At 70.7% G+C, this 55904-nt stretch carries 56 protein-coding genes and 1 pseudogene (1 of these 57 running past the window's edge); 35 read left to right on the top strand and 22 right to left on the bottom strand.

Annotated features, from left to right (window positions below; translation table 11 throughout):
* On the top strand, positions 1 to 884 hold the 3' portion of the coding sequence (locus ACGFMK_RS28940; RefSeq protein ID WP_392769597.1) for a hypothetical protein. It extends 628 nt beyond the left edge of the window; only the last 884 of its 1512 coding nucleotides appear in the window; the start codon falls outside the window, past its left edge; its stop codon occupies positions 882 to 884.
* A 1-nt stretch (position 885) separates the two neighbouring features.
* On the opposite strand, the gene ACGFMK_RS28935 is transcribed toward ACGFMK_RS28940, so the two are convergent.
* From ACGFMK_RS28935 to ACGFMK_RS28925, 3 genes are all read right to left on the bottom strand, one after another.
* A complete protein-coding gene (locus ACGFMK_RS28935) occupies positions 886 to 1041 on the bottom strand; it encodes a hypothetical protein (protein ID WP_392769595.1) in 156 nt (51 codons plus the stop codon).
* Between the two features lie 210 nt (positions 1042 to 1251).
* Entirely contained in the window at positions 1252 to 2184 is a 933-nt protein-coding gene (coaA, locus tag ACGFMK_RS28930) for a type I pantothenate kinase (RefSeq protein WP_392769592.1), read from the bottom strand.
* A gap of 114 nt (positions 2185 to 2298) precedes the next feature.
* Positions 2299 to 2979 carry a macro domain-containing protein gene (locus tag ACGFMK_RS28925; RefSeq protein ID WP_392769590.1) on the bottom strand — a complete coding sequence of 227 codons (681 nt, stop codon included), beginning with the start codon at positions 2977 to 2979 and terminating at the stop codon, positions 2299 to 2301.
* 98 nt (positions 2980 to 3077) lie between these two features.
* On the opposite strand from ACGFMK_RS28925, the gene pheA reads away from it, so the two are divergent.
* From pheA to ACGFMK_RS28910, 3 genes are all read left to right on the top strand, one after another.
* A complete protein-coding gene (gene pheA / locus ACGFMK_RS28920) occupies positions 3078 to 3986 on the top strand; it encodes a prephenate dehydratase (protein WP_392769587.1) in 909 nt (302 codons plus the stop codon).
* On the top strand, positions 3983 to 4600 hold the full coding sequence (locus ACGFMK_RS28915; RefSeq protein WP_392769584.1) for a histidine phosphatase family protein: 618 nt from the start codon (positions 3983 to 3985) through the stop codon (positions 4598 to 4600). The genes pheA and ACGFMK_RS28915 overlap by 4 nt, the downstream gene beginning before the upstream one ends.
* A gap of 121 nt (positions 4601 to 4721) precedes the next feature.
* On the top strand, positions 4722 to 5363 hold the full coding sequence (locus tag ACGFMK_RS28910; protein ID WP_392769581.1) for a DUF4232 domain-containing protein: 642 nt from the start codon (positions 4722 to 4724) through the stop codon (positions 5361 to 5363).
* Here the strand turns inward: ACGFMK_RS28910 and ACGFMK_RS28905 are convergent.
* From ACGFMK_RS28905 to ACGFMK_RS28895, 3 genes are all read right to left on the bottom strand, one after another.
* The gene (locus ACGFMK_RS28905; protein WP_392769578.1) at positions 5360 to 5845 is read right to left on the bottom strand and encodes a hypothetical protein; all 486 of its coding nucleotides are present in this window, start codon (positions 5843 to 5845) and stop codon (positions 5360 to 5362) included. The two genes, ACGFMK_RS28910 and ACGFMK_RS28905, sit on opposite strands and share 4 nt — an antisense overlap.
* Positions 5846 to 5963: 118 nt before the next feature.
* Complete coding sequence (locus ACGFMK_RS28900; protein WP_125305989.1) at positions 5964 to 6314, bottom strand: metallopeptidase family protein; 351 nt, start codon at positions 6312 to 6314, stop codon at positions 5964 to 5966.
* A complete protein-coding gene (locus ACGFMK_RS28895; RefSeq protein ID WP_392769573.1) occupies positions 6314 to 7354 on the bottom strand; it encodes a septum formation family protein in 1041 nt (346 codons plus the stop codon). Before ACGFMK_RS28895 ends, ACGFMK_RS28900 begins: the two co-directional genes overlap by 1 nt.
* Positions 7355 to 7508: 154 nt before the next feature.
* Here ACGFMK_RS28895 and ACGFMK_RS28890 point away from each other — a divergent pair, with 154 nt between their 5' ends.
* The 4 genes from ACGFMK_RS28890 to ACGFMK_RS28875 all read left to right on the top strand — a co-directional run bounded on the left by ACGFMK_RS28890 (position 7509) and on the right by ACGFMK_RS28875 (position 10700).
* On the top strand, positions 7509 to 8060 hold the full coding sequence (locus ACGFMK_RS28890) for a hypothetical protein (RefSeq protein ID WP_392769571.1): 552 nt from the start codon (positions 7509 to 7511) through the stop codon (positions 8058 to 8060).
* Positions 8061 to 9227 carry a glutathionylspermidine synthase family protein gene (locus tag ACGFMK_RS28885; protein ID WP_392769568.1) on the top strand — a complete coding sequence of 389 codons (1167 nt, stop codon included), beginning with the start codon at positions 8061 to 8063 and terminating at the stop codon, positions 9225 to 9227. It abuts the gene before it with no gap.
* Between the two features lie 44 nt (positions 9228 to 9271).
* A complete protein-coding gene (locus ACGFMK_RS28880; RefSeq protein ID WP_364561444.1) occupies positions 9272 to 9724 on the top strand; it encodes a DUF350 domain-containing protein in 453 nt (150 codons plus the stop codon).
* A gap of 70 nt (positions 9725 to 9794) precedes the next feature.
* Positions 9795 to 10700, top strand: a complete 906-nt coding sequence (locus ACGFMK_RS28875) for a haloalkane dehalogenase (protein ID WP_392769565.1) — start codon at positions 9795 to 9797, stop codon at positions 10698 to 10700.
* A 113-nt stretch (positions 10701 to 10813) separates the two neighbouring features.
* Here ACGFMK_RS28875 and ACGFMK_RS28870 read toward each other — a convergent pair whose 3' ends face one another.
* Both ACGFMK_RS28870 and ACGFMK_RS28865 read right to left on the bottom strand, forming a co-directional pair.
* On the bottom strand, positions 10814 to 11167 hold the full coding sequence (locus ACGFMK_RS28870; protein ID WP_392769562.1) for a hypothetical protein: 354 nt from the start codon (positions 11165 to 11167) through the stop codon (positions 10814 to 10816).
* Between the two features lie 194 nt (positions 11168 to 11361).
* Positions 11362 to 12654, bottom strand: a complete 1293-nt coding sequence (locus tag ACGFMK_RS28865; RefSeq protein WP_392769559.1) for an aspartate aminotransferase family protein — start codon at positions 12652 to 12654, stop codon at positions 11362 to 11364.
* A 120-nt stretch (positions 12655 to 12774) separates the two neighbouring features.
* Between ACGFMK_RS28865 and serS the strand changes: the two genes are divergently transcribed.
* Together serS and ACGFMK_RS28855 are read left to right on the top strand one after the other, a co-directional pair.
* Positions 12775 to 14037 (top strand): serine--tRNA ligase, encoded by a 1263-nt coding sequence (gene serS / locus ACGFMK_RS28860; protein ID WP_392769556.1) that lies wholly within the window; start codon positions 12775 to 12777, stop codon positions 14035 to 14037.
* A gap of 70 nt (positions 14038 to 14107) precedes the next feature.
* Positions 14108 to 15109 (top strand): DUF3558 family protein, encoded by a 1002-nt coding sequence (locus ACGFMK_RS28855; protein WP_392769553.1) that lies wholly within the window; start codon positions 14108 to 14110, stop codon positions 15107 to 15109.
* Here the strand turns inward: ACGFMK_RS28855 and lhgO are convergent.
* Positions 15106 to 16290, bottom strand: coding sequence for an L-2-hydroxyglutarate oxidase (gene lhgO, locus ACGFMK_RS28850; protein ID WP_392769550.1), 1185 nt, complete (start codon positions 16288 to 16290; stop codon positions 15106 to 15108). The genes ACGFMK_RS28855 and lhgO overlap by 4 nt on opposite strands.
* A gap of 102 nt (positions 16291 to 16392) precedes the next feature.
* The gene (locus ACGFMK_RS28845; protein ID WP_392769547.1) at positions 16393 to 19494 is read right to left on the bottom strand and encodes a BTAD domain-containing putative transcriptional regulator; all 3102 of its coding nucleotides are present in this window, start codon (positions 19492 to 19494) and stop codon (positions 16393 to 16395) included.
* Between the two features lie 189 nt (positions 19495 to 19683).
* On the opposite strand from ACGFMK_RS28845, the gene ACGFMK_RS28840 reads away from it, so the two are divergent.
* The 5 genes from ACGFMK_RS28840 to ACGFMK_RS28820 are packed head-to-tail and all read left to right on the top strand — an operon-like array spanning position 19684 to position 24039.
* Positions 19684 to 20817, top strand: coding sequence for a DegT/DnrJ/EryC1/StrS family aminotransferase (locus tag ACGFMK_RS28840; RefSeq protein WP_392769544.1), 1134 nt, complete (start codon positions 19684 to 19686; stop codon positions 20815 to 20817).
* Positions 20818 to 20840: 23 nt separating this feature from the next.
* Positions 20841 to 21770, top strand: a complete 930-nt coding sequence (locus ACGFMK_RS28835) for an NAD-dependent epimerase/dehydratase family protein (protein ID WP_392769541.1) — start codon at positions 20841 to 20843, stop codon at positions 21768 to 21770.
* 32 nt (positions 21771 to 21802) lie between these two features.
* On the top strand, positions 21803 to 23008 hold the full coding sequence (locus ACGFMK_RS28830; protein WP_392769538.1) for a glycosyltransferase family 4 protein: 1206 nt from the start codon (positions 21803 to 21805) through the stop codon (positions 23006 to 23008).
* Complete coding sequence (locus tag ACGFMK_RS28825; protein WP_323337746.1) at positions 22995 to 23624, top strand: acyltransferase; 630 nt, start codon at positions 22995 to 22997, stop codon at positions 23622 to 23624. The genes ACGFMK_RS28830 and ACGFMK_RS28825 overlap by 14 nt, the downstream gene beginning before the upstream one ends.
* A gap of 58 nt (positions 23625 to 23682) precedes the next feature.
* Entirely contained in the window at positions 23683 to 24039 is a 357-nt protein-coding gene (locus ACGFMK_RS28820; protein WP_392769533.1) for a hypothetical protein, read from the top strand.
* Here ACGFMK_RS28820 and ACGFMK_RS28815 read toward each other — a convergent pair.
* Positions 24036 to 24629: a hypothetical protein gene (locus ACGFMK_RS28815; RefSeq protein ID WP_392769530.1), complete on the bottom strand. Its 594-nt coding sequence runs from the start codon at positions 24627 to 24629 to the stop codon at positions 24036 to 24038. The genes ACGFMK_RS28820 and ACGFMK_RS28815 overlap by 4 nt on opposite strands.
* 54 nt (positions 24630 to 24683) lie before the next feature.
* Positions 24684 to 25313, bottom strand: coding sequence for a hypothetical protein (locus ACGFMK_RS28810; protein ID WP_392769528.1), 630 nt, complete (start codon positions 25311 to 25313; stop codon positions 24684 to 24686).
* Positions 25314 to 25438: 125 nt separating this feature from the next.
* On the opposite strand from ACGFMK_RS28810, the gene ACGFMK_RS28805 reads away from it, so the two are divergent.
* Both ACGFMK_RS28805 and ACGFMK_RS28800 read left to right on the top strand, forming a co-directional pair.
* Positions 25439 to 25948: a SigE family RNA polymerase sigma factor gene (locus ACGFMK_RS28805; RefSeq protein ID WP_392769525.1), complete on the top strand. Its 510-nt coding sequence runs from the start codon at positions 25439 to 25441 to the stop codon at positions 25946 to 25948.
* Positions 25945 to 26670: a hypothetical protein gene (locus ACGFMK_RS28800; protein ID WP_392769523.1), complete on the top strand. Its 726-nt coding sequence runs from the start codon at positions 25945 to 25947 to the stop codon at positions 26668 to 26670. The genes ACGFMK_RS28805 and ACGFMK_RS28800 overlap by 4 nt, the downstream gene beginning before the upstream one ends.
* Positions 26671 to 26686: 16 nt before the next feature.
* On the opposite strand, the gene ACGFMK_RS28795 is transcribed toward ACGFMK_RS28800, so the two are convergent.
* Entirely contained in the window at positions 26687 to 27643 is a 957-nt protein-coding gene (locus ACGFMK_RS28795; RefSeq protein ID WP_392769520.1) for a Gfo/Idh/MocA family protein, read from the bottom strand.
* Positions 27640 to 28746: a DegT/DnrJ/EryC1/StrS family aminotransferase gene (locus tag ACGFMK_RS28790; RefSeq protein WP_392769518.1), complete on the bottom strand. Its 1107-nt coding sequence runs from the start codon at positions 28744 to 28746 to the stop codon at positions 27640 to 27642. The genes ACGFMK_RS28795 and ACGFMK_RS28790 overlap by 4 nt, the downstream gene beginning before the upstream one ends.
* A gap of 150 nt (positions 28747 to 28896) precedes the next feature.
* On the opposite strand from ACGFMK_RS28790, the gene ACGFMK_RS28785 reads away from it, so the two are divergent.
* The 7 genes from ACGFMK_RS28785 to ACGFMK_RS28755 are packed head-to-tail and all read left to right on the top strand — an operon-like array spanning position 28897 to position 35283.
* Positions 28897 to 29616, top strand: coding sequence for a UDP-N-acetylglucosamine acyltransferase (locus ACGFMK_RS28785; protein WP_392769516.1), 720 nt, complete (start codon positions 28897 to 28899; stop codon positions 29614 to 29616).
* Between the two features lie 11 nt (positions 29617 to 29627).
* Positions 29628 to 29873, top strand: a complete 246-nt coding sequence (locus tag ACGFMK_RS28780) for an acyl carrier protein (RefSeq protein WP_392769666.1) — start codon at positions 29628 to 29630, stop codon at positions 29871 to 29873.
* The gene (locus tag ACGFMK_RS28775; protein WP_392769515.1) at positions 29866 to 30603 is read left to right on the top strand and encodes a glucose 1-dehydrogenase; all 738 of its coding nucleotides are present in this window, start codon (positions 29866 to 29868) and stop codon (positions 30601 to 30603) included. Before ACGFMK_RS28780 ends, ACGFMK_RS28775 begins: the two co-directional genes overlap by 8 nt.
* Entirely contained in the window at positions 30600 to 31994 is a 1395-nt protein-coding gene (locus ACGFMK_RS28770) for an AMP-binding protein (protein ID WP_392769512.1), read from the top strand. Before ACGFMK_RS28775 ends, ACGFMK_RS28770 begins: the two co-directional genes overlap by 4 nt.
* The gene (locus tag ACGFMK_RS28765; protein WP_392769510.1) at positions 31991 to 33043 is read left to right on the top strand and encodes an acyl-protein synthetase; all 1053 of its coding nucleotides are present in this window, start codon (positions 31991 to 31993) and stop codon (positions 33041 to 33043) included. Before ACGFMK_RS28770 ends, ACGFMK_RS28765 begins: the two co-directional genes overlap by 4 nt.
* Complete coding sequence (locus ACGFMK_RS28760) at positions 33040 to 34287, top strand: acyl-CoA reductase (protein WP_392769508.1); 1248 nt, start codon at positions 33040 to 33042, stop codon at positions 34285 to 34287. Before ACGFMK_RS28765 ends, ACGFMK_RS28760 begins: the two co-directional genes overlap by 4 nt.
* A gap of 12 nt (positions 34288 to 34299) precedes the next feature.
* Complete coding sequence (locus ACGFMK_RS28755) at positions 34300 to 35283, top strand: lysylphosphatidylglycerol synthase transmembrane domain-containing protein (RefSeq protein ID WP_392769505.1); 984 nt, start codon at positions 34300 to 34302, stop codon at positions 35281 to 35283.
* Positions 35284 to 35487: 204 nt separating this feature from the next.
* On the opposite strand, the gene ACGFMK_RS28750 is transcribed toward ACGFMK_RS28755, so the two are convergent.
* Positions 35488 to 37371, bottom strand: a complete 1884-nt coding sequence (locus ACGFMK_RS28750) for a DUF6541 family protein (RefSeq protein ID WP_392769503.1) — start codon at positions 37369 to 37371, stop codon at positions 35488 to 35490.
* Between the two features lie 195 nt (positions 37372 to 37566).
* Between ACGFMK_RS28750 and ACGFMK_RS28745 the strand changes: the two genes are divergently transcribed.
* The 3 genes from ACGFMK_RS28745 (at position 37567) to ACGFMK_RS28735 (ending at position 41465) form a co-directional block, all read left to right on the top strand.
* Entirely contained in the window at positions 37567 to 39234 is a 1668-nt protein-coding gene (locus ACGFMK_RS28745) for a hypothetical protein (RefSeq protein ID WP_392769501.1), read from the top strand.
* The gene (locus ACGFMK_RS28740; RefSeq protein ID WP_392769499.1) at positions 39231 to 40664 is read left to right on the top strand and encodes a hypothetical protein; all 1434 of its coding nucleotides are present in this window, start codon (positions 39231 to 39233) and stop codon (positions 40662 to 40664) included. The genes ACGFMK_RS28745 and ACGFMK_RS28740 overlap by 4 nt, the downstream gene beginning before the upstream one ends.
* 69 nt (positions 40665 to 40733) lie before the next feature.
* Entirely contained in the window at positions 40734 to 41465 is a 732-nt protein-coding gene (locus ACGFMK_RS28735; RefSeq protein ID WP_392769498.1) for a lysophospholipid acyltransferase family protein, read from the top strand.
* A gap of 4 nt (positions 41466 to 41469) precedes the next feature.
* Here the strand turns inward: ACGFMK_RS28735 and ACGFMK_RS28730 are convergent, their stop codons facing one another.
* Complete coding sequence (locus tag ACGFMK_RS28730; RefSeq protein WP_392769663.1) at positions 41470 to 42270, bottom strand: HAD family hydrolase; 801 nt, start codon at positions 42268 to 42270, stop codon at positions 41470 to 41472.
* A gap of 96 nt (positions 42271 to 42366) precedes the next feature.
* Between ACGFMK_RS28730 and ACGFMK_RS28725 the strand changes: the two genes are divergently transcribed.
* Entirely contained in the window at positions 42367 to 43251 is an 885-nt protein-coding gene (locus ACGFMK_RS28725) for an LLM class flavin-dependent oxidoreductase (RefSeq protein WP_392769496.1), read from the top strand.
* A 163-nt stretch (positions 43252 to 43414) separates the two neighbouring features.
* Here the strand turns inward: ACGFMK_RS28725 and ACGFMK_RS28720 are convergent, their stop codons facing one another.
* Positions 43415 to 45424, bottom strand: coding sequence for a DUF6541 family protein (locus ACGFMK_RS28720; RefSeq protein ID WP_392769495.1), 2010 nt, complete (start codon positions 45422 to 45424; stop codon positions 43415 to 43417).
* A 79-nt stretch (positions 45425 to 45503) separates the two neighbouring features.
* Here ACGFMK_RS28720 and glf point away from each other — a divergent pair, with 79 nt between their 5' ends.
* The 5 genes from glf (at position 45504) to ACGFMK_RS28695 (ending at position 50707) form a co-directional block, all read left to right on the top strand.
* A complete protein-coding gene (glf, locus tag ACGFMK_RS28715) occupies positions 45504 to 46727 on the top strand; it encodes a UDP-galactopyranose mutase (RefSeq protein ID WP_392769493.1) in 1224 nt (407 codons plus the stop codon).
* Positions 46720 to 47238, top strand: coding sequence for a phosphatase PAP2 family protein (locus tag ACGFMK_RS28710; RefSeq protein WP_328613390.1), 519 nt, complete (start codon positions 46720 to 46722; stop codon positions 47236 to 47238). The genes glf and ACGFMK_RS28710 overlap by 8 nt, the downstream gene beginning before the upstream one ends.
* Positions 47235 to 48221: a decaprenyl-phosphate phosphoribosyltransferase gene (locus tag ACGFMK_RS28705; RefSeq protein ID WP_392769491.1), complete on the top strand. Its 987-nt coding sequence runs from the start codon at positions 47235 to 47237 to the stop codon at positions 48219 to 48221. The genes ACGFMK_RS28710 and ACGFMK_RS28705 overlap by 4 nt, the downstream gene beginning before the upstream one ends.
* Before the next feature lie 110 nt (positions 48222 to 48331).
* On the top strand, positions 48332 to 49087 hold the full coding sequence (locus ACGFMK_RS28700) for a hypothetical protein (protein WP_392769489.1): 756 nt from the start codon (positions 48332 to 48334) through the stop codon (positions 49085 to 49087).
* Between the two features lie 102 nt (positions 49088 to 49189).
* On the top strand, positions 49190 to 50707 hold the full coding sequence (locus ACGFMK_RS28695) for a glycosyltransferase family 87 protein (RefSeq protein WP_392769487.1): 1518 nt from the start codon (positions 49190 to 49192) through the stop codon (positions 50705 to 50707).
* Between the two features lies 1 nt (position 50708).
* Here ACGFMK_RS28695 and ACGFMK_RS28690 read toward each other — a convergent pair whose 3' ends face one another.
* The 5 genes from ACGFMK_RS28690 to ACGFMK_RS28670 all read right to left on the bottom strand — a co-directional run bounded on the left by ACGFMK_RS28690 (position 50709) and on the right by ACGFMK_RS28670 (position 54722).
* The gene (locus tag ACGFMK_RS28690; RefSeq protein ID WP_392769484.1) at positions 50709 to 51215 is read right to left on the bottom strand and encodes a YceI family protein; all 507 of its coding nucleotides are present in this window, start codon (positions 51213 to 51215) and stop codon (positions 50709 to 50711) included.
* Entirely contained in the window at positions 51212 to 51823 is a 612-nt protein-coding gene (locus ACGFMK_RS28685; protein ID WP_392769481.1) for a VC0807 family protein, read from the bottom strand. Before ACGFMK_RS28685 ends, ACGFMK_RS28690 begins: the two co-directional genes overlap by 4 nt.
* A 50-nt stretch (positions 51824 to 51873) precedes the next feature.
* A complete protein-coding gene (locus tag ACGFMK_RS28680) occupies positions 51874 to 52494 on the bottom strand; it encodes a VC0807 family protein (protein ID WP_392769478.1) in 621 nt (206 codons plus the stop codon).
* A 102-nt stretch (positions 52495 to 52596) separates the two neighbouring features.
* A complete protein-coding gene (locus tag ACGFMK_RS28675) occupies positions 52597 to 53352 on the bottom strand; it encodes a decaprenylphospho-beta-D-erythro-pentofuranosid-2-ulose 2-reductase (RefSeq protein WP_392769475.1) in 756 nt (251 codons plus the stop codon).
* A complete protein-coding gene (locus ACGFMK_RS28670; protein WP_392769474.1) occupies positions 53349 to 54722 on the bottom strand; it encodes an FAD-binding protein in 1374 nt (457 codons plus the stop codon). The genes ACGFMK_RS28675 and ACGFMK_RS28670 overlap by 4 nt, the downstream gene beginning before the upstream one ends.
* 125 nt (positions 54723 to 54847) lie before the next feature.
* Between ACGFMK_RS28670 and ACGFMK_RS28665 the strand changes: the two genes are divergently transcribed.
* Both ACGFMK_RS28665 and ACGFMK_RS28660 read left to right on the top strand, forming a co-directional pair.
* On the top strand, positions 54848 to 55318 hold the full coding sequence (locus tag ACGFMK_RS28665; RefSeq protein ID WP_392769472.1) for a GtrA family protein: 471 nt from the start codon (positions 54848 to 54850) through the stop codon (positions 55316 to 55318).
* An 8-nt stretch (positions 55319 to 55326) separates the two neighbouring features.
* Positions 55327 to 55904: pseudogene (locus ACGFMK_RS28660) on the top strand (glycosyltransferase family 2 protein); the annotation flags it as partial.

The following is a 55904-nucleotide window of genomic DNA, read 5'->3' as shown; positions in this document are numbered from 1 at the left end:
CCGACGGCCTCGACGCGACCGACCACCTCGACGAGGCCGACGTCAGCGAGGACTACGCGCGTTTCCACGCCGTCGCGCTCACCTGGTGCCGCGCCCTGCCGGAGCCGTCGCTCGTGCCCGAGGTGTCCGAGTGGTCCGCCGACGAGCGGGCGGCCGTCGTCGAGCAGTTCGTCGTCGCGAGCGGTGAAGAAGCCGACGCGGCGCGCGCGATCGGCGGCCTGCTGCTGGAACACGGCCTGCGCACCGACCCGGCGAACCCGCTGCGGGTCGGCCCGGAGAAGCTCGCGCGGTTCCTCGAGGGCCTGCTGGGCGAGGAGTACGAGCTCGACGCCGACCACGAGGACGCCGTCGAGCCGGTGGTGCTGGCCTGGGCGCAGTGGGCGGCCGAGCGGGAGGGCCTGACCGAGACGGCGACCGCGGCTCTCGAAGAGGCCGTCGCCGAGTACCTGGGCGAGTACAACGACGAAGACGACTCCCCGCTGGAGCGCTACTTCGGCGACGTCGGCGACCTTTCGCCGTCCGAGCTGGCCGACGCGCTGGAACGCCGGATGTTCGCCGTCCCGTCGCTGACGGCGGAGATCGGCGACGAGGAGGTCGACCTCGACCCCGGTGACCCCGAGCAGCGCCGCGCGCTCGTCATCGCCGAGGCGGACGAGGACGAGGAAGAAGAGCGGCTGGTGCTGCGCGCCACGGTCGTCGACCAGCTGTGGGAGGACGAGCCCGCTGAAGCCTGGCAGGCCGTCCAGCGCCTGCAGGAGGGCGAGCTGGACCGCGCGGAGATCTTCGACCAGCTGATCGACGCGCTCGCGGGCACGCTGCTCGAATCGGAAGAGCTCGAATACGACGCCGACGGCTACCTGGAAGCGCTGGCCGAACTGGGCTGACTCAGGGGATGGGGCCCGCCGGCTCGACCGGGTTGGTCTTCCGGCGGCGCTCCTGCAACCGGTCGTCGAAGTCGACGACGAACGTTCCGGCGGCCATCGCGATCAGCAGGGCCAGACCGAGCACCGCACCGACCCACGTGAGGATCATCGTGAACATCGCGGGCCTCCTCCCCAGCTCAGAGCGGTTTTCCTGACTCCTTCAGGGTCGCTTCCGGAACGGGTCTCCGGTATCGGCCAACCGGTTACGCCTGGCGGCGCCGCCTCGGCCGATCGGCCGAGAAACGAGCGCCGAGAGCGACAACGCGTGCTCGGCCGTTCGCCCACAGTGGAAATGCCGACATGTGGGTGAACGGCCGGCGTAGTGGTGTCAGAGCTTGCGGAGCCGGACGCGGTTGATGGTGTGGTCGGCGTCCTTGCGCAGCACCAGCGTCGCCCGGGGCCGGGTCGGCTTGATGTTCTCCATCAGGTTGGGTTCGTTGATCGTCCGCCAGAGGTGGCTCGCTTCGGCGCGGGCCTCGTCGTCGGGCAGGCCGGCGAAGTGGTGGAAGTGCGACGCCGGGTCCGCGAACGCGGTGTGCCGCAGCTTCAGGAAGCGCTCGACGTACCAGCGCTGGATGTCGTCGGTGTGGGCGTCGACGTAGATCGAGAAGTCGAACAGGTCCGACACCATCAGCCGCGGGCCGGGCTGCAGCACGTTCAGGCCCTCGAGGATGAGGATGTCCGGCTGCCGCACGACCTGCTCCTCGCCGGGCAGGATGTCGTAGGCCAGGTGCGAGTACACCGGCGCGGCGACGCGCTCGGCGCCCGACTTGACCTCGGTGACGAACCGCAGCAGCGCGCGGCGGTCGTAGCTCTCCGGGAAGCCCTTGCGGTGCATGATCCCGCGGCGCTGCAGCTCGGCGCCCGGGTAGAGGAACCCGTCGGTGGTGACCAGGTCGACGCGCGGGTGGTCCGGCCAGCGGGCGAGCAGCGTGCGCAGCACGCGGGCCGTGGTCGACTTGCCGACCGCCACGCTCCCGGCGATGCCGATGACGTACGGGACCTTCGTGCCGCGGGAGTCGTCACCGAGGAACGTCGTGGTCGCTTCGTAGAGCCGCTGGCGCGCGGCGACCTGCAGGTTGATCAGGCGGGACAGCGGGAGGTAGACGTCGGCCACCTCGGCCAGGTCGACCTGCTCGCCGAGGCCGCGCAGGCGCAGCAGCTCGTCCGCCGTCAGCGGCAACGGCGTCGAACTTCGCAGTTCTTTCCACTGTTCCCGGTGCAGCTCGACATAGGGGCTGAGTTCGCGGACCCGGGTCATCGCACACTCCTCCGGCCGTCGCCTGCACTGGCGGACGTTCACCTGCTGGATCAACGGTAGGGCTTACGGCCGGTGAACGCGCTGTGATGTAGTCCACCCCCTATCTTGGGGCGATCACCGCGGGTGACGATTTCCGAAGACGTCGTCCCACGCCGCCGCGACCTGGCGCGCGCACGTCGCGGGGTCCACCCCGCCGATGCCGGTGCCGAGCCCGGGCATCGCGATCGTCTCGACGGACTCGCGGACCGGGCCGTGGTCGAGCTCGCCGTCCCGCCACTTCAGGAACACCGCGCGCGCCGCGAGGTAGGGGTGCACGGTGTCGGGCGGCAGCAGTTCGCCCGGCTCCCGCATGGTCGGCGCGCTGATCAGCCACGCCGGCTCGGCCTCGCCCGTCGCGACGATCACGGCCTCGCCGATCGGCAGCTCGCCGCCGTGAAACGCCAGTACGGCGCTGCGGACGTGCTGTTCCACACCGGGGAACGCCCGCGCGTAGACGGCGTCGATGCCGCCGCGCATCCAGCCGTAGGAGTTGGCCGGGCTGACCACGGCCTGGGCGACGACGTCGAGGACCGACCCGCGGTGCACCCGGACCCGGCCCGCCACCCCTCTTTGGGGGGTCCGGGTGGCGAAGCCCCCGGCCCGGGGCGAAGCCCCGGTTGTCATTGCCTTGGCGGCGGTGGTCCAGGCGGTGGCGAGTGGTTCATCGACGGCGCACAGCACCAGCTCCGGGGAGCGAGGGGAAACCGGCGGGTGGGTGCCCTCTCGGCCGGTGTGCGTGCCCGAGTCGGCGGTCACGCTCCTAGCATCGCAAAAAATGCCACCCGGCGTAACCGGTGCCGGTACCGGCTGTCCGAGTGAATGTCGCCACGCCCGGGCCCCGTAACCTGGGTGTTGTGTCACGGATCGCATACTTCGGCCCCCAGGGGACCTTCACCGAACAGGCCGCGCGGATCCTCGCCGGCGGCGAAGAGCTGATTCCCGTCGAGACCGTCCGGCTGGCGATGACGGCCGTCCGCAACGGCGAGGCGGACGCCGCGTGCGTCCCCATCGAGAACTCCGTCGAAGGTGTCGTGCCGACGACGCTCGACGCGCTCAGCGAGTCGACGCCGCTGGTCGCGGTCGCCGAGGCGATCCTGCCGGTGCACTTCAGCGTGCTCACCCGGCCGGGTGAGCGCGAGATCCGGACCGTCGCGAGCCACCCGCACGCGCTCGCCCAGGTCCGCGACTGGCTGGAGGCGAACCTGCCCGGCGCGAAGCCGGTGGCGTCGTCCTCGACGGCGGCGGCCGCGGTCGGCGTGCTCCAGGGTGACTTCGACGCCGCGGTCTGCGCGCCCATCGCCGTCGAGCACTACGACCTCGAGGTGCTGGCCACCGAGGTCGCCGACGTCACCGACGCGGCGACCCGGTTCCTGCTGGTCCGCCCGCCGGGCGACCTGCCGGAGCCGACCGGCGCCGACCGGACGTCGGTGGTGGCCGCGGCGGTGAACCGCACCGGCACGCTCGCCGAGCTGCTCACCGCGCTGGCCGACCGCGGGATCAACCTGACCCGCCTCGACGCCCGCCCGACGCGCAACAACTTCGGCGAGTACCGCTTCTTCATCGACTTCGAGGGGCACGTGGCCGAGCCGCGGATCCTCGACGCGCTGACGGCGCTGCGCCGGCACTGCCGCAACCTGCGGTTCCTCGGCTCGCACCCGCGGGCCGACGGGGTCCGCCCCACGATCGAAGCCGGCTTCGGCAACGACGACTTCGTGGACGCGGCCGTGTGGGCCGACGCCGTCCGCAAGGGGGACCTGGCGTGAGGCTGCTGCTGATCCGCCACGGCCAGACCGACGGGAACGTCCGCGGCGCGCTCGACACCGCGCTGCCCGGCCCGCCGCTGACCGAGCTCGGGCACTCGCAGGCGGCCAGCCTCGCGGGGCGCCTGTCGGGGGAGCCGCTGGTCGCGGTCTACGCGTCCCAGGCGACCCGGGCCCAGCAGACCGCCGCGCCACTGGCCGCACAGTTCGGCCTGGACGTGCAGGTCGTCGACGGTGTCCACGAGGTCGTCGCCGGCGACCTGGAAGGCGCCACCGACCACGCGTCGATCCGGGTCTACATGGACACCGTGCGGAAGTGGACGCTCGGCGAGCTGGAGCCGTCGCTGCCCGGCGGGGAGAACGGCGCGAGCGTGCGCGCGCGGATGCTCGAAGCCGTCGGCGGCCTGCGCGCCAAGCACGAGCAGGCCGATCCGGACGGGGTCGTCGCGCTGGTCAGCCACGGCGGCGCGATCCGCCTGGGCGCCGAATGGCTGGCCCCGAACGTCCACGCCGACGTCGCCAACGCGGCCCTGATCCCGAACACGGGCATCGTCGAGCTGCAGGCGCGGCCCGAGGGGCAGTGGCACTGCCTGACCTGGGTTGACACGCCGCTCTAACCGTCACGAAAGTGTGATGCTGTCACGTTTAGGACACTTTCGGTGGGGAATTAACAACTGACCCAACCTGCCGTTGATCCGTACGTCTACCCAGTAGCACCACACCAGGGAGGCGATTGAAATGGTTCGGACGAAGCTTTCACGCTTGCTGCCGGTCGTCGCGGCTTCGGCGGGCGTTCTCGCGCTCAGCGCCTGCGGCGGTGGCGGGACCACCCCGGCGGCGAGCACGTCCACGCCGTCGCCGTCCGAGTCCCCGGCCTCGTCCACGGCCCCCACCGCGACCACCGGCTCCAGCACGCCGGCGCCGAGCAGCTCGCCGGTCGCCGCGCCCGCGGACAACGGGCTCTGCAAGTCCGGGGACGTCAAGCTCGCGCTCGGCCAGGGTGACGCCGGCGCCGGCTCGCTGTACCGCTCGCTGGTCATCACGAACTCCAGCGGCAAGCCGTGCGAGATCCAGGGCTTCCCCGGCGTCTCCTACGTCGGCGGCACCGACGGCCACCAGGTCGGCAAGGACGCCTTCCGCGAGGGCACCAAGGGCAACGCCGTCAAGCTGAACCCGGGCCAGTCCGCGGTCGCCGACATCCAGTTCGTCAACGTGCGGAACTTCGACTCCGCGACCTGCCAGCCCACCGAGGTCAAGGGCCTGCGGATCTACCTGCCGCAGGAGACGGCGTCGAACTTCGTGCCCTCCCCGGGCACGGGGTGCGCGAGCACCAAGATCCCGGGCAACCAGCTCGCGGTGAAGACGGTGCACCCCGCCTAGAGGCGGCCGCAGATCTCCTGCGCCTGCACCAGGTGGCGCTGCCCGGAGATGTCGTTGAAGTGCAGGCTGAGCACCATCCGGCTGACACCGTCGATGTGGTCGGCCAGCGGCTGGTAGGTGGCGTTCACCTGGGCCGCCGCCGCGGAGAGCTCGCGCGCGGCGGTCATCCGGTGGAGCCGCTCCGGCGTGAGGCCGGGGGTCAGCGACGGCTGTGCGTCCCGGCTCGTGTCGGGCAGCTCGCCCACGCGGTCGAGCGCCTGGCACGCCGCGAGGGCGTCGTCGAGGGCGCCGGCGTGCACCCCGGACAGGCTCCAGAGCAGGCCGAGCACGCCGCCGCCGAGCACGAAGCCGGCCACGGCGCAGAGCACCAGCATGCGGCGCGACTGCGGCACGGGCGCCGCGGCCTCGCCGGAGTCGCCGGATTCGGCCGCCGGCTCCTCGTAGTCGGGCCCGGCGTCGGTGCCGGTGTCCATGGTGCGCATATCCGCCTCCCACCACCTGGGTGATGAGGTATTTCAGCTCACATTCGCGGATCCTGGTGCTTCCGTGCCCCGGCTGAGTCCGATTCGTCATCGAGCGAGACGCGGCGCGGCCGAAAACTCAGCCCCAGCCGAGCTCGTGGAGGCGGGCGTCGTCGATGCCGAAGTGGTGGCCCAGCTCGTGCACGACGGTGATGAGGACCTCCTCGACGACCTCGTCCTCGTCCTCGCACATCGAGAGGATCGGCTGCCGGTAGATCGAGATCCGGTCGGGCAGCACCCCGCCGTACGACGACGTCCGCTCGGTCAGCGCGATCCCGTGGTAGAGCCCGAGGATGTCCGGCGCCTCGTCGTTGAACTCCTCGACCAGCACGACGACGTTGTCCATCGCCTTCGCGAACTCCGGCGGCACCTCGTCCAGGGCCTCCGAGACCAGTTCTTCGAACCGCTCCCGGCTCATCTCGACGGGCATCAGCCGTTCTGCTTCGAGGTCGGCGGCGCGGAGCTCGACTTCGTCGGGCCGCCGCCACCGTCCGACGGCGGTCCGTCGGCGGGCGGGCCGTCACCCGGCTGGCCGCCGTCGGCGCCGGCCGGCGCGGCCTTGATGCTGCCGGTCACGGCCTGGAGGCCGCTCTTGTCCGGCAGCAGCGCCGCCACCTTGCAGTTGACCTTGGTCGAGCCCGCGTCCCAGCTCTCCTGCTCACGCAGGTCCCAGCTGAGGATCAGGTGCTTGGCGTCGAGGTCGGCGCCGCCGGTGTAGTCCGATGCCGATTTGGTGCACTCGGTGTCGAGCCAGCTCTTCTGGTCGTCCTGCGAGGGGTAGGCGTCCTTGAACTTCGACTTGAGGTCGAGGGTCGCGACGATCTCGTAGGAGTGCGGCTTGGTGCAGTCGACCGGGTCACCGACGCTCTTGCCCTGCAGCGCCAGGCAGGTGCCGGGTTCGAAGGCCAGCGACTGGTCCTGCTCCTTCGCCGGCCCCTTCGTCGGCAGCAGCTTGCCGGCGGGGCCCGCCCACTGCAGGCCACAGCGCAGCTGGCGGTCGCCGTCGGCCCACTGCGAGGCCGTCGGGCGCAGGAGGTTCGTCGTGAGTTTTCCGTACGGATCGAGGTTGTGCCCGAGGTACGGCTTCACGTCGGCGGTGCACTTCTGCTGGGCGATCTGCTGCCACTGCTCCAGCGTCGGCGTCGGCGCGCCCTCCGGGAACTGGGCGCCGATGTCGACGAGCGTGGTCACCTCGAACAGGTGCGGCTCGGTGCAGGCGACCTTGCGCGCGTCGCTCGCGTCCGGGTTGTCCCAGGTCAGGCAGCTGCCGGGGGGTGAGTGGAAGGCTTCTTCGGCGGCCGCCGACAGCTTGCCGGCACCTCCGCCGACGCCGCCTGTGATGCCGCCGCCCCACGAGAAGACGACACTGAGGGCGAGCGCGATGAGCGCGCCCGCGAAGATCCCGCCCATCACGACGCGGGTGCGCAGCGTCTGCGAGGCGGAGGGGAACCGATCGGCGCTGGAAGACATCGCAGTCCATGATGCCCGCGTCGCGCGAGACGTGCGCGATCCGGGTGGTTAGGGTGGTCACGGTTTCGTGGTGGCCGGTGATTACGGAGCGTATATGACGCAGGACAACAACACTGGGGACCAGCCGCCCCCTGAGCCGCCGAAGCGCGGTTCCATGAGGTTCCAGGACTCGAACACGCAGCCCCGCGAACCTTCGCTGGCCGAACAGCGAGCCCGTCAGCAGGCGCTCGTCCAGGAAGAGCGCGACGAGGAACTCGCCCGTCAGTCGGACGCCAAGGCGGCCACCCGGCGCAAGATCCTCATCGGCAGTGGCGTCACGGTCGGGCTCGTCGGCCTGGTCGCGACGTTCTACGCGGTCGCGAAGCCGGCCGGTGAGGTCACCGCCGTCTGCACCGACTCGAACGGCATCGTCCAGGGCGACGACAACTGCGACGAGACCTACGTGACCAGTCACGGCGGGTACTCCAGCGGTGGCTTCCTGTTCCTGCCGATCGGCGGTGGCGGCTACAACAGCTACCGGTACAACTACGGCGGCACCGGCACCATCGGCCAGCGCGTGTCGGGCGGCTCGTACGACGCGCCGTCGTCGCGGACCAGCGTCAACACCAAGTCGGGCAAGTCCGTCCAGCGCGGCGGCTTCGGCATCAGCGGCAAGAGCGGCAGCACCGGCGGGACCGGCGGCAGCGGCAAGAGCGGGGGATCGTAGGTGTACCGGGACCGGCGTGAGCCGCGGCGCGACTGGCAGCGGATCGTCGAGGAGCAGGGGCTCGTCTACGGCACGCCGGCCCGTGACAGCAGCGGCCGGGTGCGGCCGTACTGGGACGAGTCCGTGCACTACGTCTTCGACATGGACGAGGTCCTCTCGCTCGAAGCCGACGTCGAACTGCTGCACTCGATGTGCCTGGAGGCCGTCGACAACGTCGTGACGACCGAGGGCTACCGGCGCTTCGGCATCCCGGAGTGGGTCTGGCCGCACATCGCGGAGTCGTGGAAGCGGCAGGACCCGCACGTCTACGGCCGGTTCGACCTGCGCTACGACGGCAAGTCGCCGGCGAAGCTGCTCGAGTACAACGCGGACACGCCGACGACGCTGCTCGAGGCGTCGCTGCTGCAGTGGCACTGGAAGACCGACGTCTTCCCGGACGACGACCAGTGGAACTCGATCCACGAGAAGCTCGTCGAGCGGTGGGCGTTCCTGCAGGACAAGCTGCCGTCGAACGAGCTGCACTTCACCTGGTCGGCGGCCGACCCCTCCGGCGAGGACAACGTCACCACGGCGTACCTGCAGGAGACGGCGGCCGAGGCCGGCCTCGACACCGTGGGCCTGGCGATCGAGGAGATCGGCTGGGACCCGGTGCTCAAGCGGTTCGTCGACCTCGAAGAACAGCAGATGGCGACCGTGCTGAAGCTGTACCCGTGGGAGTGGGTGGTCGACGAGGAGTTCGGCCGCAACGCCGTCGAGTCGCTGCCGCGGACGCTGTGGATCGAGCCGCTCTGGAAGATGATCCTCTCCAACAAGACGCTGCTGGCGGTCCTGTGGGAGAACTACCCGGGCCACCCGAACCTGCTGCCCGCGTTCGCCGACGACCCCGGCATCCTCACCGAGTACGTCCGCAAGCCGAAGCTGGGCCGCGAGGGGGCGAACGTCCAGATCGTTGCCACCGGCTACGAGACCCAGACCGACGGCGTCTACGGCGCCGAAGGGTTCGTCTACCAGGCGTTCGACCCGCTGCCCGAGTTCGACGGCTACCGGCCGGCGCTCGGCGCGTGGATCGTCGGCGACAGCTCCGCGGGGCTGGGCATCCGGGAGACCGGCGGCCTGGTGACCGACGACGGTGCGGCATTCGTCCCACACCGCATCCCCGAGTCGTGATACAACACCGCTGCTGATCAGCTCTTTTTCCTGGGAGAGAACTCGTGAACACGACCCTTGCGCTGTCCGACACGTTCGGCTCCGACCTCGTGCGGGGGATCGGCGCGATCCTGCTCTACGGCGTCATCGGCCTGCTGCTGATGTTCGCCGGCTTCTACGCCATCGACTGGACCACGCCCGGCAAGCTGTCGAAGCTGGTGCACGCGGGCCTGCCGAACGCGGTGATCGTGACCGCGTCCGGCCTGCTCGCGATGTCGTTCATCGTCGTCGTGGCGATCTTCAACTCGGCGAGCGACCTCACCGAGGGCCTGATCACCTCGCTGGTCTACGGCCTGCTCGGGATCATCGTCCAGGTGGTCGCCGTCCGGCTGCTGGAGTGGGCGACCCGCATCGACGTCGCATCGACCATCGAGAGCGAGAAGTTCGCCCCGGTCAGCATCGTCGTCGCGGCCGCGCACATCGGCCTCGGCCTCGTCGTGGCGGTCGGCATTTCCTGACCCTCTGGCATCCAGGTGAGCCGGGCCACGTGCGTGGCCCGGCTCTCTTGTTCCCACTAGCGTGGGGTTCGTGCGCCTGCTGAGGACACCGGACGACCGGTTCACGGACCTGCCCGACTTCCCCTTCGAGCCGCGGTACGTCGAGCTCGACGACCCGCACGGCGGCGTCATAAGAGTGGGTTACGTCGAGGCCGGCCCCGCGGACGGCCCGCCCGTGCTGCTCCTGCACGGCGAGCCCAGCTGGTCGTACCTGTACCGCAAGATGCTGCCGGTGCTCGCCGCGGCCGGCCTGCGCGCCATCGCCCCCGACCTGGTCGGTTTCGGCCGGTCCGACAAGCCCGGCGACATGGTCGACCACACCTACGCCCGCCACGTCGAGTGGATGCGCGGGTTCGCGTTCGACGCCCTGGACCTGCGGGACGTCACGTTCGTCGGCCAGGACTGGGGCGGCCTGATCGGCCTGCGCCTGGTCGCGGAGCACCCCGACCGGTTCGCGCGCGTGGTGGCGTCCAACACGGGCCTGCCGACCGGCGACCACGACATGCCGGCGGTGTGGCACGCGTTCCGCGAGGCCGTCGAAAAGGCCCCGGTGCTGGACGTCGCCCGGTTCGTCCAGTCGGGCTGCAAGACCGAGCTTTCGCCCGAGGTGCGCGCGGCCTACGACGCACCGTTCCCGAACGAGATGTACAAGGCCGCCCCGCGGGCGATGCCCGGCCTGGTGCCCTACCAGCCGGACAACCCGGCGTCGGCGGCCAACCGCGCGGCCTGGAAGACCCTCGCGGAGCTGGACATCCCGTTCCTGGTGGCCTTCTCCGACGGCGACCCGATCACGGGCGGCATGGCCCCGGTGCTGCAGCGGTCTCTTCGCGGCGCGCAGGGCTTGACGCACCCGGTGATCGCGGGCGCGGGTCACTTTCTGCAGGAAGACGCTGGTGAGCAGCTGGCCGAGCACGTGGTGCGCTTCGTCCGGGGCTGAGTTTGTCTGTCAGGCGAACCAGACGTCGTCGCTGTGGCGCAGCTGCCACCAGAGAGCGGCGTCGATGCCGGCGAGGAAATCTCGGTCGCCTCCTGGCAGGTGCAGGCAGCCGGTCACGAGGTGGTGCTCGGCGACGATCCGCTCGATGGTGGGGCGGCGTGGGCGCGGCCAGTCGAGCTGGTTGACCGGGGTTGTCTTAGTGAGGCCTTCTTTTCGACGATCTCGACGATCTCGACGACCAGACAGGACGGCCGGCTGTAAGCGGTGCGCACACCGCTGAGCCACAAGTCTGGGGTGTCGCCGCGGTTGTCGTTGCGCCAAAGCTGAGCGTAGAAGGCGCCGACCTCGCAGCCCCAGATGCTTTGGTGTTCCCAGCCGGGTAGGTCGACCATGTCCCGGAACTCTTCGCCGGGTTGGCGGTCATAGCTGCGTGAGGTCCACGCAGGTTTCCTGGTGAAGATGCCCAACTCCACTCTCCGATGCGTCCGCCGTTCAGCGTCGCTCAGAAATGTAGTCAATCGAGCACGGCCGACAGTTCCGCTCGCCAAACGCCGTGAAGGCCTCCTTACCGGCTCTTATGGCCGGTAAGGAGGCCTTCACGGCCTTCATGCCCCCAGGTTGTCGGGGGCGCTCGCCAGGCTTGAATCGGGGGCTGCTCAGCTCAGGCGAGCGCCGCGTGGGTGGCGGCCAGCGAATCGACCAGGATGTCCAAGCCTTCCTGAGCCTCATCGGCCGTCAGGGTCATCGGTGGGCCTAGTCGCAGCACGTTGCCGTGCAGGCCGCCCTTGCCGATCAGCAAGCCGCGCTTCTTCGTCTCCTCCAGCATCCGGGCCGCCGCTGCGACAAAAGGCGAGGTAGTGCCCGGCTTGATCAGCTCGATGCCGATCATCAGGCCCTTGCCGCGGACCTCCGCCACCAGAGGCGACGAAGCCGCGCGCAACCCGGAGAGCAGCTGGCGGCCCCGGGCCGCGCAGTTCGCCTGGAGGTCGTGGTCCTTGATGTAGTCGAGCACCGCCGTCGCGCCGGCCATCGAGACCGGGTTGCCGCCGAACGTCGAGAACGACTGGGCCTGGAAGCAGTCGAGCACGTCGCCGCGGGCGACCACGCCGCCCACCGCGAGGCCGTTGCCGAGGCCCTTCGCGAACGTCATCATGTCCGGCGTCACGCCGTGGGCGTCGATGCCCCAGAAGTGCTCGCCCGTGCGGCCCCAGCCCGTCTGGACCTCGTCGGAGACGAACAGCACCCCATAGGAATCGAGCACCTCCTTCATCGCCCGGAACAGGCCGTCCGGCGGGAGGCTGAAGCCGCCGACACCCTGGATCGGCTCGGCGATCAGGCAGGCGACGTCGCCCGCGGTCGCCGTGTCCAGGACGTCGACCAGGTCGGCGACGCAGGCCTTGATGTAGTCGGCGTCCGACAGGTCGCGGAACGGGCTGCGGTACCGGTAACCGCCGTGGACGTAGTTGACCTTGACCGGGCTGAGCGCCGACGCCGACCAGCCGCGGTTGCCGGTGATCGCGACCGTCCCGAACGACCGGCCGTGGTAGGAGTTCCGCATCGCCAGCACCTGGTTGCTGCGCCGGAACTGCGTCGCGAGCATCAGCGCCGTGTCGTTGGCCTCGCTGCCGGAGTTGGTGAAGAACACCTTGGCGTCCGGGATACCCGACAGCTTCGCGATCCGCTCGGCCAGCTCGACCTGCGAGCGGATCAGGTACAGCGTCGAGGTGTGCAGGATGCCGGTGTCGAGCTGCTTGCGGACCGCGTCGCCGATCTCCGCGACGTCGTAGCCCATCGAATTCGTCAGCACGCCGGCGAAGAAGTCGAGGTAGGTGCGGCCCTTCGAGTCGGTCATCCGCCGGTCGTGCGCGTGCACGATCTCGATCGGCTCCTCGTAGAGCAGCGACATCCAGGACGGCATCACAGCGCGGTGGCGGGCGAGCAGCTCGTCGGTCATCGGGGCGCCTCCTCGGGGTCTCCCAGAAGTATGAGGAGGCCGCGAAGAGCGCTTCAACGATCAGACTGTCGGGATAACCCAGTAGGGACGCACAGTCTGTACGGACTACCCTCTGTCTTCGTGATTGACCCCAGGACTCTGCGCGATGACCCGGAAGCCGTGCGCGCGTCGCAGCGCGCCCGTGGCGAGGACGAAGGAGTGGTCGACAAGCTGCTCTCCCTCGACTCCCGGCGCCGCTCCTCGATCGCGGCCGCGGACAAGCTGCGCAACGAGCAGAAGCTCCTGGGCAAGCAGATCCCGAAGGCCCCGCCGGAGGAGAAGCAGCAGCTGCTGGCCACGGCCAAGGAGCTCGCCGCCCAGGTCAAGGCCGCGGAAGCCGAGCAGAACACGGCGTCGGAGGAATTCGACCAGCTCTACCGCACCCTGCCGAACCTGGTCCACCCGGACGCGCCGGTCGGCGGCGAGGACGACTTCGCCGTCGTCAAGCACGTCGGTGAGCCCACCAAGTTCGACTTCACCCCGCGCGACCACCTCGAGCTGCTCGAAGCCCTCGGCGGCGTCGACATGGAACGCGGCGCGAAGGTGTCCGGCTCGCGGTTCTACTTCCTCACCGGCGTCGGCGCGCAGCTGCAGCTCGGCCTGCTCAACATGGCCATCGCGCAGGCGCTCGAAAACGGCTTCACGCCGATGATCACGCCGTCGCTGGTGCGTCCCGAGATCATGGCCGGCACCGGCTTCCTCGGCCAGCACTCGAGCGAGATCTACCACCTCGAGGACGACGACCTGTACCTCGTCGGCACGTCGGAGGTGCCGCTCGCCGGCTTCCACGCCGACGAGATCCTCGACCTGAACGACGACGCGAAGCGCTACGCGGGCTGGTCGTCCTGCTACCGCCGCGAGGCCGGCTCGTACGGCAAGGACACCCGCGGCATCATCCGCGTGCACCAGTTCGACAAGGTCGAGATGTTCGTCTACACCAAGCCGGAGGACGCCGAGGCCGAGCACGAGCGGCTGCTCGGCTGGGAAGAGCAGATGCTCGCGAAGATCGAGGTGCCCTACCGGGTCATCGACACCGCGACCGGCGACCTCGGCACGTCCGCGCACCGCAAGTTCGACTGCGAGGCCTGGGTCCCGAGCCAGGAGGCCTACCGCGAGCTGACCTCGACGTCGAACTGCACGACGTTCCAGGCCCGCCGCCTCTCGGTGCGCTACCGCGGCGAGAACGGCAAGCCGCAGATCGCCGCGACACTCAACGGCACCCTCGCCACCACGCGGTGGATCGTCGCGATCGTCGAGAACCACCAGCAGGAGGACGGCTCCGTGCGCGTCCCGGCGGCGCTGCGCCCGTTCGTCGGCGGCAAGGAAGTCCTCACGCCGCGCTGAATCGGGCGGATCCCCGGTGCTCTCCCGTTCGTCCCAGTAAGGTCCGGGCGAACGGGAGAGGACTCAGCGTATGCGCGTGAAGTGGCAGGTCGTGATGGCCCTGGCGGCCCTGACCGTGGCGTCGGGCTGCACGGTGGCGGTCGGCGGATCGGCGTCGCCGGTGCCGGGCCAGGGGGCGATCGTCAAGGACATCGACGCCTGCACGCTGCTCGACGAGTCCCAGCTCGACGCACTCGGCTACGAGACCACGGGCCGCTCGGTCAAGGAGGACAAGGACCGGCTCCAGACGCCGATGTGCCTGTGGAACACGAAGGAAGACGTCGACCCGTCGGCCGTCCTCAACGTCGGCTACACCACGGACATCGACTTCAACGAGTACATCGCCGGCGCCGTGCCGAAGTCCGGGCCGCAGCCGATCGCCGGGTTCACCTGGACGCAGTACCCGTCGATCATCGGGAACGACTGCGTGCTGTACGCGCTCATCGGTGACAAGTCCTTCGCGTACGTGAGCGTCTCGGAGCCGCCGCTGGACAAGGCGTGCGAGCTGGCCAAGGCGGTGGTCCCGCAGGTCGCGGCGCACCTGCCCGGCGGGCAGGACGCGCCGTCGATCACCCCGACGGTGCCCGCGAAGACCGAGCCGGGCGGGCCGCTGCTGTCGGTCGACCCGTGCACGATGCTGAAGCCGGATCAGGTGGCGCAGCTGCCCGACATCCAGCCCGACGGGAAGAAGGACAACTCCACCACGGTGCCGAACGCGACGTTCTGCCTGTGGGACGACACCGACGGCGACGGAGGGCAGAAGGCGTTCGAAGTCTGGCTCGGCCCGAGCACCCCGGTCACCGAGTGGCCCGGCGCCAAGGGCGTCCCGGCGACCGAGACCGTCGACGTCGGCGGCAAGAAGTGGGGCATCTTCCCGAACATGGGCGGCCTCCGCGCGACCTGCGGCGCGACCCTGGCCATCACCGACACGTCGTCGGTCGAGGTGGTCAGCGGGTTCGTCGGGGACGACGCCAAGACGTGCGACCTCGTGAAGAAGGGCCTGCCGCTGGTGACGGCGAACCTGCCGGGCTAGGCCGAGACCTGGTCCGCGATGTGGCGCGCGATCTCCAGCGCGCTCGTCGCGGCCGGCGACGGCGCGTTCAGGACGTGCACCTGGTCACGCGCGGTCTCGATGAGGAAGTCGTCGACGAGCGAGCCGTCGCGGCGCATGGCCTGCGCCCGGACGCCGGAGCCCTGCCGGACGATGTCGTCCTCGGTGACGGCCGGGACGAGCCGGGCGAGGCTCGCGGCGAACCGCTTCTTCGAGAACGAGCGGCGGACCTCGTCGAGCCCGGTCGGGAACGCGTACTTCTTCGCGAGCCGCCAGACGCCGGGGAACGCGGCGACCTCGGCGACGTCCTTGGCGGAGAAGTCGGCCCAGCGGTAACCCTCGCGGCGCAGCGCGAGCACGGCGTTGGGGCCCGCGTGCACGCTGCCGTCGAGCATGCGCGTGAGGTGCACGCCGAGGAACGGCAGCGTCGGGTCCGGCACCGGGTAGATCAGGCCCTTGACCAGGCCGCGGCGTTCGGGCTTGAGCTCGTAGTACTCCCCGCGGAACGGCACGATCTTCGCGGAGGGCGTCAGCCCGGCCAGCCGCGCGACCCGGTCGGAGTGCAGGCCGGCGCAGTTGACGAGCCCGTCCGCGACGACGACGTCGTTGCCCGTGGCCACTTCGACACCGCCGTTGCTCCCGGCGCGGATGGCCAGCGCCGGGCTGTTCAGCCGCAGGTCGACACCCGCTTCGTCGAGCAGCCGCACGAGCGCCTGGCAGACGGCGGGGAAGTCGATGATCCCGGTCGACTCCACGCGCAGCGCGGCGACGCAGGACACCTCGGGCTCGTACTCGCGCGCCTCGGCGGGGGAGATCTTCTTGGCGGGCACACCGTTCGCCTCGGCCCGCTCGGCGAGGGTGTCGAGCGCGGGGATCTCCTTCTCGTCGGTGGCGACGACGAGCTTCCCGCACACCTCCACCGGCACGCCGTACTGGCGCGCGAAGTCCACGATGGACCGGTTGCCCGCGACGGACATCCGCGCCTTGAAGGAGCCGGGCTTGTAGTAGAGCCCGGCGTGGACGACGTTCGAGTTGTGCCCGGTCTGGTGCGCCGCCCACCGCGGCTCCTTCTCCAGCACGGTCACGTCCAGCCCGCGCCTGGTCAGCTCCCAGGCCACGGCCAGACCGACGATCCCACCCCCGACGACCACCACGTTGCGCACGATCGACCAGGCTACGCGAGTCCCCGCGATCCGCCGACCAGGTGGTTCGGGAAACCGCGCCGAGCGGCAGCGGGGTAGCGGCAGGCGGCTTCGGAGTGCCGCTCAGTCCGCCAGCCCGGCCGTCGTCAGAGCCTTTTGGGCGCTCATCCCGAGTCCCACCACATAGGCCTGTTCGAAACCCGCCGCCCCCAACGACTCCCGCACCCGGGCCCGGACCGCCGACACGTCCGGGTCGCCGCTGATCGCCGTCCCGCGCACCGCCGCCGCCGCGCCCAGCAGCACCGCCGCCTGCTCCGGGTGGACGGCCGCGCCGGCCAGGCCCTCCAGGGCGAACGCCACGACGTCACCCGCGTGCCACCGGCGGCCGACCTGCAGCGCCTCGCGGTACAACCCGGCCGCGTCGGACACCCGGCCTTCGCCCAGGGCCAGCCAGCCCAGTGAGATCAACGCCGCCGCGTGGACCGTCTCCGCCGCGAACGAGCCGCCCTCGCACTCCGCCAGCGCCCGTTCACACCACGACCGGGCCGTCGGCAGGTCACCGTCCAAGCGGGACAGGGTGGCCAGGCCGATGTAGGCCGCCGCGCGGGACTCCGGCATGCCCGACCGGCGGGCCGTCGACTCCGCGAGCTCGTAGTCCGCCCGCGCGCCCGCGTGGTCACCCTGCAGCAGGCGGGTCCAGGCGCGGCGGGTGATCAGGTCCGCGGCGTCGTCCGTCGCGCCCAGCTGGTGCATCAACGCCAGCGACTCGTCCATCTTCACCAGCGCCTCGGCGTACTCACCCCGCCAGCTCAGCAGCTGCGAAAGGTGGTCCAGCGCCATCGAAAGACCCCACCGCTCGCCGAGTTCGCCGAACTGCAGCGCGCCCTCGCGCAGACCTTCTTCGGCCTGGACGAGGTCGCCGGTCATCATCGAGCGCAGGCCGAGGCCCATCGGGACCATCGCCCACGTCCACGGCTCGCCGTGCGCCAGCATCACTTCGCCGCGCCCGTACATCTCGGCGTCGTCGGCGGGCGGCCCGATCACCACGGCCAGCAGCATGATCAGCATCGGGTGCCGCGGCGACCACATCGAGTCCCTGGCGTACCGGCGGGCCAGCGGCACGTACGGCGCCAGCGCCTCCTCACCCGGCATCCCGGCGAGCGCGGTGAGCAGGCAGAGCAGGAACTCCTCGAGGTACTCCGCCTGGACCTCCGGCCCGCAGCGCTTCACGACCTCCAGCGACAGCACCGCGCCCTCGAACCGGCGCCCGCGCATCCACCAGTACATCGCCAGCGACGTGACCAGCCGCACCGCGATGGCGACGTCCGCGTCGGCCGCCCAGCGCAGCGCCGCCAGGACGTTGTCGTAGTCGGCGTCGATCCGGGCCAGCCAGTCCAGCTGCGCCGCCGTCCGCAGCAGCGGGTCCGCCTCTTCGGCGAACCGCAGGAAGTACTCGGCGTGCGCGCGGTGCAAAGTTTCCGTCTCGCCCGCTTCGGCGAGTTTCTCCGCGCCGAACACGCGGATCGTCTCCAGCATCCGGAACCGCCCGCCGACGGCCTCGACCAGCGACTTGTCGGCCAGCTCCGGCAGCAGGGCGTCGTCCGCGCCGCACACCTGCGCCGCCGCGGCGAGGGTCGCGCCGCCGGGGAAGACCGTCATGCGCCGCGCCAGCCGCCGCTCGTCGTCGTCGAGCAGGTCCCAGCTCCATTCGACGACACCGCGCAGCGACCGGTGCCGCTCCTCGGCCGTGCGGCTGCCGCGGGCGAGCAGCCGGAACCGGTCGTCGAGCCGGGCCGCGATCTCGCCGACCGGCAGGGTCCGGACGCGGGCCGCGGCCAGCTCCAGGGCCAGCGGCAGGCCGTCGAGGGCGGCGCAGATGTGCTGGACGTCGCCGATCGTCGACTCGTCGAGGGCGAACGCGGGATCGCTCGCGGCCGCGCGGTCCGCGAACAGCCGGACGGCGGGGAACTCGCCGGCCCGTGCGGCGGACGTCCCGGGCGGGGGCACGGCCAGCCGTGGCACCGGCGCCAGCTGCTCGCCGGTAATCCCGAGCGGCTCGCGGCTGGTGGCCAGCACCCGCAGCCCGGGGCACGCGCCGAGCAGCCGCCCGGCCAGCCGGGCCGCGACGTCGACGACGTGCTCGCAGTTGTCGAGCACCAGCAACGTCGTGCGGTCGCGCAGCGCCGCGATCAGCCGGTCGGCCGGGTCCTGCGCCTCACGCTGCCGGAGGGCGGTGTCCCGCAGGCCCAGCGCGCCGAGCACCGCGCCGACGACCTCGCCGTCGCCGTGGGGCGCCAGCTCGACGAACGCGACCGGGCCCTCGGTGACCGCGGCCGTTTCGATGGCCAGCCGGGTCTTGCCGGTGCCGCCCGGCCCGAGCAGCGTGACGAGCCGGGCGCGCGCCAGCAGCTCCGAGACCTGCCGCAGCTCGGCGTCCCGGCCGACGAAGCTGGTCAGCTGCGCGGGCAGCGCCGGGATCGCCGGCTTCTCCGGCTCGCCGCGCAGCACGGCGAGGTGGACCTCGGCGAGCTCCGGGCCGGGGTCGGCGCCCAGCTCGTCGGCCAGGGTGCGGCGGGCGTCCTCGAACGCGGCCAGCGCGTCGGCGGAGCGGCCCGCGGCGTGCAGCGCGCGGACGAGCTGCGCGCGCGGCCGTTCCCGCAGGGGGTGGGCGGCGACCGTCTCGCGCAGCCCGGTGAGGACGTCCTCGGCCTGGCCGAGGGCCAGCCGGGCCTCGACGTGGTCGTCGGCCGCCTCGGCCCGCAGCTCCGCGAGCCGGGTGGCCTGCGTGCCGGCGAAGGGTGCGTCCGGCAGGTCGCTGAACGCGTCCCCGCGCCACAGTGCCAACGCCGCACCCAGCACGTCGGCGGCCTGCGCGTGTTCCGACGCCTTCAGCAGCGCACGGCCTTCGCGTACGAGCCGTTCGAAGGCGAGAGCGTCCACTTCGTCCGGTTCGACGTCCAGGCGGTAGCCCGCCGCGGTGAACTCCACCGGGGCGAGATCCTTCAGAGCCGTCCGCAGCCGGGACACCTGGGACTGGAGGGCGTTGGCCGCGCCGTCCGGCGGGTGCTCGCCGTACATCCCGTCGATCAGCCGCTCGGCCGGGACGAACCGGCCGGCCTCGAGCGCGAGCAGCGCCAGGAGGGTTCGCGACCGCGGGCCGCCCACCGCCACCTGCGTGCCGTCAGGGCGCCATGCGGCGACGGCCCCCAGCACCCCGAATCGCATGTTTGCAGCCTAGGACGAGTTTCGGGGGTCCGGGTGGCGAAGCCCCCGGCTCGGGGCGAAGCCCCGGGTGTCACAGACGTTCGGCGACCGCCGGTGGGGATCACTCGAAAGTGGGGTTCGGCGTGGGGCTGTCAACCTAATGATCCGGCGTATATACACTTCGCCGGGTCCCCACGCAATGGGAGAGGTATGCCGACCGACAGCATTGCCCTAGGTCAACCGACCGTGGGCGAAGAAGAGCTAGCCGCCGTCGCCGAGGTCTTCCGGTCCGGCTGGCTGGCCGGGGCCGGTCCGGCGTGCCGTCGTTTCGAGGAGCGGTTCGCGCAGGTCACGGGCACGGCGCACGCGCTGGCCACCGCGAACTGCGGTTCGGCGCTCTTCCTCGGCCTCAAGGTGCTGGGCGTCCGGCCCGGTGACGAGGTCATCGTCGGCGACTACACGTTCCCGGCGACGGGCCACGCGGTCGTCCAGGCCGGCGCCACCCCGGTGTTCGCCGACATCCGCCCGGACGTCTTCAGCGCCGACCCGGCCCACGTCGAAGCGCTGATCACCCCGCGGACCGTCGGCATCCTCGCCGTCGACGTCGCGGGCCAGCCGGGCGACTTCGACGAGTACCGCGCGATCGCCGACAAGCACGGCCTCTGGCTCTTCGAGGACGCCGCCTGCGCCGCGGGCGCGACCTACAAGACGCGCCCGGCCGGCAGCCTCGCCGACCTCGCCGCGTTCTCCTTCCACGGCCGCAAGGGCATCACCGCCGGTGAGGGCGGCGCGCTCGTCTCGGACCGCGAAGACCTCATCGCGCACGCCCGCAAGCTGCACACCTACGGCATCGAGCCGGCGATCAGCCGCGAAGGCTCCAACACCCTGCCGATCCCCGAGTTCCACGAGCTCGGGTACAACTTCCGCATGTCGGACGTGCAGGCCGCGATCATGGGCGTCCAGCTCGACCGCCTGCCGGACCTGCTCGCCGCCCGCCGCTCGGTCGCCAAGCGCTACCACGAGGCGTTCGACGACGTCGAAGCCCTGACCGTCCCCGTCGAGCTGCCCGACCGCGAACACCCGTGGCAGGCCTACCTGCTCACGGTCGCCCCGTCGATCAGCCGCGACACGCTGGCCCTGCGCATCCGCGAGCAGGGTGTCCAGTGCAACTTCGGCACCTACGCCTCCCACCTCCAGCCGATCTACGGCCCCCAGACCCCGCTGCCCGTGTCGGCCGACGCGTTCGCGCGTCAGCTCGCCATCCCCATGCACGCCAACCTGACGGACGCCGAAGTGGCGCGCGTCGGCGAGGTCGTGCGCGCCGCCGTGCAGTCACTGTCCTGAAGCCACCGACCGAGGAGAAATTGGTGTCCGACAAGAAGGTCCTTTTCACGGGGGCCGGTGGGTTCATCGCCGCACACGTCATTCCCCTGCTGATCGAGGGCGGCTACACCGTCCGCATCTTCGACAACATGACCCGCGGCGACCGCGCCCGCGTCGACGAGTTCGTCGCCACCGGCAAGGTCGAGCTCGTCGAGCAGGACGTCCGCTACGGCGGCGCGGTGCGCGAGGCCATGCGCGGCTGCACGCACGTCATCCACTTCGCCACGGTCTCGATCAACAAGTCGATCGCCGACCCGGCCGAGTCGATCGACATCAACATGGTCGGCAACCACAACGTCTTCGCCGCGGCCGCCGACGAGGGCGTCGAGCGGCTCGTGTTCGCCTCGACCGCGTCGGTCTACGGCGAGCCGAAGCGGCTGCCGATGCACGAGGACGACGAGCTCAAGCCGCTCACGCCGTACTGCATCTCGAAGCGGGCCGGCGAGGACCTGCTCGGCTTCTACGAGCGCACCAAGGGCCTGTCCTGGAACGCGCTGCGCTTCTTCAACGTGTACGGCCCCGGCCAGAAGATCGAGGCCTACTACACCTCGGTGATCAACCACTTCATCCAGCGCCTGCGCGCCGGCCAGCCGCCGATCATCGACGGCCGCGGCGACCAGTCGATGGACTTCGTGCACGTCGCCGACCTGGCGCGCGCGGTCGTGGCGGCGCTGGAGTCGGAACAGGCGAACCTGCCGATCAACATCGGCACCGGCATCGACACCTCGATCGCCGCGCTGGCCAAGATCCTCATCGAGGCCGTCGGCGTCGACGTCGAGCCGCTGTTCAACGAACGCGACGTGCTGGTCACGCGCCGCGCCGCCGACATCACCCGCGCCCGCGACGTGCTCGGCTGGGAGCCGCGGATCACGGTCGAAGAGGGCATGCGGCAGCTGGTCAAGGACTCGGAGTGAGCACCACCGCGGGCCCTGCCCGAGGACGTGCGATGCGCATCGCGGTGGTCAACAACTTCTTCCCGCCGCGGGTGGGCGGGAGCGCGCACATGTCGGCTTCGCTGGCGGCGCAGTTCGTCGAGGAGGGGCACGAGGTACTGGCCATCACGGCCGCCTACGCCGACGCCCCGGCCGAAGAGGAGCGTGACGGCTACCGCGTCGTGCGCCTCCCGGCGACGAAGATGCCGCAGGTCGGCCTGTCGATCGACTTCGACATGAGCTTCGCGTCGGTCCGGCCCGGCAACTGGCGACGCCTGTGGAAGCTGCTCAACGAGTTCAAGCCGGACGCGATCCACCTGCACGGCCAGTTCTTCGACCTGTCGTGGCTGGCCGGGATCTACGCGCGGCGGCGGAACATCCCGGTACTGCTGACCATCCACACCCTGCTGATCAGCGACAACAAGCTGTACGGCGGCGTGTTCCGGATGCTCGACGCGGTGCTCGTGCGGCCGATCCTCGCCTACATCCGGCCGCGGTACGTCATCCTCGACAAGCTCGGTGTCGACTACTGCGTCGACCGCTACGGCACCAGCGACGCGAACTCGGAGTACTTCCCGATCGCGGTGGACACCGGCCACTTCGCGAAGCCGGTGACGAAGGACGTCCGCGCGGAGCACGAAATCGGCGACGCGCCGCTGATCGTCTCGCTCGGGCACGTCATCCCGCTGCGCAACCGGCTCCCGCTGATCGAGGCCCTGCCGTCCATTTTGGACAAGCACCCCGGGGTGCGGGTGGTCGTCGTCGGCCGCGTCTACCACGACGCGTTCCTCAAGCGGGCCGCCGAACTGGGCGTCTCCGAGGCGCTGATCGTCACCGGCGCGGTGCCGAAGGAGGACGTCCCGGCGTACTTCGCGGCGGCGGACATCGTGACCCACGACCTCAACGGCGGCTGCGGCACGGCGTCCCTGGAGGCGATGCTGTCGGGGACGGCGACGATCGCGTCGGTCACCGAGGACAACTACCCGGGCATCGAGCTGCGCAACGGCGAGAACGTGCTGCTGGTCCGCCCGGACGACGCGGAAGCCGTGGCCTCGACGGTCATCGGCCTGCTCGACGACCCGGAGCGGCGCGCGGTGATCGCACAGCGGGAGAGCGAGATGGTGCGGTCGAACTTCGGCCTCGACGTCGTCGCCGAAGAACACCTGCGCACGTTCGAAAAACTGGTGACGGAAGCCTCGGAAGCCGATGTTCTTCGATGACGAGCGCAGCCACCGGCTGCGCCCGCAGATCCTGACCGAGCTCGTCTCGCAGTACATGAACGACGCCGAGCGGGCGAAGTACTACGGCCTGCCCGAGACGTGCCGCGTGCGCGAGCGCGTCAAGATCATCAGCCCCGAGAACCTCAAGATGGGCGACCACTGCTGGGTCGGCGAGGGCGCCGCGCTCGACGCGAGCGGCGGCCTGGAGATCGGCGAGCACACGAGCATCGGGCTGAACACGCTGATCTTCACCCACTCCAGCTGGCTCGCGAACATGACGCTGCAGAACCACTCGGGCAGCGACCTGATCGAGCGCAAGCCGGTGAAGATCGGCAAGGGCTGCTTCATCGGCGGCCTGGTGGTCATCATGGCCGGCGTGACGATCGGCGACTTCGCCACGGTCCAGCCGAACTCGGTGGTGGCCAAGGACGTCCCGCCCCGCACCCTGGTGGCCGGCAACCCGGCCCGCGTGTTCCAGCGCTACGACGAGGAGTACATCCAGTCCGAAGTGGACCGGGTCCGCGCGGAGAACACCCGCCGCCGCGAGATCGCGGAGTCACACGGGCAGAACACTTCGGGCTGGGGAGCCCCATCGGGCGACTACTCGGAGCAGTAGCCTTGTGGCAGCCTGACGTGCGATGATGACGTCCAGTTACTGCGGCGAGGAGAAGGCGATGAGCGTCATGGAGTGGCCTCACCACCTCTTGTCCCTCGAAGACTGGATCGACCTGCTGGAAACCCCGGAGTACCGGGCGCCCGTTGTTCCTCCACCAGCGAGCCGTCAACCGGCTGACTTACTGGCTCGACGAGCGGCTGCCGGTCGGCTACAGCGCGTCGAATACGCCGAGGCGGGGATCGACCATTACTGGATCGTCGATTTGGACCCGCCGGTGAGCTTGGTGCGCTACCGGCTGATCGATGAGGACTACGAGGACTTCGGCGAGCAGTCGGGACACGCGGAGCTCGAGTTCGAAGGCGCGCCTCTCAAGTTCGATCTGAATGCGTTGACTCCCGACGCGCCGAGGTCCTAGAGCCGGTCGCCGAGCAGCTTCGCGATCGAGAGGTACACGTCGCTGCGCGTCAGCGGGACGTAGAACTGCGCGACCCGGGTCTGGCCGTGTGCGCGCTTGCCCACCGCGATCATCTCTTCGTGGTCCGGCCCCTTGCACTGGGTCGTGTATTCGGCGATGCCCGGGAGCGGCACCGCAGCTTCGATGCACTCCTTGTTGAGCTTGCCGATCGTGGCCGTCGGGTTCTGGGAGCCCGGGATCGCCACGACGAACAGCTCGCCGTTCAGCCCGTACGAACACCGGTAGGCCATGCCCGAACCGACCTTCTCCGGTGCGCCTTCGGTGCCTTCGCCCCGCTCGTCCGGCCTTCCGGTGAGCTGCCGGACCTCGGACCCGCCGAGGAACGGGCAGGCCGCTGTCACCTTGGCCGGCGAGACGACCGCCGCGAACGTCGGTGTCGGAGCCGCCGTGGTCGGCTTCGGCTTGCTCACCGAAGTGGATGACGGCGACGCCGACGTGATCGCCGGCGCCGCCGCCGTGGAACCGCCCGAACACGCTGTGACGCAGGTCAGCAGGCATGCGGCGGCGAAGATTCCCCCCAAGGTGCGCACGGAGCACAATCTAGCGCCCGGTCACCCAGTGCAGGATATCGGTTACGCAACGTTTCAGCCGTGGCCGACGTCCGTGCGTCCCGACGGCAGTTTGGCACCCGCCGCGTTGTACGCGCGCAGGCGGCCCGGGTCGGCCGCGGTGTCGAACCAGAACACGACGACGTTCGGGTCCGCGCTCCAGCGGGCCTGGTGCGCCACCACCGACGCACCCCCGATCCGCGCCGTGATCTTCGCCGCCGGGCCCGCGTAGTAGCCGAAGCTCGGGACGTCGTGGCCGTCCAGGTTGGCGCCGCCGGTCACCCCGTGGAAGCCCGGCGCCTTGTCGCTGCCCGAGGTCTCGTTGACGATGATCACGTCTTTGAGGCCACCGGCGGCGTCGCGGATGCCGCCCATGATGCCGAACGTCGTCTGCGGGAGCCGCGGTTCCTTCACCTTGACGCCGTAGAAGACCAGCTCGCCGGAGCTGTCGCGGATGCCCGTGCCGATCACCTCGCCCAGCACCTCGTGCTCGGAAGCGGAGGCGCGGGCCGGCGGCGGCGAGACCGGAGCCGCGGCCGGCTGCGCCGGGGCGGGCACTGGAGCGGCCGGCTTGGTCTCGGCGTTCGCGCTGGTCAGGACGCCGGACACCGCCAGGGTGCCGCACGCGACGGCGACGGTGCCGGCGATGACGAGGCGTTTCTTCATGGGTTCGCTCCCTCGTAGGCAAGATCGGCCACCGGGGATTACGGGCGTACGCTCGAAAAGGTTGAGACGCGCCCGCGCAACCATTCCGGGGTTTTGGCCGTCGCTGGGGGCGAAAGGGGTGACGCATGGCGCGCGGTGACGACGAGTTCGCGGATTTCGTCCGCGCGTCCTCGGCCCGGCTCACGCACGCGGCGTTCCTGCTCACCGGCGACCGGCACCAGGCCGAAGACGCCGCGCAGACCGCCTTCACCCGCACCTACGCGGCCTGGTCGCGGGTCCGCCACAAGGACGCCTACGGGTACGCCCGGACCGTGCTGGTGAACCACGTCATCGACGGCTGGCGCCGCCCGATCCGCGAATACGCGACCGAGACGATGCCCGAGGGGCCGGACCGCGTCGACGTCGACCAGGCCGTCACCCAGCGGGAATGGCTGACTTCGGTGCTGAAGACGCTGACCGATCGCGAACGCGCCGTCGTCGTGCTGCGGCACTTCTTCGACCTGCCCGAAGCCGACGTAGCGCGCGAACTCGGCGTTTCGCTGGGTACCGTGAAGAGCACGAACTCGCGCGCGCTGGCCAAGCTGCGGATCGAAGCGGACACCGAAGACACGCTGATCGGAGGGAGCGGGCGATGAACGACCTCGAAGACTTCCGCTCCGCGCTCCGGCAGCCGCCCAGCGAGCCCTTCGCCGAGCCGGACCTGACCCGGATCATGGCCGACGGCGCCCGCATCCGGCGCCGCCGCCGCGTCCTGACGACCACGGGCGGGCTCGCCGCCGCGGCCGTCGTCGTCCTGGTCGTCGTGTTCGCCGTCCAGTGGCGCCAGCCGGCTTCCGCGCCGGTCGCGCAGCCGCCGGCACCCCCGTCCGCGGCGTCGTCGGTCCCGCCGCCGACGACCGACACCGAGCCCCCGCCCGAGCCGCTGGGCGACGTCGTCGGCACCGGGATCAGTACCCCCGCCGGGGAGATCGTGATCTTCGCCAAGGCGGTCGACGAGCCGCAGATCCTGCCGGGCATCCACTTCGGACTGGTCGCCGGCTTCCGCAAGGGCGGGAACCTGGAACCGGTGCTGGCCACCAACGAGTTCCGCGGCTCCGACCGCTCCTTCGGCTTCCACGCCACCGACGGCGGCGAAGTCCTGCGCGACCAGGTCATCCCGGTGTTCGGCTACTTCGCCGGCGCGGCCACGAAGATCACCACGACGGTGCACGGCAAGACCGTCGAAGCAAAGCTGGCGAACTGGACCGAAGACCCGAGCGTGGTCATCTTCTGGTTCGCCACCACGGACGTCCCGGACTCGGCGTCCCTGACCCCGCTGATCGCCTACGACAAGAACGGGAACCGGCTCACCAAGTAGCGAGCCGGTTCCGCGGTCAGGCGGCGGCCTGCGTGAGCACCTGCTCGACGACGTGGTGCGAAGGCAGGATCAGGTCGCGCTCGGTGTCGGCGTCGACCTTGCCCTCCAGCAGGTCGCAGAAGCGGTCCAGCTGGGTGGCCAGGGGCTCCCGCGCGGTGACCAGCTCCGGGATCTCGATGACCGTCTGCTGCCGGTAGCCGAGGCCGTCCGGGGTGACGGAGTCGTGCGAGACGTGCCGGTAGATGGTGACGTCGCGGCGCAGCAGGTCGATCTCGATCAGCCGGTCCAGTTCGGACACCACCAGCGAGCGGACCTTCTTCTGCCCCAAGCGGGACGCGGACACCGTCGCCAGGCCGGTCGGGAACGACAGCACCGTCTCGATGGCGTCCTCGGCGCCCTCGACCGACGACGGGTGGAAGTACCCCGCGCCGGACGTCACGCGGGCCGGCGCCGCGCCGCCGAAGAACTGGATCGCCAGGTCGACGTCGTGCACCAGCAGGTCCCACGCGACGCCGGTCTTGATGCGCGGCGCGTACGGGCCGTGGCGGCGGGCCATCAGGTGGATCGGCTCCTGCACCAGCGCCCGCGCGGTCATGACCGCCGGGTTGTAGCGCTCGAGCAGCCCGCACATCAGCGCGACACCCTGCTTCTTCGACAGGGCGACGATCTCCTGCGACTTCTCGTAGCTGTTGCAGACCGGCTTTTCGACCAGCATCGGCTTGCCCTGGCCGAGGATCTCCTGCGCCAGGTCGTAGTGCGCCTCGGTGGCCGAGGCGAGCACGACGGCGTCCACATCGGACAGTGAGCCGATCTCGGGCGTCCACTGGGTTTCGTACCGCTCGGCGACGGCCTTGCCGGCTTCTTCGCGCGGATCGATCACGCGGACCAGGTCGACGCGTTCGTTGGCGGCGAGCACGCGGGCGTGCAGGGAACCCATGTTCCCGGTCCCGACAAGAGCGATCCGATGCGTCATGCGCCCAGTACCTCGCGAACGGTTTCGATGATGGTGTCCAGGTCGGACTCGGTCAGGTGCGGGTGCACCGGCAGCGAAAGGGCCTGCTCCGAAACGGCCTTCGCGACCGGGAAGTCCTCGACGCGCGCGCCCGGGATCAGGTCGTGGCCCCGGTAGCAGTCGTAGTCGAAGACGATCTTGGGGTAGTAGATGCCGTTGCCGATGCCGCGCTCGGTGAGCGCCGCGGCCAGCTCGTCGCGCGAGAGGAACGCGTGCGGCCCGACCAGCACGGTGTACTGGTGCCACACGTGCTCGCGGCCCGGCAGCACCTGCGGGATGTCGAGGCCGGGCGTGCCCGCGAGGCCCTCCGAGAGCCGCTTCGCGTTCGCCTGGCGGGCGGCGGTCAGCTGGTCGAGCTTCTCCAGCTGCGGGATGCCGACGGCGGCGTGCAGGTCGGTCATCCGGTAGTTGTGGCCGGCGACTTCGTACTGGTAGCGGGCGCGCATGCCCTGGTTGCGCAGCACACGCAGCTTGTCGGCCAGCGCGTCGTCGTCCGTCGTGATGACGCCGCCCTCGGCGGTGGTGATGTTCTTCGTCGCGTACAGCGAGAAGCAGCCGATGCCGAACGAGCCGGCCTGCTTGCCCTCGAACGACGCGCCGACGGCCTGCGCCGAGTCCTCGATCACCCGCAGCCCGTGCTCGGCGGCGAGCGGGGTGAGCTTGCCCATGTCCGCGGTCTGGCCGTACAGGTGCACCGGCATGAGCACCTTGGTGCGGTCGGTGACGACCTTGGCCACGGCGTCGGGGTCGATCGCGAAGTCGTCGCGCCGGATGTCGGCGAAGCGGACGGTCGCGCCGGCTTCGAGGATCGCGTTGAGCGTCGCGACGAAGGTGAACGGCGACGTGACGACCTCGTCGCCCGGCTTCAGGTCGAGGACCTGGAGCGAGGCGACCAGCGCGGTCGTCCCGTTGTTGACCGCGATCGCGTGCTTCGTCCCGGAGACCGCCGCGAAGGCGTCTTCGAAGCGCTTGACCATCGGTCCCTGTGCGATGGCGCCGGAACGCAGGACCTCGACGACGAGGTCCTCCGCGTCGCGGACGTCGACCACGGTGATGGGGATCATGGGCAGTCTCTCTCGGCAGGCGATTTGAGCGCGTCCGGTACAGTGAGCCGCCGGTTCTGCGCCCGGCCGCCCTGCATGAACGCGGGCCACACGTTACCGGGCGCGGTAGCACGCCCAGTACCCAGCCGCCGACGAACGGACACCCGACCCGTGGCCAACCGCATCCACCCGACCGCCGTCATCGGCGAAGGCGTCGAATTCGGCGAGGACAACGTGATCGGGCCGTTCACGGTCGTCGTCGGGCCGGCCCGGATCGGGGACGGCAACTGGATCGGCCCGCACGTGACGATCGGCACGCCCGGTGAGGACCGTCACCGTGCCCACCCGGCGGCCTGGGACGAGGCACCGGCCGGTGACCCGGATCACGACGGCCACGGCGTCGTCATCGGCAGCCGCAACCGGATCCGCGAGTACGTGAGCGTCCACCAGGGCACCTGGCGCGCCACGACGATGGGCAGCGACGGCTACTACCTGCGCGGCTCCCACATCGCGCACGACTGCCTGGTCGGCGACGCCGTGACGATCGCGTCCAACGTCGTGACCGGCGGCCACTGCCACATCTGGGACGGCGCGAACCTCGGCATGGGCGCGGTGCTGCACCAGAAGGTCGTGGTCGGCCCCGGCGCGATGGTCGGGATGGCCTCGGCGGTGCGCCGCGAGGTGGGCGCGTTCACCATCGCCGTCGGCAACCCGGCGCGGGTCACCGGCGTCAACGTGGTGGGCCTGTCGCGCCGCGGCGTCGACGAGGAGACCATCGAGGCCCTCGGGCCGTGGCTGAAGGGCAAGGGGAGCCTCCCGGACAACACGTTGCCCGGCGACCTCTCTACCTTGGTCAAGGCGTGGGATGCCCGCCCGCGCGAGGAACACTAGGAGTCATGAGCATGTCGGATGTCGCCCCCAAGCTGCGCGCGGTCTTCGTCGAGGCGCTGGACCTCGAGGCCGGCGTGGACGTCGAGAACCTGAAGTACCGCGACCTCGAGGCGTGGGACTCGGTCGGCCACATGGCCCTGGTCGCGGCCATCGAGGACGAGTTCGACGTCGAGTTCGACACCGACCAGGTCATCGACATGTCGAGCTTCAAGGTCGCCGTGGACATGGTCACCGAGCTCCAGTCGAAGAATGACTGACGAGTCCCTGTCCGGTCGTGTCGCGCTCGTCACGGGCGGGACGCGGGGGATCGGCCTGGCCACCGTCCGCGCGCTCGCCGAGGCGGGGGCGACGGTGGTGCTCACCGGCCGCGACGAGGCCCGTGCCAAGGAGGCTGCTTCGGCAGCCGGCGCCGCGGCCGGGCTCGCGCTGGACGTCACCGACGCGAAGGCGGTGTCTTCGCTGGTCAGGGGCGTCGCGAAGGAGCACGGCAAGCTCGACATCGTCGTCGCCAACGCCGGGATCATGGAGGACGCGCTCCTCGGGATGATCCGCGAGGAGCTCGTCGACACGACGCTGAGCACGAACGTCGCCGGCACGCTGCACACCGTGCAGGCGGCGGCCCGGGCGATGATGCGGAAGAAAACCGGCTCGATCGTCGTGCTCGCGTCGATCGTGGGCGAGTACGGAAGCGCCGGCCAGACGGTGTACGCGGCGTCGAAGGCGGCGGTGGCGAACATCGCGCGCTCGGCGGCGAAGGAGCTCGGCCGGTCCGGGATCCGGGTCAACGCGGTAGCGCCCGGCGTGATCGAGACCGACCTGACCGCGGGCCTGAGCGAGGACGCGAAGGCGGAGAACACCGGCAGGACGCCGCTCGGGCGGCTCGGCCGGGCGGAGGACGTGGCGAACGCGATCCGGTTCCTGGTGAGTGATGAAGCGTCCTTCATCACCGGCCAGGTGCTGGGCGTCGACGGAGGCTTGGTGTTGTGACGCTGTTGGGTGCGGGAGCCCGGCTGGTCGATGTGGCCGGGGGCCGCACGCTGGCGGGGGCGGAACTGTCGGCCGAGGTCGGCCGCAGGATGGAAGAGCTGGCTTCACTGCCGGTCGGCGTGGTGTTCGCGCGGATGTCGATCGACCTGCCCAGCGTGCTGACCTACCTCGGCGCGTTCGAGACCCGGCGGGCGATCGCCCTGATCGACCCGGCACTGGACGTCGACGTGCTGGCCGGGCTGGTCTCACGCTTCCGCCCGGCCGCGGTGCTGTCCGCTTCCGGTGACGCTCCTGCCGGGTACACCGCGCGTGGTTCCGACTGGATCCGCGATTCCGCCGAGGGTATCGCGCCGCACCCCGACCTGGCCGTGTTGCTCCCGACCAGCGGATCCACCGGCAACCCGAAGCTCGTCCGGCTCTCGCGCCAGGCGATCCTGTCCAACGCCGACGCCATCGCGCAGGTGCTGCACATCGACTCCGACGAGGTCGCGCCCACCTGCTTGCCGCTGCACTACAGCTACGGCCTGTCGGTGCTGAACTCGCACCTGGTGCGCGACGCGACCGTCGTGATCGAGCCGTCCGGCGTGCTCGGCCGCGGCTTCTGGGACGCGGTGAACACCTACGGCGTGACCTCCCTCTCGGGCGTCCCGTACCACTACGAAATGCTGCGGCGGCTCAAGTTCGACCCCGCGAAGTACCCGACGCTGCGCACGCTGACGCAGGCCGGCGGGAAGCTGCGCGACGAGCTGATCGCCGAGTTCAACGACAAGATGATCGCCGTCGGCGGCCGGATGTACGTCATGTACGGCCAGACCGAGGCCGCGCCGCGGATGACGACGGTGCCCGCCGAGCGGCTGGCCGAAAAGCTCGGTTCCGCCGGGCCGGCGCTGCCGGGCGGCTCGTTCGCCGTCCGCCGCGACGACGGGTCGGAGACCACGCACCCGAAAATTGTCGGTGAGGTCGTCTACCGTGGGCCCAATGTGATGCTGGGTTACGCGGACGACGAGTCCGGCCTGGCCAAGGGCGACGAATACGGCGGTGTGCTCGCCACCGGTGACCTCGGGTACCTCGACCAAGACGGGTTCCTGTTCATCACCGGGCGGCTCAAGCGCATCGGCAAGGTGTTCGGCAACCGCGTCAGCCTCGACGACCTCGAGCAGGCCGTGCGCACCGCGGCAGTGGGGATCGACGTGGTGGCGGCCGTGCCCGCCGGCGACAAGGTGGTGCTGTTCGCCGAGGGCGTGGACAAGGACATCTGCAAGGACGCGTCGAAGGCGCTGTCCGAGCGGCTGCACCTGCACACGAGCGGGTTCGACGTGCGCCCGATCGACACCGTGCCGCTGCTCGCCAGCGGCAAGATCGACTACCGGACGTTGGAGGCGAAGGTATGAGTGTGTTCACTCGGTCGCAAGCTGACCGGGAGAAGTTGCTGCTGCCCGAGCTCGCTTCTCTGACGGCCCACCACCGGGCGAACTCCGAAGGTTACGAGCGGATCCTGTCGTCGCTGGGAATCGCGTCAGACGCGACTTTTGGCACGATCGCCGACCTGCCGTGGCTGCCGGTGCGGATGTTCAAGACGCACGACCTGAAGTCGATCCCGGACGGCGAGGTCTTCAAGACCCTCACGTCGTCCGGCACCACCGGCGCGGGCGCGTCGCGGATCTACCTGGACAAGGAGGCGGCGGGCGCGCAGACCAAGCAGCTCGGCGCGACCCTGCAGGAGGTCCTCGGCGGTGAGCGGCTGCCGATGCTGATGGTCGACACCATCGGCATCATCAAGAACCGCCGCTCGTTCTCCGCGCGCGGCGCGGGGGTGCTGGGCATGGCCAACTTCGGCCGCAAACACACGTACGTGCTCGACGAGAACGACCAGCCGGACGTCGAGGCCGTCAAGAAGTTCCTGGCCGAGTACGGCGACCGGCCGTTCCTGATCTTCGGCTTCACGTTCATGGTCTGGCAGTACCTCTACGAGGTCGCGCGCGACCACGGGCTCGACCTGTCGAACGGCATCCTCATCCACAGTGGTGGCTGGAAGAAGCTGATCGACCGCGCGGTGGACAACACCGAATTCCGGCGCCGGTTCAAGGAAGACACCGGGCTGACCCGGATCCACAACTACTACGGGATGATCGAGCAGATCGGCACCGTGTTCCTCGAAGGCCCGTCCGGGAATTCGCTGTACTGCCCGGACTTCGCCGACGTCGTGATCCGCAACCCGGAGACCTGGGAAGAGCAGCCGGTGGGGGAGCCGGGCGTGATCGAGGTCGTCTCGACGCTGCCTCGGTCCTACCCCGGGCACGTGCTGCTCACCGAAGACCTGGGCGTCTACCACGGGATCGACGACGGCGACTGGCCGGGCAAGCACTTCTCGGTGCTCGGGCGGCTGCCGAAGGCCGAGGCCCGCGGCTGTTCCGACACGTTCTCGGGAGCGGCGGCGTGAGCACTTCCCTGACCCAGCGTTTTCCCGCTGCTCCTGACGTTCCAGTGAGCGACCTGGTCTCCGAGCTGCGCGCTTCGCCGCCCGGCGGCCGCCTGCGCGTCGGTGACCCGCGGGTCGTCGAGTTCATCACGAAGTTCGCGCGCAAGCTGCTGGCCCCGGCCACCGCGCGCCGGTTCCCGGAGCTGGCGTCACTCGGTTTCTTCCTGCGCAAGGGCGAGATCACCAAGGCATTGTCCACTTTGGACACCACGGGTGGCGCGCTGCGGTTCCCGCGCGGGCTCGTGTTCCACGTGCCGCCGGCGAACGTCGACACGATCTTCGTCTACTCCTGGGCGCTGTCCGCGCTGGCGGGCAACCACAACGTCGTGCGGGTCTCGTCGCGCTCGGCCGGTGCGGCCGAGGCGGTGCTGGAGGCGCTGAACGCCGCACTGTCCGAAGTGGACGCCGACACGGCGGCGGCGATCACGGCCACCCAGCGGATGGTCACCTACGACCGCAGCGACGAGGTGAGCGGCGCCCTGTCGCTGGCCGCCGACCTGCGCGTCATCTGGGGCGGTGACGGTTCCGTCGCGGCCCTGCGCAAGTACCCGCTCGCGCCGCACGCGCGTGACCTGACGTTCCCGGACCGCTCGTCGTTCGCCGTCGCCTCGGTGGCGGGCTGGCAGCGAGCGTCCGAAGCGGAGCGCGCCGCGGCCGCCGAGGGCTTCTACAACGACTCGTACTGGTTCGACCAGGCCGCCTGCTCGTCACCGCGCGCGGTGTTCTGGGTCGGCGACGCCGACGGCGCGCGGGTCGCGGGCCAGGAGTTCCGCACCCTGCTCGCCGAGGTGCTGGTGGCGAAACAGCACGTCACCGAGCCCGCGATGGCGGTCCAGAAGCGCGTCTCGGCGTACGGCGCGGCGGTCGACGGGCTGGTCAAGGAGATCGCGTTCGAGGGCAACGGCCTGGCCACCTTGGAGCTGACCGACGCCGCGATCATGCCGCGCGAGTGGCTCGGCGCCGGCACGTTCGCGAACGCCCACGTCGGCTCTCTGTCCGATTTGGTCCCGATCGTGCTCCGGAAGGACCAGACGGTCGGCCAGTTCGGCTTTACCACGGAAGAGCTCACGGCGTTCGCGTACGAACTGGCCGGTCGCGGAGTCGACCGGATCGTGCCGTTCGGCTCCGCTCTGACCTTCTCCGCGGTCTGGGACGGTTACGATCTGCTGGCCGAGTTCAGCCGCCTGGTCACCGTTCAGGCCTGAGGAGATACGTCGATGACGACACTGGAGTCGCCGGAGTGGGAGACGCCGGCTGCCAAAAAGCAGCCGAAGTCCACCAAGGCGAAGATCCTCGACGTCGTCAGGTGGGTCGCGATCCTGCTGGTCATCGGCTTCGCGGCGAAGCAGCTCGCGTCGAACTGGGGCGAGTTCTGGCACACCCTGAGCGACGTGGCGTGGCAGTCGTCGCTGCTGAGCCTGGTCGCGCTGGTCGCGGCGATCATGGTGTCCACCTGGGGCTGGCAGGTGATGGTCGACGACCTCGGCAAGCCGATCGGCTACGCCCGGGGCGCGCAGATCTGCCTGGTCGGCTCGCTCGGCAAGTACGTGCCCGGCTCGGTCTGGGCGTACCTGCTGCAGATGGAGCTGGGCCGCAAGGCGGGCCTGGCCCGCGCCCGGATCTTCACGGGCTCGCTGATCCAGCTCGGCGTCGGCGTGGTGTCGGCGCTGGTCGTGTCGCTGCTGGCGGCCCCGGCGGTGTTCAGCAACAGCCCGCGCGCGCTGTGGCTGTTCGTGCTGATCCCGGTCGGTTTGGCGATGCTGCACCCGAAGATCCTGACCTGGGGCACGTCCCTGGTCCTGAAGATCCTGCGCCGCCCACCGCTGCAGCACCCGCTGACCTGGAAGGTCGTCGGCAAGGTCTTCGGCGCGTCGACCGCGGCCTGGTGCCTGCAGGGCATCCACCTGTGGCTCCTGGCGAACTCGGTCGGCACCCCCGGCTTCAGCGGCTTCGTGCTGTGCGTCGGCGCGATGGCGGTGGCGATGACCGTGGGCACGTTCGCGTTCATCCTCCCCAGCGGCGTCGGCGTCCGCGAGGTCGCCCAGGTAGCGGTCCTGACGGCCAGCGGCCTGACGGTCGGCCAGGCCACGGCGTTCGCGGTGGCCTCCCGGGTGATGTTCACGGTCGCCGACCTCCTCACCGCAGGCGGCGCGGCCCTGGCCGCCCGCTCGGTGCGCCGCCCGGCGGACACTCCCGCCTGACCTGCCGATTTACTCCTTGGCCTGTGGACAACTAGTTCCCTTCCGGCCGCCTCCGGGGCCGCCGTCCAGGCCTTTCGTCACGGTGACGTTCACGCGCTTTCCGGGGCTGTCACAGCATTCCACCCCGTTTTCCACCCGATCGGGCACCGGCCCACAGGCTTGTACCCAAGTTGTCCACAGGGTGCCGCGCACCTGTGGACAACTTCAGGGCTGGAGTCGATAAATCACCGAGTCCGTGTTGTGCCACGTCTCCCGCAGGAACGGCTCCCCGGCCAGCCCGATCAACCCCGGCTGGTACGGCTTGCCCGGCTCCGTCGACGGCCTACCCAAGATCACCCAGCGCACGTTCAACCGCCGCACCGCCGCCCGCACCGACGGGTCCGTCGCGTAGTCGCGGAACCGGTTCGCCAGCAGGATCGCGTCCGACGGGGGGAGGGTCTCGTCGAAGTGGCCGGCCACCGTCCGGACGCCCGACAGCGCGTACGTCCACGCCGTGCCGTCGAAGCGGTCGTTCATCGCCCACTCGCCCGGCTTCGCCAGCTTGCCGAGTTCCTCCATCGCCACCGCCTCGCCCGGGGTCACCCGCAGCTTCGACGGGTCTGCGGCCTGGTAGCCGGCGGCCACGCGGGCACCGTTGGAGCGGTAGTACAGACCGTTCGACAGCAGGACAAATCCCACGAGCACCACCACCGCCACGGCAGCCGCCGGTAGCCGGGGAACACGAGAGCACAGCCAGGCCTGCGTCGAAGCCAGACCGTGGGCCGCCAGGACCGTCAGGGGGATCGCCGCCATCGCGAAGAACCGGTACGGGTCGTCCCACCACGGCCTCGACAGCGCCATCACGATCGGCGCGTTCGACGACGCCACCGCCATGTACGCCAGGCCCGTCACCGCCGCCGTCAGGCCGATCCAGCGCAGCGCGCCCGCCCGCGCGAAGAACACGATCCCCAGGAACAGGGCGACCGACAGCCAGACCTGCGGGTGCGCCTCCTGGTGCTGGAACCCGAGCAGCGCGCCCAGCGCCGTCGACGCGCGCCACTCGCTCGGCCAGCCGTAGTACGGCACCGCGCTGGTGGCCAGGCCGAGCGCCCCGAACAGCTGCAACCACGCCACCAGCAGCGACACGACCGCGATCGGCAGCAGCGCCGGCAGGTCACGGCCGATCCGGCGCCACCCGCCGAGCCAGCGCTGCACCAGCAGCGGGCCGGCGAACAGGACACCGCCGAACAGCGTCGACGAGTGGACGCACAACAGCCCGACCGCGGCCAGCACCAGCACCAGGCCGGTGTCGGGCGCGACGCGTTCCAGGTAGCGCCGCAGCGCGACCGCCCCCAGCGGCGTCAGCGTCAGCCCCAGCGCGAACGGCAGCAGCGGCCCGCGGTCCATCGACTCGTAGACGCCCATCACCGGCGCCACCGCCGTCAGCGCGACCGCGCCGGCCAGCACCGCGCGGCCGCGGAACTCGCGCACCAGCGTCACCAGCGACAAGGCGAGCAGACCCGGCAGCAACACCGTGTTCGCGTCCAGCGTCTCCGGGATCGACGCCCCGCTCAGCCGGTACGTCACGGCCGCCAGCAGGTGGTACGCGTTGGGGTAGAACACCGGCGCCGCGTCGCCGTACCAGTTCACGTGGCCGGTGCCGAACAGGCTGCCGTCGCCGGTGTCGGCGATGTAGCGGACGGCGTTCCCGTGGTAGACGGCGTCGAATCCCTGCGGCAGCGCGCCGAGGTGGCCCAGGCCGAGCAGCGTCGCGTAGCCGCCGGCCGCGGACGCGAACAGCAGGCACGCCACCACCGCGAGGTGCCCGTGCCGCGCCCACAGCCCCGGTTCGGGTTCCGGCGCCCACCGGCGGACCGTCAGCCTCCGGACACCGAAGGCGATCGCCACGAACACGACGGTCGACAGCGCGTAGGTCAGCGGCGTGAACGACCAGCCGACCGCGGCGGTCCACGGTCCGGTCAGGCCGCCGATGGCGTAGCTCAGCAACGGCGTCAGCCCGGCGAGGGCCCAGCCGCGCAGCCCCGCTGCGAAACCGGTCAGGAGGCCCGGCACGGCGATGACGACAATGGCGACGGCGACGGTGAGCACGCTGGAGACTAAGCCCACAACGGCCGGCCCGGCAGTTCGGGCCAGGGCTCTGATCAGGCATTTTGCGCGTAATTCCGGGGTCGTCACTTCACCCGTCGGAAGAGCCACCCGATCGGGTTATATTGACCCGTGGTTCGCCACCCGATGACCGATAACCTGGCGGGGCCGGCTGGGGTGGCGAAGTGAGGGGGCCGGGTGGTTTACGCGCTCGTGGTGGCGTGGCTGGTGCTCGCCGCGATCGTGGTGCTGACCTGGGGCCGCCTGGGCACCGATCGCGGCTGGCGCGGTGTCGTGCTCGCGCTCACACTCGGCCTTTCGCTGCTTCACCAACTGCTGTTCGCAACCGTCACCGAAGACGCGCTCGTTTCGTTCCGGTACGCGACGAACATCGCCGACGGCAACGGCCCGGTCTTCAACCCCGGTGAACGCGTCGAGGGTTATACGAACTTCTTCTGGCTGGTGCTGATCGCCCTTCCGCGTGCCGCATTCGGTGCCGACGTGCAATCGACCGCGATCGCGTTCGGGATTCTCTCGACCCTCGGTTGCGTGTTGCTTTCCTACTTCCTCGCGAACCGGATTGTTGCCGCCGCCGCGCCGGAGGGTACCGAGCCGCGGCCGGCGATCGGCATCGCCGCCGCGGTGCTCACCGCGGCCGCCGGCGGGCTGGCCGTCTACGGGGCCTCCGGCTCCGAGGTGCCGCTGTTCGTGCTCCTCACCCTCGCCGTCTGCTACTCGCTCGCGGCGCGCCGCCCGGTCGTGGCCGGGGTGCTCGTCGCGTTCGCCGTGATGACCAGCCTGGAAGGCCTGGTGGTCGCGGTGCTGGGCGGGCTGTGGCTGGCCGGCGCCGCCGTGAAGAAGCAGCACACCTGGTGGGCCCCGGCGGGCTACACGCTGGGCGCGCTGGTGTTCCTGATTCCCCGGCTGGCCTGGCGGCTGACGTTCTACCAGCACTACCTGCCCGCCCCGGTGGCCGCCAAGCTCGGCGGCCCGTTCGGCGCGCAGGTCGCCGGTGGCTGGCCGTACCTGTCGGGCTTCGCCCTGGCGCACCAGGGTTTCCTGCTGCTCGGCCTGGTCGCCGCCGTCGCGCTGCTGCTGCGTCGCGCGGCCGGCGCCGCGCTCGAATCCCGCGCCCTGATCTGGCTGCTGTTCGCCATGGCGGCCGGGCTCGCGGCCGCCGCCGTGCTGTCGGGTGGCGACGAGGGCCCGTCGTGGCGGCTGCTGGCCGCGGTGCCGCCGCTGCTCGCGGTCGGGTCCGTCGCGGCGTACGGCGTGCTGACGGCGGACGTCGAGGTGAAGCCGTCGCCGCGGCCCCGTCACCCACTGCCCATCGGCACCCGGCTGGTCCCGGTGACCGCCTGCGGCCTGGCCGGGATCGCCGTGCTCGTCTCGGTGTTCAGCCCCGACATGCTCGGCCGCGTGCGCGACTGGCACACCTACGGCACCCAGCTCACCGAGATCGGCGGCTGGCTCGGCACGTACCTGCCGCCGGGGTCGGTGGTCAGCGCCGCCGCGCCGGGCGCCCTTTCCGCCCGCGGCGGCCAGCTGCTCATCGTCGACGTCCTCGGCCGCACCGACGAGCACATCGCCCACGACGGGCGCCACGACGGCGGGTTCGCCACCGACTACGACTACGTCGTCAACGGCCGGCGCCCGACCGTCGCCGTCCCGGCCGACAGCGGTTACGCGGACAGCCAGCGCTGCACCATCGACCCGGTCTACGCGGGCCAGTACGAGGTCGCCACCTTCCGCCGCGTCGGCACACCGTATTGGGTCGCCGTCTACCCGCGGACGGAACAGGCGAGGTCCGTGGTCGACGACCTCGCCAAGGACCCGGACTTCCGCTACGTACCCTGTCCCACGTGAAACTCGACGTCCCGAAGCAGCGGCTGAACACCGAAGCCGCGCTCGGGATCGGGGTCTTCGCGGCGGCGTTCGGCCTGTTCGTGGTGCGGTTCCTGGTGCCGCGCCCGATCGCGATGTCCAACAACGGTGACGGCCTGCGGGTGCTGTGCGGCGCCGGCATCACCTGGCACGGCGGCCCCGAGCCGTTCATCCACGTCGTCTACAGCGCCCCGCCCGGCGCGCCGCCGTGTCAGCCCACCTACCTGCTGACCCAGAGCTGGCTCGCCGACCTGGCCGTCCGGCTCGCCGGGGTCTTCGGGTTCCACACGACGCTGAGCCTGGTCGTCCTGGGCCTGCTGAGCAGCCTGATCGCCGCCGCGGCCATCGCCGCGATCGTGCTGGGCCTGCCGTACCGGCGCCGGGCGCGGCTGGCCGTCGCGGGCGGGTTGCTGCTCGTCGTCGCCGATTCGGCGTTCTTCGGGTACTTCGCGTCGGTGCTCGGCGAAGGCGCGGCTTTCCTCGGGCTGCTGCTGATCGCCGGTGGCCTGCTGCTCACCGCGCGCGAAGGCCGTTGGAGCTACGTCGGCATGGCCGTGACGCTCGCCGGCGGGGTCCTGGCCGTCAACGCCAAGGTCCAGACGCTGACCGTCCTGCCGCTCCTCGTGCTCGCGATCCTGCTGGTCCGGCCGGGCGCGCTGCGCGGGGCCCGGCGGTGGGCGGCGGGCGTGCTGGTCATCGGCGCGCTCGGGGCCGTGACGCTGTACGCGCAGGAGAGCGTCCAGCCCGCCGTCACGCCCGACGGCACGCTCGCCGAGCTGCCCGGTGACGACTCGCGCGAGATCAACATGGTCAACACGATCTTCCTGAACATCGTCGACGGCCGGCACGACACCCAGGCCGACCTCGCGGCGCTCGGGCTGCCGCCGTCGTTCGCGCAGTACGCGGGCAACGGCTGGTGGCACCCGCACCCGGTGCGGATCGATCCGCTCTACCCGCGCTACCGCGACCGGATGGACCGCGCCAACGTCGTCGCCTACTTCGCCGGCCACCCCGGCCGGACGCTCGAGGTGCTGAACCGCGCCGCGACCGACCAGCTCACCGCGCGGCCGGACTACCTCGGCAGCTTCGACCAGTCGGCGGGCTTCGCGCCGCACGCGCAGGAGTACCGGGTGCCCGTGGTGTCGTCGCTGACCGGCCTGCTCGCGCCGCTCGGGCTGTTCGCGCTGGTGCCGCTGTGGCTGCTGGTGCTGGCCAGGGCGTGGTGGCAGCGCCGGACCGCGCTGGGCGTCGTGCTGGCGTTCCTGGTCACGGTCTCGGCGACGCAGTTCGGCATGGCGGCGCTCGGCGACGGCATCGAAGGCGTCAAGCACCAGTCGGTAGCGCTGTTCGCGCTGCTGGTGGCCCTGGTGCTCGCGGTTCCCGTCCAGCGGGACGACGTTCGGCCGGCGTGAGGTTCGCCCGGTTTGTGTTCTTCCCCGCTGTACAGCCGCTCGTAACCTACGGTCCCGTAACCTGGCGGGATGGCTGACTTCGTGTACCCGCCCGTGATCGCGGCGGCCCGGACCATGTTCCGGGTACTGGACAACCGCATCCGGGTCGAGGGCGCGGAGCACATCCCGCGCACCGGCGGCGCGGTCATCGCGTGCAACCACGTGAGCTACCTGGACTTCATCTTCTGCGGCCTCGGCGGGCGCCCGGCCAAGCGGCTGACGCGCTTCATGGCCAAGCAGGAGATCTTCGACAACCGGATCGCCGGGCCGCTGATGCGCGGGATGCACCACATCCCCGTCGACCGCGCCGCGGGCCTCGCGTCCTACCGCGCGGCCCTCGCGAAGCTGAAGGACGGCGAGGTCGTCGGCGTCTTCCCGGAGGCCACCATCAGCCGGTCGTTCACCGTCAAGGAGATCAAGTCGGGCGCCGTCCGGATGGCCGCGGCGGCGGACGTCCCGGTCGTGCCGATGGCGCTGTGGGGCACCCAGCGGCTCTGGACGAAGGGCCGTCCGAAGGACCTGACCCGGCGGCACGTGCCGATCTCGATCCTCATCGGCGAGCCGATGCACCCGGCGAAGGGCGACGACTGGGACGTCGTGACGAAGGAGCTGCGCGACCGGATGAGCGCGCTCGTCGACCGCGCCCAGGCCGAGTACCCCGACCAGCCGGCGTCCGACGAGGAACGCTGGTGGCTGCCCGCCCACCTGGGCGGGACCGCGCCGACCCCGGAGGAAGCGGCCGAGCTCGACAACCGCTCCTGACGCCTCAGAACCAGCGTTCGAGGACCTGCGCGACGCCGTCGTCCCCGGCCGGCCCGGTGACCTCGTCGGCGACGTCGAGCACCTGCTGGTGGCCGTTCGCCATCGCCACGCCGTGGCCGGCCCAGCTGAGCATCTCGACGTCGTTGGGCATGTCGCCGAAGGCGATCACCCGGTCGGCCGGGACCTCGAAGCGCGCGGCGACGTCGGCCAGCCCGGTCGCCTTGGTGATCCCGTGCGCGGCGATCTCGACCAGCCCGCCCGACGACGAGTAGGTGGCGTCGACCTCGCGGCCGAACAGCGCGTGGACAGCTTCGGCCATCTCCTCGGACGTCATGCCGCGGTGGCTGACCAGCAGCTTGATCGCCGGGTGCCCGAGCACCTCGGCCCGCGGCCCGGTGCGGCCTTCGCCGTCGCCCCACGGATTGTGGTAGTCGGGCTCGATCACGAAGTTGCGCATGTCGTGGTCCACCGCCCCGGTGGCGACGCGCTCGGCGGCGAGCCGGCACCCCGGCAGCGCCTTGTCCAGCGCGCTGGCGATGTCGTGCAGCAAAGCCGGTTCGAGCAGGCCGTGGACCTCGAGGATCTCTTCGGCGCCGCAGTCGTAGAGGACGGCGCCGTTGGCGCACACCGCGTACCCGGTCAGCTCGAGCGGCCGCGCGATCGGCGCGATCCAGCGTGGCGGCCGGCCGCTGGCCAGCACGAACGGCACGCCCGCGTCGACCACCCGGCGGACGGTCGCGATGGTGCGGGCGCTGAGGGATTCGGAGGGGCCGAGCAGGGTGCCGTCGACGTCGGACGCGATCAGAAGGGGTCTCTCCACCCCGCCATTGTCCCTGACACGTTCGGGTGGGGCCCCGCCCGTCCGTGCGATTGTCGGTGGGTGACGATAGCGTCCGGCAGTGTGCGAGTAGGCATCGTGATTCTCCCGGAAGATCGTTGGTGGGCCGCCGAGCCGAAGTGGCGAGCCGCCGAGGAGTACGGCTTCGACCACGCGTGGACGTACGACCACCTGGGCTGGCGCAACCTGGTCGACGGCCCGTGGTTCGCCGCGGTCCCCACCCTGACCGCGGCGGCGATGGTGACGTCCCGCATCCGGCTCGGCACGTTCGTGGCCTCGCCGGTGGCGCGGCACCCCGTGCCGTTCATGCGGGAGCTGATCACCCTCGACGACGTCTCGGACGGCCGGTTCGTCCTCGGTGTCGGGGCCGGCGTCGACCACCGGCACTACGACGGCGAGGTGCTCGACGCGCCGGAGCTGACGGCGAGGCAGCGCGCCGACCGCTTCACCGAGTTCGTCGAGTCGCTCGACGGCCTGCTGATGACCGACAAGTTCGACTTCGACGGCGAGTACTACAAGGCCCGCGGCGCCCGGAACCTGCCGGGCACGGTCCAGCGGCCTCGGCTGCCGTTCGTGGTCGCGGCGAACGGCCCGCGCACGATGACGCTCGCGGCCCGCTTCGGCGCGGGCTGGGTCACCACCGGCAAGGGCGGCGAGACCGTCGACGACTGGTGGCGCGGGATCAAGGAACTCACCGAGGTCTTCGACCAGCGCCTCGACGCGGTCGGTCGCGAGCGGGCGGGCATCCAGCGCCACCTCAGCCTGGACGCGTGCCCGGTGTTCTCGCTGAGCAGCGTGGAGGCGTTCCGCGACGCCGTGGGCCGTGCGGGCGAGCTGGGCTTCACCGACGTCATCTCGCACTGGCCGCGCTCGTCGTCGCCGTACGAGGGGCACGAGTCGGTGCTGGAACAGGTGGCGACCGACGTCCTGCCGGAGCTGCACGCTTAGGCCGAACGGGTGACATCCGCGTAGCCGGGAAACCGATTGCCGTCCCTGAGGCGTCCTTCAGAGCAGACGCCAAGGATCACCCCGGGGGTGGTTGGGGGACGGGAGGCCCTCGTGGCCGCGGCACGGGGCGCCGCGGCCACGAGGGCTTTGTCCATTCGACGGTCTACTTGGTGATCCGGTAGATGACCGCGCCCGGGTTCCGGTAGACGACGGTCACGAAGTCCAGCCCGTCCAGCCTCTGCAGGCCCGGCGCGATCGGCGTGTCCCGGCGGATCGTGCCGCTGCCGACCAGCACGTAGTGCACGTTCAGCTGCTGCGCCACGGCGCGGACCCGGGGGTCGGTGTCGTAGTCGCGGAAGTGCATCGCCAGGTAGACGGCGTCGGGGTTCACCGCGCCGGCGTCGTAGTGGGCGGCCACCGGGTGGACGCCCGTCAGCGCGTACATCCACGCCGTGCCGTCGAGGCGGTCGTTGAGCACCTTCTGGTCGCCGGGGATGCCGAGCTCGCCCAGGCGGTCCATCGCGTCGATCTCGTCCTGGCTGACCGGCGGGACCACCTCGCCGGGCAGGCCGTTGTAGTAGAGCAGCGAGACCGTCTTGGCGTTGGCCGCGCGGTAGAACCCGCCGGTCAGCACGCCCATCGCGACCACGATCAGCACCGCCGTCGCCAGCCCGACCCGGCCGGTCAGCCACGGCCGCGCGCGTACCCAGGCGCGGCCGGTCGCGACCTTCGCCAGCCAGCGCTGGGCCTCGCTCATGCCGTGGGCCGCGATCAGGCACATCGGGATCGCCGCCAGCGCCATCAGCCGGAACCGGTCGTTCCACCAGGGCCGCGACAGCGAGATCACCCAGTCTTCGCCGCCGAAGCACGCGACGACGACGAACAGCGCCGACAGGCCCAGCGCCGAGAGCATCACCCAGCGCATCCGCCGCAGCGCGACCAGCGTGAGCGCGCCGAGCGCCAGGAACACCGTGAGCCAGATCTGCGGCACCGGCAGCACCTGCTTGAACGTCGCCAGCATGGCCAGGGCCTTCCACACCGGCATGTGCGAGCCCCACGGGTGGTACGGGTACGACCCGGACGTGAAGGTGATCGCGCCCAGGATGTGCGGCGCGGCCAGCAGTCCGGCCCCCACCATCACCGGGATCATCTTCAGCACGTCGCCGCCCACGACCCGCCAGGCGGCCTTGCCGTCGGGGACGCCGTCGACGCGACGGCCGCGCAGCGCCCGGTACCAGCGCTGCACCACCAGCGGCAACGCGAAGAGGATCGCGCCGAACAACGCGCTCGAGTGCGCGGCGAGCAGGCCCGCCGCGCTCAGGGCCAGCACCGCGCCGGTGTCGACCCCCGGCCGGACCACGAAGCGCTGCAGCGCGACCGCGGCCAGCGGTGTCAGGACGATGCCCAGCGCGAACGGCAGCAGCCCGCTCGACACCGACTCGTACGCGCCGGTCGTGGCGCCGCCGGCGACCAGCGCGGCGCAGCCCGCGAACACCGCGCGGCCGCCGAGCTGGCGCACCAGCGCGACCATGGCCAGGGCGAACAGCCCGGCGATCGGCATCGTGACCGCGTTCAGCGTCACCGGGATCGACGTCCCGGACAGCTGGTAGACCAGGGCGCCGACCAGGTGGTAGGCGTTCGGGTAGAAGGAGCCGTCGGGGTACCAGTTGAGCGTGCCCATGCCGGTCAGCGAGCCGTCGCCGGTCTCGGCGATGTACCGGATGCCGTTCGCGTGGAAGACGGTGTCCCAGCGCTGGAAGACGGCGGTCGTGCCGCCGCGGCCGGACACCACCACGGCGATCGACACCGCCGTCGCGATCCCGACGCAGGCGGCGACGGCCAGGTGCGCCCGTCGCGTCCACGGCTGGTGCGGCTCTTCGGCACCCGGCGTCATCCACCCCCGCGCCACGGCCAGCCGGCGCAGGCCGTACAGCACGGCGGCGAGCAGCAGGGTGCAGGCGGCGACGCTCAGCGGGCCGTACGGCACGTGGACGATCGCCAGCCACGGCCCGGCCAGGCCGGTGATGGCGTAGCTGAGCAGCGGCGCGAGGCCCGCGAGGGCCCAGCCGCGCAGGCCGGCGGCCCACCCGACGACGCCGCCGGGGATCGCCAGCACGGCCACGTAGGTGGCCACCGCGGCGAAGTAGCTCCAGAAGTCCTCGGGTGCAGGCACTGCTTTCCAGGTGTGTCGTGGGCCGAAATGTGCTAGTCGGGTGCGGGCCGGGTCAGCGGACTGCGTACCCTCGACGCCCGTGAGCGCGCACACGAACCCCGCCAAGATTACTGAAGCCGATTTCGCAGGCTACGACCTCGTCGTCGTCGGGTCCGGATTCTTCGGCCTGACCGTCGCCGAACGGGCCGCGGCCGAGCTGGGCAAGAAGGTCCTCATCCTCGAGCGGCGCAGCCACATCGGCGGCAACGCCTACTCCGAGGCCGAGCCCGAGACCGGCATCGAGGTGCACAAGTACGGTGCGCACCTGTTCCACACGTCGAACAAGCGCGTCTGGGAGTACGTGAACCGGTTCACCGAGTTCACGAACTACCAGCACCGCGTCTTCGCCCGGGTCAAGGACCAGGTCTACTCGTTCCCGATGAACCTGGCCCTGATCAACCAGTTCTTCGGCAAGTCGCACACGCCGGACGAGGCCCGCGAGCTGATCGCCAAGCAGTCGTCGGAGTTCGAGACCGGCGCCGCGCAGAACCTCGAGGAGAAGGCGATCTCGCTGGTCGGCCGCCCCCTCTACGAGGCGTTCATCCGCGGGTACACCGCGAAGCAGTGGGAGAACGACCCCAAGAACCTGGGCGAGAACATCATCACGCGCCTGCCGGTCCGGTACAACTTCGACAACCGGTACTTCAACGACACCTACGAGGGCCTGCCCGTCAACGGGTACACCGCGTGGCTCGAGAAGATGGCCGAGCACGAGAACATCGAGATCCGGCTGAACGTCGACTACTTCGACGTCCGCGAGCACATCCCGGCGGGCACCCCGACCGTCTACACCGGCCCGCTGGACCGCTACTTCGACTACTCGGCGGGCCGGTTCACCTGGCGCACCGTCGACTTCGAGTCCGAGGTCGCCGAAACCGGTGACTTCCAGGGCACCTCGGTCGTCAACTACAACGACCAGGAAGTCCCCTACACCCGGATCATCGAGTTCCGGCACTTCCACCCGGAGCGCGACTACCCGAAGGACAAGACGGTCATCTTCCGGGAGTACTCGCGCTTCGCGAAGGAAGAGGACGAGCCGTACTACCCGATCAACACCCCGGAGAACCGCGAGAAGCTCGAGGCCTACCGCGAGCTGGCGAAGACCGAGGCGCGGGAGCGGAACGTGCTGTTCGGCGGCCGGCTCGGCACCTACAAGTACCTCGACATGCACATGGCCATCGGCTCGGCGCTCTCGGCGTTCGACAACAAGATCGCCCCGCACCTGACCGACGGCGCGCCGCTCGACGGGTCCCTCGATGCTTGAGAAGGGCGCTCCGACGGGCGAGGTCGCTGTCCTCTCGAAGGCGCAGGGCTTTCTGAAGAGTGACGTTTCGGTGAAAGCCGCGCGCGGCATGTCGCACTTCGGCGAGCACGCCATCGGCTGGTTCAGCATCGGCTTGATCGGCGCCGCGGTCGACAAGAAGCGGCGCAAGGACTGGCTGATCGCGTCGGCGGGTGTCGTCGGCGCCCACGCCGCGTCGATCGCGGTGAAACGCGTGGTCAGGCGGCCGCGCCCGGATCACCCGAGCGTCGAGGTTCTGGTCGGCACGCCGAGCAAGCTGAGCTTCCCGTCGTCGCACGCGACGTCCACTACGGCGGCGGCGGTGCTCTACTCCGGATTGACCGGGCGTAACCTGGTGCCCGCCCTGGTACCGCCGATGCTCGCCTCGCGGCTCGTACTCGGCGTTCACTATCCGACAGACGTTCTGGCCGGTGCGGCCCTCGGGGGGCTCGTCGGTGGTCTGATACGACGGAAGCTGAAAAAGAACCCATGAGCGAGACGACCGAGCAGCGCAACAGCGACGAAGCGGCCGTGACTCCTGAGGCACCGGAGACCCCGGTGACGGCGGAGACGACCACGGCGACCGCCGAACGTGGCCCGTTCGGCCTGGTCGGCGGCGTCATCAAGACGGCGCGGCCGCGCCAGTGGGTCAAGAACGTGCTGGTCTTCGCGGCCCCGTTCTTCGCCTTCTCGAAGTCGACCGACCGCACGGGCCTGCTGCTCGACGCGATCGTCGCCTTCGTGGCCTTCTCCCTGGTGGCGAGCTCGGTCTACCTCATCAACGACGCGGTCGACGTCGAGGCCGACAGGGCGCACCCGACCAAGCGGAACCGGCCGATCGCGGCCGGGATCGTGCCGGTCCCCGTCGCGTACGGGTCGGCGGTCGTGTTCTTCCTGGCCGGCCTCGGCGTGTCGTTCGTCGCCAGCTGGCAGCTGGCGATCGTGCTGGGCGTCTACGAAGCCGTCCAGCTCGGTTACTGCTTCGGCCTGAAGCACCAGCCGGTGGTCGACCTGGCCATCGTCGGCTCGGGCTTCCTGATGCGCTCGATCGCCGGTGGTGTCGCGGGCGGCCTGGCCCTTTCCCAGTGGTTCCTGCTGGTCACGGCGTTCGGTTCGCTGTTCATGGTCGCCGGTAAGCGCTACGCGGAGATCATGCTGTTCGAGCGCACCGGGGCGAAGATCCGGTCGTCGCTGAAGAAGTACTCGGCCAGCTACCTGCGGTTCGTCTGGGCGACGTCGGCGGCGATCCTGATCATGTCCTACTGCCTGTGGGCGTTCGAGATCCGCCAGACCGAGCACAACTCGGTCTGGGCGCTGATCTCGATGGTGCCGTTCGTGGTGGCGGTGCTGCGCTACGCGGTGGACGTCGACGGCGGCATCGCGGGCGAGCCCGAGGAGATCGCGCTCAAGGACCGCGTGCTCCAGGTGCTCGGCGCGACCTGGGTGGTCACCCTGTTCCTGTCGTTCTACCTGTGAATTCTCATGGCCGATCGACAGGTTGGCTTCAGGTTCAGCACAGCTGATGGGGTCACCCTGAGGTGGTGGGGGCGGGCAGCGCGCTCGTCCCCGTGACCACAGGAGCGACCATGACCGACCAGCCGCGCGACCCGAACCAGGTCCCGCCGAACGCGGGCGCGGAGCAACCGACCGTCGAACAGCCCACGGCCCAGGCCGGAGCGGCTGAGCAACCGACCACAACCCGGCCGGCCACCGCGCAACCGTCGGCCGACCAGCCGACCGCAGCTCAGCCTGCGGCCGCATCGGCCGAGCCGGATGGCGCTTTGGCGGCCGACCAGACCACTGCGTTGCCGAGCACCGCGCAGCCCGCCGCCGGGCAACCCACGGCCGTACAGCCGTCCGCCGCGCAAGCGGCAGGCGAGCAGCCGGCCACGGCACAGCCTGCAGCCGGGCCGGGCCGGCCAGGTGCCGCCCCGGCCGGTGACCAGACCGCCGCGCACGGCCAGGCGGCCCCGCCCACGCCGCAGCTTTCCCAGCCCGGCCCCGGGCAGACCTACGGCGCTCCTGGCCCCGGCTACGGCGCCTGGGGCGCCCCCGCGGCCGCCGCCCCACGTCAGCCGGGCGGGTTCCGGCGGTTCGTCGGGCACCGCGCCACCCAGCTGGTGGCCGTCGGTGTGCTCGGCCTGCTGATCGGCGGCGGCATCGTCGGCGGGATCGCGGCGGCCACGAACCACGGCCCCCGAGATGGCCGTCCGGGCATCCACCGCCAGCACAACGGCCCCGGCCAGGGCATGGACGGTCGCGGCGGCTTCGGCAACCGCGGCGGCGGCAACTCGGGCAACACCAACCCCGACGGCACCAACGGTTCCGGCGCCGGAATTTGACCCGTTCCAGAGCCGTCACTTTCCTGGCGAAAGTGACGGCTCTGGGGTCACTTGATACCGGTCAGATCACGGAAGCGTCACAAGCAGGGTACGGTGTTTGTGATGCGAAGCGCCTCCGCAGAACTCCGTGAGGCCACCGGTGCGCTGCCGGTGGCCGAGCCCGTCGCCCGTCCGTGGGTCCTCCCGGCGGGTGCCGCGGCGGCCTCCGCCGTGGTGTTCGCCCTGGTCAGCCGCCATCTGATCGACGACACGTACATCACGCTGTCCTACGCCAAGAACCTCGCTTTCCACGCGCACTGGGGCCTGATCGAGCAGGGCACGGCGAACACCGCGACGTCCCCGCTGAACGTCCTGGTCCTCGGCGCGGTCACCTTCGTCGTCCGCGACGCCGTGCTGGCCGCCGGGATCGTGTTCGTCGCCACGCAGGTCGGGCTCGTGCTCGGCCTGCGGCGGCTGGCCGCCCGCACCGGCCTGCCGCGGTCGTTCGCGCCGCTGACGTTCGGCCTGCTGCTGGTCAACCCGCTGCTGCTGTCGTCGGTCGGCCTGGAGGTGGCGCTCGGCGCCACCGGCGTCGTCTGGGCGCTCGTCTACGCGGGGGAGCGCCTTCCCGGCCGGCTGGGGCTGGTGATCGGGCTGCTCGCGCTCGTCCGGATCGACCTGCTGCTGATCGCGGCCGTGGTGTTCCTCGCCCGCCGCGAGTTCTGGGACGGCATCTGGCGGACGGTCTTCGGCGCCCTCGCCGTGACGCTGCCGTGGTTCGGCTTCAGCTGGCTGGTGCTCGGCTCGGCGGTGCCGGACACGCTGGTCATCAAGATCACCCAGCAGTCGTGGGGCCCGTTCAGCTTCACCAACGGCCCCCTTCTGTACTGGCGCAACTTCCCGGGCGCGGCCACCCTGTCGTTCCTGCCGCTGCTGCTCGGCGCCGTGGCCGGGGTGGCCTGGCTCGTCCAGTACCGCCGTGGCTCGGAGACGGCCCGCCGCCTGACGCCGTTCGCCGTGCTCGCGATCGCGGGCGCGCTGCACTACCTCGCCTACAGCCGGCTCGGCGTTCCGCCGTACCACTGGTACTACGCGCCGAGCATCATCGGCGCGACGATCTTCCTGGCCGCCTGCGTCACGGCGGCCCCGGCGCGCGCGAAGCAGGCCGCGTGGACCGGCGCCGGCGCGGTGCTCGCGGCCAGCGTCGCGGTCTACGTGCTGCCGGGGATCCCGCGCCGGTTCGCGCCGATCACCAGCAACCACGCGTCGACGACGGAGTACCGCGAGATCGGCCAGGAACTGGCGGCGATCGCCCACGGCCGCACGGTGGAGACGGCCGGCGAGGTCGGCGCGCTCGCGTACGCGTGCGACTGCGAGCTGGTGGACGAGTTCTCCGACCGCGGCGCGGTCGACCCGGCGATCACCGAGACGAAGCGCCGCAGCGGCGAGCTCGGCCGGGCGCTGCTCGAAGCCAACTTCCACAACTTCGACCACAGCGTCGCCCCGATCAGCCCGGACCTGGTCCTGGCGACGACCCGCCACACCCCGCCCCTGACGGCGCTGGTGAGCTGGCGCATCGACTCGCCGTGGATGGGCACGCAGAACCTCTACCTGATGCCCGCGCACGCCGCGGGGAACTGACTCAGCTCCGCAGGGCCGTGACGTCCAGCGTCAGCGTGAACTCGCGCCCGCCCATTCGCTTCCCGTACGTCATCCCGAAGGCGAAGCGGTCGACGACCGTTGCCGCGCGGGCGGTGAAGCCGTCCGGCATCAGCGTGACCGCGTCGATCGCGCACTGGACGCGGCCCGCCGTCCCGCGGACCGTCACGACGCCGTCCAGCAGCCACCGCGGCCCGTCCTGACGCGGGCGGCCCTCGGTGAACGTGATCACCGGGTGCTCGCGGCCGTGCAGGAACCGGCGGGACTGCAGTTCGGTGTCGCGCAGCCGGTCGCCGGTCGAGAGGCCCGTGGCGTCGATCTCCGCCGTCACCAGCGACGCCGTCACCGGGTCGCTGACGAGCACCGTGCCGCCGCGCAGCGGGAACTCGCCGTCCACGGTCGACATGCCGAACAGGTGCGTGCCGGACACCGCGACCCGGCACCGCGTCGGGTCCAGCCGGTACTCGCCGGGCGGCGGGATCTCGATCATCGGCGCGCCCACATCCGGTTCATCGTGCCCTCCCGCGCGAGCAGCACCTGGGTGACCACCTGGAGCACCACGAAACTCGCGATGGACAGCACCGTATCGAGCCCGGGCACGCTGTCCACCGGGAGCGTGTAGGCCATCATCACGCTCAGCCCGCTGTGCAGGAGCCCGCCGACCCCCCAGACCACCGTCAGCACCCGCCAGACCCGGCGGAACGACGGCGTGTCCGCCCACCGCGCTTCCAGCGTCTCGGCGCGGTGCGGCACCAGCGCCAGCGTGGCCTGGTACGTCGTCGGACGGCGGCCCACCCACAGGCTCGCCAGCATCCAGACGCCGATCAGGATGCTGAACCAGGCGCCGCGGACCAGCTGCAGCCGCGCGTCGCCGGTCAGCAGCGACGTCACCAGCCCGATCCCGACGATGAACAGCACGAACAGGCCCATGCCGTCGACCCGGCGGTGCCGCACGGCGAGGTACAGCACGCGCAGCGCGGGTGGCAGGCCACTGAACGTCAGGGCCCAGATCGGCGCGACGTCGAAGGCCCGCAGCAGGTAGTACCCGCCGACCGGCGCGGCGATGTCGCAGAACAGCGCGACGAGCGATTTCCCCATGCCCCGAGCCTCGCGGCCGGCGCGGGTCCGGGCCATCGTCGACCTGGCTCCTACGCATCCACCGTCCGGTTGATGCCGGCGGTCAACCGCTTCCGGGTGAACTTCGCGCCGAGCAGCAGGCCGCCGACGGTCAGGGCGGTGTCGAGGAACGGCACGACGTCGACCGGCAGCGTGAACGCCATCAGCACGACGGCACAGCCGAGCAGCAGGCCGCCCACACCCCACCAGAGGGTCATCGTGCGCCACTGCTGCCGGAAGCCCTCGTCGGCGGCCCAGCCCGCCTCGAGTTCGGCGGCGCGGGCCGGCTGGAGCGTGCCGATCGCCCGGAACAGGAACGGCCGCCGGCCGACGACCAGGCTCCCCAGCATCAGCCCGCCCAGCAGCAGCCCGACCCAGGCACTGCGGACCAGCAGCAGCCGCGGGTCGCCGGAGATCAGCGCCACCGCGCCGTTGACCACGAGCATCGCCAGCACGAACGCGCTGATCGGGTCGATCCGGCGGTGCCGCACCAGGACGTAGCCGGCGCGGATCGCCGGCGGCAGCGCGCTGACCAGCAGCGCCCACAGCGCGTCGACGTCGAAGGAGCGCAGGACGTAGAACAGGGCCATCGGCAGGGCGACGTCGCGCAGGAGCATCGTCAGCCTGGCGCGGTCACTCGAGGTGTTGGTCATGACGACAGTCTGTTTCGACTGCCGTCACGACACATCGGCTCGCGGGTCGGGCCCGGATGGAAATCCGGCTCCACCCGCGGGTGGAGGCCCCCAGTAGAGATCTCAGATGGGGAGCTTGCGGAAGATCGGCCGCGGGACGTGCCGCAGCGCCGACATCACCAGCCGGAACGGCGCGGGCGCCCACACCAGGTCCTTGCCGGCGCGAGCGGCCGACACGGCGATGTCGGCGACCTGCTCGGCCGTCTGCGCCAGCGGGGCGTCCTTCATGCCCTCGGTCATCTTCGTCTTGACGTGGCCCGGGCGGACGACGGTCACCTTCACGCCGTGCGGCGCGAGGGCCTCGCCGAGGCCCAGGTAGAAGCCGTCGAAACCGGCCTTGGTCGAGCCGTAGACGAAGTTGGAGCGCCGGACGCGCTCGCCGGCCACCGACGACAGCGCGATCACCGTGCCGTGGCCCTGGGCCTTGAGCTTCTCCGACAGCGCGACGCCGACCGACACCGCGGCCGAGTAGTTCACGGTCGCCAGTTCGACGGCCTTCGCGTGGTCCTGCCACAGCTCCTCGGCGTCGCCGAGCAGGCCGAACGCCACGACCGCGACGTCGATGTCGCCGCCCTCGAACGCCTTGTCCAGCACGCCGGGGTGCGACGCCAGGTCCTTCGCGTCGAAGTCGACGGTCACGACCTCGGCGCCCTTGTCCTTCAGGCGCTGCGCGGCGGCGTCGAGCCGCGGCGACGGGCGCGCCGCGAGCACGACCCGCAGCGGCTTCTCGGCCAGGTACTTCTCGGCGATCGCGAGCGCGATGTCGGACGTGCCGCCGAGCAGCAGCAGGGACTGGGGGTTGCCAACGGCGTCGATCACAGTGCGAGCCTCCGGCTCATGTCAGAGGCGAAAACGCCTTCGGGGTCAACGGCGGCGCGCACCTTGCGCCACTCTTCGAGCCGCGGGTACATCTTCGCGAACGTCTCGGGCGAGGTGCGCGAGTCCTTCGCGGTGTACAGCCGGCCGCCCGCGGCCAGGACGTCTTCGTCGAGCTCCTGGCAGAACCGGCTCAGGCCGTCCTTGATCGGGAAGTCCACGCTGAGCATCCAGCCCGGGGACGGCCACGACATCGGCGCCGGGTTCGCGTCGCCCATCCGCTTGAGCACGTTCAGGAACGAGTAGTTGCCCGACGTCGCGATCTTGCGGCAGATGGCCTTGAGCTGGTCTTCCGCGCCGAACGGCACGGAGAACTGGTACTGCAGGAAGCCCTTCGAGCCGTAGGCCCGGTTCCACTCGCTGATCATGTCGAGCGGGTGGTAGAACTGCGTGAGGTTCTGGATCTTGCCGCGCGCGCCCTTCTTGGGCACCGTCTTCTGCCACAGCTCGTTGATCAGCCCGAAGGTGAGCTTGTTGCCGAGGCCGTTCGGGAAGACGTCCGGCAGCGTCAGCAGCTGCGGCGCGTCGAACTTCAGCGGTTCGGCACGCAGCTTCGGCGGCAGCTGGTCCACCGTCGCCAGCGAGCCGCGCGAGAACGTGGCCCGGCCGAGGCGGCCGTCGGAGGAGATCAGGTCCGGCACCGACATCGAGTAGTCGTAACCGAGGTCCGAGCCGTCGGTGAACAGCCCGAGCGTCTCGTCGAGGTTCGCCGTCCGGTCGGCGTCGACGTAGAAGTACGCGGTCTCGGTCTTCTTCATCCGGATCGTGGCCCGGGTGATGATGCCGGTCAGGCCGATGCCCGCCACGGTCGCCCAGAACAGCTCGGCGTCCGGGCCCTCCGGCGTCAGCGTGCGGACCTTGCCGTCCGCGGTGACGAGGTCCATCGACACGACGTGGTTGCCGAAGCTGCCCGCGCTGTGGTGGTTCTTGCCGTGGATGTCGTTGGCGATCGCGCCGCCGATCGTCACCTGGCGTGTGCCCGGCAGCACCGGGACCCACAGGCCGTACGGCAGCGCCTCGCGCATCAGCTGGTCGAGGCTCACCCCCGCGTCGAGGTCGACGAGCGCCGAGTCCGGGTCGATCGAGTGGATCCGGTTCAGGGCCGTCATGTCGATGACGAGGCCGCCCGCGTTCTGCGCGGGGTCGCCGTAGGACCGGCCGAGGCCACGCGCGATGACACCGCGCTCGCCGGCCTGGGTCACGGCACGGGCGATGACCTCGACGTCTTCGGTGCGCAGCACGTCGGCGGTGGTCGGCGCCGTCCGCGCCCAGCCCGTGAGCGTGCGACGCTGTGTCTCGGGTGGAGGGGTCACCCGACCAGGGTAGCCACGCCGAACGACGCCCGGAACGTGACCCTGAAGTGCTCGCTTCTACACTTTGCGCATCAAGGCACAAGCGCCCGCGCGGGTGACCATGACTCAGGCAACGAGGTAAAGCAGTGGTGGCGACCGATCCGCAAGCTGAGATACAGGCTGCGCAGCCGTCCTCGATCGGACTGCTCGGGCAGCTCATTCGCTTCGCCCTGATCGGTGGCTTCTGCGCCCTGGTCGACCTGGGCACGTACACCCTCCTGACCCAGGTGGCCGGCATGGCCGCTTCACCGTGGGTCGACGTCGCGCGCGCTATCAGTTTCATCGTGGGCACGACCACGGCGTTCTTCCTGAACCGCAAGTTCACCTTCTCCGGCGGACGGCGTGACGGCAAGGCGCAGGTCGGCTCGTTCGTCCTGCTCTACACCGTGACGTTCTTCGTCGCGGTGGGGGTGAACCAGCTCATGCTGCAGGTGCTGCCGGAGTCCGCGTGGCAGCACACCCTGTGCTGGGCCGTGTCGCAGGCGACTGCCACGGTGATCAATTTCGTGATGCTCAAGTGGGTCGTCTTCCGCGAGCCGTCGACTGAGGAGAACTGAGGAACCTGATGCCCGGTAAAACAGCCACCCCGGCGCCGACCACCAAAGCCGGCGCGGCCGCCGAGACGCGGTTCACCGAGCACGCTCCGCAGGGCCGCTTGACGGCGCAGCGAGGCCTGTACGCCGGCCCCGCGCCGATCGTGAGCAAGGACCTCTACGCGGAGCTCGAGTGGGGCTCGGCCGTGCGCGAGCGTGCGGCGATCAGCCTCGAGCCTGCCTCGAAGGTGTCCGGTAACACGTACTTCGGGCGGTTCCCGGCGTCGTACTGGCAGCGCTGGACCACCGTGACCGAGGTGTCGGTCGAAGCCGTCGTCACCGGCACCGGGCTGCTGTCCATGGGCGCCTCCGACGTCGAAGGGGAACCGCGGGTCATCGAGGCCGAGCAGGTCACCGACGTCAAACAACACAAAGTGACGCTGACCGGGAAGCTGGACAAGTTCTACGACGGCGGCGCCCTCTGGCTCGACCTGGAAACCGAAGGCGGGCAGACGCTGCGGGTCGAGCAGGTCCGCTGGACCGTCGAAGCCCCCGAGACGATCCGGCCGACCGCGGTCACCATCTGCACGATGAACCGCGCCGACGACTG

This window comes from Amycolatopsis sp. NPDC049252 (assembly GCF_043197175.1).
Lineage (GTDB): Bacteria > Actinomycetota > Actinomycetes > Mycobacteriales > Pseudonocardiaceae > Amycolatopsis.
This window is presented reverse-complemented; position numbering and strand designations above follow the sequence as displayed.

Coding starts and splice junctions, on each gene's coding strand:
- ACGFMK_RS28800 (WP_392769523.1), top strand. CDS start 25,945: ATGAACGACCTCGAAGACTTCCGCTCCGCGCTCCGGCAGCCGCCCAGC.
- ACGFMK_RS28705 (WP_392769491.1), top strand. CDS start 47,235: ATGAGCGAGACGACCGAGCAGCGCAACAGCGACGAAGCGGCCGTGACT.
- ACGFMK_RS28735 (WP_392769498.1), top strand. CDS start 40,734: ATGGCTGACTTCGTGTACCCGCCCGTGATCGCGGCGGCCCGGACCATG.
- coaA (WP_392769592.1), bottom strand. CDS start 2,184: ATGACCCGGGTCCGCGAACTCAGCCCCTATGTCGAGCTGCACCGGGAA.
- ACGFMK_RS28825 (WP_323337746.1), top strand. CDS start 22,995: ATGTTCTTCGATGACGAGCGCAGCCACCGGCTGCGCCCGCAGATCCTG.
- ACGFMK_RS28895 (WP_392769573.1), bottom strand. CDS start 7,354: ATGTCTTCCAGCGCCGATCGGTTCCCCTCCGCCTCGCAGACGCTGCGC.
- ACGFMK_RS28680 (WP_392769478.1), bottom strand. CDS start 52,494: ATGACCAACACCTCGAGTGACCGCGCCAGGCTGACGATGCTCCTGCGC.
- ACGFMK_RS28935 (WP_392769595.1), bottom strand. CDS start 1,041: ATGTTCACGATGATCCTCACGTGGGTCGGTGCGGTGCTCGGTCTGGCC.
- ACGFMK_RS28845 (WP_392769547.1), bottom strand. CDS start 19,494: ATGCGATTCGGGGTGCTGGGGGCCGTCGCCGCATGGCGCCCTGACGGC.
- ACGFMK_RS28890 (WP_392769571.1), top strand. CDS start 7,509: ATGAGGTTCCAGGACTCGAACACGCAGCCCCGCGAACCTTCGCTGGCC.
- ACGFMK_RS28830 (WP_392769538.1), top strand. CDS start 21,803: ATGCGCATCGCGGTGGTCAACAACTTCTTCCCGCCGCGGGTGGGCGGG.
- ACGFMK_RS28810 (WP_392769528.1), bottom strand. CDS start 25,313: ATGAAGAAACGCCTCGTCATCGCCGGCACCGTCGCCGTCGCGTGCGGC.
- ACGFMK_RS28775 (WP_392769515.1), top strand. CDS start 29,866: ATGACTGACGAGTCCCTGTCCGGTCGTGTCGCGCTCGTCACGGGCGGG.
- ACGFMK_RS28780 (WP_392769666.1), top strand. CDS start 29,628: ATGTCGGATGTCGCCCCCAAGCTGCGCGCGGTCTTCGTCGAGGCGCTG.
- ACGFMK_RS28865 (WP_392769559.1), bottom strand. CDS start 12,654: ATGACCGACGAGCTGCTCGCCCGCCACCGCGCTGTGATGCCGTCCTGG.
- ACGFMK_RS28855 (WP_392769553.1), top strand. CDS start 14,108: ATGCGCGTGAAGTGGCAGGTCGTGATGGCCCTGGCGGCCCTGACCGTG.
- ACGFMK_RS28765 (WP_392769510.1), top strand. CDS start 31,991: ATGAGTGTGTTCACTCGGTCGCAAGCTGACCGGGAGAAGTTGCTGCTG.
- ACGFMK_RS28910 (WP_392769581.1), top strand. CDS start 4,722: ATGGTTCGGACGAAGCTTTCACGCTTGCTGCCGGTCGTCGCGGCTTCG.
- ACGFMK_RS28840 (WP_392769544.1), top strand. CDS start 19,684: ATGCCGACCGACAGCATTGCCCTAGGTCAACCGACCGTGGGCGAAGAA.
- ACGFMK_RS28905 (WP_392769578.1), bottom strand. CDS start 5,845: ATGCGCACCATGGACACCGGCACCGACGCCGGGCCCGACTACGAGGAG.
- ACGFMK_RS28710 (WP_328613390.1), top strand. CDS start 46,720: ATGCTTGAGAAGGGCGCTCCGACGGGCGAGGTCGCTGTCCTCTCGAAG.
- ACGFMK_RS28900 (WP_125305989.1), bottom strand. CDS start 6,314: ATGCCCGTCGAGATGAGCCGGGAGCGGTTCGAAGAACTGGTCTCGGAG.
- ACGFMK_RS28805 (WP_392769525.1), top strand. CDS start 25,439: ATGGCGCGCGGTGACGACGAGTTCGCGGATTTCGTCCGCGCGTCCTCG.
- ACGFMK_RS28695 (WP_392769487.1), top strand. CDS start 49,190: ATGCGAAGCGCCTCCGCAGAACTCCGTGAGGCCACCGGTGCGCTGCCG.
- ACGFMK_RS28685 (WP_392769481.1), bottom strand. CDS start 51,823: ATGGGGAAATCGCTCGTCGCGCTGTTCTGCGACATCGCCGCGCCGGTC.
- ACGFMK_RS28700 (WP_392769489.1), top strand. CDS start 48,332: ATGACCGACCAGCCGCGCGACCCGAACCAGGTCCCGCCGAACGCGGGC.
- ACGFMK_RS28820 (WP_392769533.1), top strand. CDS start 23,683: ATGAGCGTCATGGAGTGGCCTCACCACCTCTTGTCCCTCGAAGACTGG.
- ACGFMK_RS28755 (WP_392769505.1), top strand. CDS start 34,300: ATGACGACACTGGAGTCGCCGGAGTGGGAGACGCCGGCTGCCAAAAAG.
- ACGFMK_RS28790 (WP_392769518.1), bottom strand. CDS start 28,746: ATGATCCCCATCACCGTGGTCGACGTCCGCGACGCGGAGGACCTCGTC.
- ACGFMK_RS28795 (WP_392769520.1), bottom strand. CDS start 27,643: ATGACGCATCGGATCGCTCTTGTCGGGACCGGGAACATGGGTTCCCTG.
- ACGFMK_RS28690 (WP_392769484.1), bottom strand. CDS start 51,215: ATGATCGAGATCCCGCCGCCCGGCGAGTACCGGCTGGACCCGACGCGG.